Origin of the sequence: Paenibacillus sp. 32352 (genome assembly GCF_002042965.1) — a bacterium.
In the GTDB taxonomy this organism is placed as follows: domain Bacteria; phylum Bacillota; class Bacilli; order Paenibacillales; family NBRC-103111; genus Paenibacillus_S; species Paenibacillus_S vulneris.
Map to the genome: position 1 here is coordinate 115343 of NZ_MZNT01000016.1, position 57671 is coordinate 173013.

General features: G+C 47.4%; 45 protein-coding genes (2 of these 45 running past the window's edge). 40 read left to right on the plus strand and 5 right to left on the minus strand.

Annotated features, from left to right (window positions below; genetic code table 11):
• The 13 genes from B1728_RS29975 to B1728_RS30040 all read left to right on the plus strand — a co-directional run.
• A protein-coding gene (locus tag B1728_RS29975; protein WP_079914102.1) for an ABC transporter substrate-binding protein crosses the window boundary here: on the plus strand, nucleotides 1–162 show its end. The gene continues 1383 nt to the left of window position 1, outside the view; the window shows 162 of its 1545 coding nt (coding positions 1384–1545); its start codon lies beyond the left edge, outside the window; it ends in the stop codon at nucleotides 160–162.
• 24 nt (nucleotides 163–186) lie between these two features.
• Nucleotides 187–1596: an extracellular solute-binding protein gene (locus B1728_RS29980; protein ID WP_179136262.1), complete on the plus strand. Its 1410-nt coding sequence runs from the start codon at nucleotides 187–189 to the stop codon at nucleotides 1594–1596.
• Nucleotides 1597–1684: 88 nt separating this feature from the next.
• Entirely contained in the window at nucleotides 1685–3601 is a 1917-nt protein-coding gene (locus tag B1728_RS29985; protein ID WP_079914104.1) for an FAD-dependent oxidoreductase, read from the plus strand.
• A gap of 211 nt (nucleotides 3602–3812) precedes the next feature.
• Nucleotides 3813–4670, plus strand: coding sequence for a copper amine oxidase N-terminal domain-containing protein (locus B1728_RS29990; RefSeq protein WP_079914105.1), 858 nt, complete (start codon nucleotides 3813–3815; stop codon nucleotides 4668–4670).
• 287 nt (nucleotides 4671–4957) lie between these two features.
• Complete coding sequence (locus B1728_RS29995) at nucleotides 4958–5857, plus strand: AraC family transcriptional regulator (RefSeq protein ID WP_079914106.1); 900 nt, start codon at nucleotides 4958–4960, stop codon at nucleotides 5855–5857.
• 71 nt (nucleotides 5858–5928) lie between these two features.
• Nucleotides 5929–7509: an extracellular solute-binding protein gene (locus B1728_RS30000; RefSeq protein WP_256865576.1), complete on the plus strand. Its 1581-nt coding sequence runs from the start codon at nucleotides 5929–5931 to the stop codon at nucleotides 7507–7509.
• A gap of 39 nt (nucleotides 7510–7548) precedes the next feature.
• Nucleotides 7549–8529, plus strand: a complete 981-nt coding sequence (locus B1728_RS30005; RefSeq protein ID WP_079914107.1) for an ABC transporter permease — start codon at nucleotides 7549–7551, stop codon at nucleotides 8527–8529.
• A gap of 568 nt (nucleotides 8530–9097) precedes the next feature.
• A complete protein-coding gene (locus B1728_RS30015) occupies nucleotides 9098–9970 on the plus strand; it encodes a carbohydrate ABC transporter permease (RefSeq protein WP_079914109.1) in 873 nt (290 codons plus the stop codon).
• A gap of 23 nt (nucleotides 9971–9993) precedes the next feature.
• Nucleotides 9994–11529 carry a sulfatase family protein gene (locus B1728_RS30020; protein WP_144028053.1) on the plus strand — a complete coding sequence of 512 codons (1536 nt, stop codon included), beginning with the start codon at nucleotides 9994–9996 and terminating at the stop codon, nucleotides 11527–11529.
• A 414-nt stretch (nucleotides 11530–11943) separates the two neighbouring features.
• Nucleotides 11944–13614 carry a glutamine--tRNA ligase/YqeY domain fusion protein gene (locus B1728_RS30025; RefSeq protein WP_144028054.1) on the plus strand — a complete coding sequence of 557 codons (1671 nt, stop codon included), beginning with the start codon at nucleotides 11944–11946 and terminating at the stop codon, nucleotides 13612–13614.
• 244 nt (nucleotides 13615–13858) lie between these two features.
• Nucleotides 13859–14620 carry a hypothetical protein gene (locus B1728_RS30030; RefSeq protein WP_079914111.1) on the plus strand — a complete coding sequence of 254 codons (762 nt, stop codon included), beginning with the start codon at nucleotides 13859–13861 and terminating at the stop codon, nucleotides 14618–14620.
• Between the two features lie 225 nt (nucleotides 14621–14845).
• Nucleotides 14846–15712 carry a helix-turn-helix domain-containing protein gene (locus B1728_RS30035; RefSeq protein ID WP_079914112.1) on the plus strand — a complete coding sequence of 289 codons (867 nt, stop codon included), beginning with the start codon at nucleotides 14846–14848 and terminating at the stop codon, nucleotides 15710–15712.
• Nucleotides 15713–15973: 261 nt separating this feature from the next.
• Nucleotides 15974–16216, plus strand: coding sequence for a hypothetical protein (locus B1728_RS30040; RefSeq protein WP_079914113.1), 243 nt, complete (start codon nucleotides 15974–15976; stop codon nucleotides 16214–16216).
• Between the two features lie 152 nt (nucleotides 16217–16368).
• Here B1728_RS30040 and B1728_RS30045 read toward each other — a convergent pair whose 3' ends face one another.
• Nucleotides 16369–17226, minus strand: a complete 858-nt coding sequence (locus B1728_RS30045) for an AraC family transcriptional regulator (protein ID WP_079914114.1) — start codon at nucleotides 17224–17226, stop codon at nucleotides 16369–16371.
• A gap of 136 nt (nucleotides 17227–17362) precedes the next feature.
• Here B1728_RS30045 and B1728_RS37070 point away from each other — a divergent pair, with 136 nt between their 5' ends.
• The 3 genes from B1728_RS37070 (at nucleotide 17363) to B1728_RS30055 (ending at nucleotide 21243) form a co-directional block, all read left to right on the plus strand.
• Nucleotides 17363–17488 (plus strand): hypothetical protein, encoded by a 126-nt coding sequence (locus B1728_RS37070; protein WP_256865577.1) that lies wholly within the window; start codon nucleotides 17363–17365, stop codon nucleotides 17486–17488.
• A 37-nt stretch (nucleotides 17489–17525) separates the two neighbouring features.
• A complete protein-coding gene (locus B1728_RS30050) occupies nucleotides 17526–20000 on the plus strand; it encodes a glycoside hydrolase family 2 protein (protein ID WP_079914115.1) in 2475 nt (824 codons plus the stop codon).
• 88 nt (nucleotides 20001–20088) lie between these two features.
• Nucleotides 20089–21243, plus strand: a complete 1155-nt coding sequence (locus B1728_RS30055; RefSeq protein ID WP_079914116.1) for a glycoside hydrolase family 88 protein — start codon at nucleotides 20089–20091, stop codon at nucleotides 21241–21243.
• A 137-nt stretch (nucleotides 21244–21380) separates the two neighbouring features.
• Here the strand turns inward: B1728_RS30055 and B1728_RS30060 are convergent, their stop codons facing one another.
• Complete coding sequence (locus B1728_RS30060) at nucleotides 21381–22130, minus strand: AraC family transcriptional regulator (protein ID WP_079914117.1); 750 nt, start codon at nucleotides 22128–22130, stop codon at nucleotides 21381–21383.
• Nucleotides 22131–22282: 152 nt separating this feature from the next.
• Between B1728_RS30060 and B1728_RS30065 the strand changes: the two genes are divergently transcribed.
• The 4 genes from B1728_RS30065 to B1728_RS30080 are packed head-to-tail and all read left to right on the plus strand — an operon-like array spanning nucleotide 22283 to nucleotide 26736.
• Nucleotides 22283–23266 carry a hydroxyacid dehydrogenase gene (locus B1728_RS30065; RefSeq protein WP_179136263.1) on the plus strand — a complete coding sequence of 328 codons (984 nt, stop codon included), beginning with the start codon at nucleotides 22283–22285 and terminating at the stop codon, nucleotides 23264–23266.
• Between the two features lie 26 nt (nucleotides 23267–23292).
• Entirely contained in the window at nucleotides 23293–24144 is an 852-nt protein-coding gene (locus B1728_RS30070) for a sugar phosphate isomerase/epimerase family protein (RefSeq protein ID WP_079914119.1), read from the plus strand.
• Entirely contained in the window at nucleotides 24131–25528 is a 1398-nt protein-coding gene (locus B1728_RS30075) for an enolase C-terminal domain-like protein (RefSeq protein WP_079914120.1), read from the plus strand. The genes B1728_RS30070 and B1728_RS30075 overlap by 14 nt, the downstream gene beginning before the upstream one ends.
• Nucleotides 25529–25551: 23 nt before the next feature.
• Nucleotides 25552–26736, plus strand: coding sequence for a Gfo/Idh/MocA family protein (locus B1728_RS30080; protein WP_179136264.1), 1185 nt, complete (start codon nucleotides 25552–25554; stop codon nucleotides 26734–26736).
• Nucleotides 26737–27019: 283 nt separating this feature from the next.
• Here B1728_RS30080 and B1728_RS30085 read toward each other — a convergent pair whose 3' ends face one another.
• Nucleotides 27020–29053, minus strand: a complete 2034-nt coding sequence (locus B1728_RS30085) for a penicillin-binding transpeptidase domain-containing protein (protein WP_079914122.1) — start codon at nucleotides 29051–29053, stop codon at nucleotides 27020–27022.
• 139 nt (nucleotides 29054–29192) lie between these two features.
• On the minus strand, nucleotides 29193–30125 hold the full coding sequence (locus tag B1728_RS30090; RefSeq protein ID WP_079914123.1) for a helix-turn-helix domain-containing protein: 933 nt from the start codon (nucleotides 30123–30125) through the stop codon (nucleotides 29193–29195).
• A 205-nt stretch (nucleotides 30126–30330) separates the two neighbouring features.
• On the opposite strand from B1728_RS30090, the gene B1728_RS30095 reads away from it, so the two are divergent.
• Nucleotides 30331–31071 (plus strand): ThuA domain-containing protein, encoded by a 741-nt coding sequence (locus B1728_RS30095; protein ID WP_079914124.1) that lies wholly within the window; start codon nucleotides 30331–30333, stop codon nucleotides 31069–31071.
• A gap of 260 nt (nucleotides 31072–31331) precedes the next feature.
• On the opposite strand, the gene B1728_RS30100 is transcribed toward B1728_RS30095, so the two are convergent.
• A complete protein-coding gene (locus tag B1728_RS30100; protein WP_256865578.1) occupies nucleotides 31332–31802 on the minus strand; it encodes a hypothetical protein in 471 nt (156 codons plus the stop codon).
• Between the two features lie 293 nt (nucleotides 31803–32095).
• On the opposite strand from B1728_RS30100, the gene B1728_RS30105 reads away from it, so the two are divergent.
• From B1728_RS30105 to B1728_RS30200, 19 genes are all read left to right on the plus strand, one after another.
• Nucleotides 32096–32386, plus strand: a complete 291-nt coding sequence (locus B1728_RS30105) for a YerC/YecD family TrpR-related protein (RefSeq protein ID WP_028549983.1) — start codon at nucleotides 32096–32098, stop codon at nucleotides 32384–32386.
• A gap of 295 nt (nucleotides 32387–32681) precedes the next feature.
• Nucleotides 32682–33446, plus strand: coding sequence for a sirohydrochlorin chelatase (locus B1728_RS30110; protein WP_079914125.1), 765 nt, complete (start codon nucleotides 32682–32684; stop codon nucleotides 33444–33446).
• A 37-nt stretch (nucleotides 33447–33483) separates the two neighbouring features.
• Nucleotides 33484–34467, plus strand: coding sequence for a diacylglycerol kinase (locus B1728_RS30115; RefSeq protein ID WP_079914126.1), 984 nt, complete (start codon nucleotides 33484–33486; stop codon nucleotides 34465–34467).
• The gene (gene rlmD, locus B1728_RS30120) at nucleotides 34448–36043 is read left to right on the plus strand and encodes a 23S rRNA (uracil(1939)-C(5))-methyltransferase RlmD (RefSeq protein ID WP_079914127.1); all 1596 of its coding nucleotides are present in this window, start codon (nucleotides 34448–34450) and stop codon (nucleotides 36041–36043) included. Before B1728_RS30115 ends, rlmD begins: the two co-directional genes overlap by 20 nt.
• Before the next feature lie 586 nt (nucleotides 36044–36629).
• Nucleotides 36630–37874 carry a hypothetical protein gene (locus tag B1728_RS30125; RefSeq protein ID WP_079914128.1) on the plus strand — a complete coding sequence of 415 codons (1245 nt, stop codon included), beginning with the start codon at nucleotides 36630–36632 and terminating at the stop codon, nucleotides 37872–37874.
• Nucleotides 37875–37909: 35 nt separating this feature from the next.
• A complete protein-coding gene (locus B1728_RS30130; protein WP_079914129.1) occupies nucleotides 37910–38554 on the plus strand; it encodes a hypothetical protein in 645 nt (214 codons plus the stop codon).
• Nucleotides 38511–39641, plus strand: coding sequence for a hypothetical protein (locus B1728_RS30135; protein WP_144028055.1), 1131 nt, complete (start codon nucleotides 38511–38513; stop codon nucleotides 39639–39641). The genes B1728_RS30130 and B1728_RS30135 overlap by 44 nt, the downstream gene beginning before the upstream one ends.
• A 131-nt stretch (nucleotides 39642–39772) precedes the next feature.
• Nucleotides 39773–40072 carry a hypothetical protein gene (locus B1728_RS30140; protein WP_079914131.1) on the plus strand — a complete coding sequence of 100 codons (300 nt, stop codon included), beginning with the start codon at nucleotides 39773–39775 and terminating at the stop codon, nucleotides 40070–40072.
• A gap of 8 nt (nucleotides 40073–40080) precedes the next feature.
• Nucleotides 40081–40371 (plus strand): hypothetical protein, encoded by a 291-nt coding sequence (locus B1728_RS30145; protein WP_079914132.1) that lies wholly within the window; start codon nucleotides 40081–40083, stop codon nucleotides 40369–40371.
• Nucleotides 40372–41238: 867 nt separating this feature from the next.
• Nucleotides 41239–41799, plus strand: a complete 561-nt coding sequence (locus tag B1728_RS30150) for a hypothetical protein (protein WP_079914133.1) — start codon at nucleotides 41239–41241, stop codon at nucleotides 41797–41799.
• Between the two features lie 243 nt (nucleotides 41800–42042).
• Nucleotides 42043–42309, plus strand: coding sequence for a TIGR04540 family protein (locus tag B1728_RS30155; protein WP_079914134.1), 267 nt, complete (start codon nucleotides 42043–42045; stop codon nucleotides 42307–42309).
• A 17-nt stretch (nucleotides 42310–42326) separates the two neighbouring features.
• The gene (locus B1728_RS30160; RefSeq protein ID WP_079914135.1) at nucleotides 42327–42923 is read left to right on the plus strand and encodes a DUF1819 family protein; all 597 of its coding nucleotides are present in this window, start codon (nucleotides 42327–42329) and stop codon (nucleotides 42921–42923) included.
• 11 nt (nucleotides 42924–42934) lie between these two features.
• A complete protein-coding gene (locus B1728_RS30165) occupies nucleotides 42935–43501 on the plus strand; it encodes a DUF1788 domain-containing protein (RefSeq protein ID WP_079914136.1) in 567 nt (188 codons plus the stop codon).
• A 19-nt stretch (nucleotides 43502–43520) separates the two neighbouring features.
• On the plus strand, nucleotides 43521–47075 hold the full coding sequence (gene brxC / locus B1728_RS30170) for a BREX system P-loop protein BrxC (RefSeq protein WP_079914137.1): 3555 nt from the start codon (nucleotides 43521–43523) through the stop codon (nucleotides 47073–47075).
• A 77-nt stretch (nucleotides 47076–47152) separates the two neighbouring features.
• Nucleotides 47153–50644, plus strand: a complete 3492-nt coding sequence (pglX, locus tag B1728_RS30175; RefSeq protein ID WP_079914138.1) for a BREX-1 system adenine-specific DNA-methyltransferase PglX — start codon at nucleotides 47153–47155, stop codon at nucleotides 50642–50644.
• Between the two features lie 81 nt (nucleotides 50645–50725).
• Complete coding sequence (pglZ, locus tag B1728_RS30180; protein ID WP_079914139.1) at nucleotides 50726–53284, plus strand: BREX-1 system phosphatase PglZ type A; 2559 nt, start codon at nucleotides 50726–50728, stop codon at nucleotides 53282–53284.
• 18 nt (nucleotides 53285–53302) lie between these two features.
• Nucleotides 53303–55357 carry a protease Lon-related BREX system protein BrxL gene (gene brxL / locus B1728_RS30185; RefSeq protein WP_079914140.1) on the plus strand — a complete coding sequence of 685 codons (2055 nt, stop codon included), beginning with the start codon at nucleotides 53303–53305 and terminating at the stop codon, nucleotides 55355–55357.
• A 598-nt stretch (nucleotides 55358–55955) separates the two neighbouring features.
• Nucleotides 55956–56966 (plus strand): HNH endonuclease, encoded by a 1011-nt coding sequence (locus tag B1728_RS37075; RefSeq protein WP_079914142.1) that lies wholly within the window; start codon nucleotides 55956–55958, stop codon nucleotides 56964–56966.
• Nucleotides 56967–57263: 297 nt separating this feature from the next.
• Nucleotides 57264–57671 carry the 5' portion of a hypothetical protein gene (locus B1728_RS30200; RefSeq protein ID WP_079914143.1) on the plus strand. It continues 276 nt past the right edge of the window, so only the first 408 of its 684 coding nucleotides appear in the window; the start codon lies at nucleotides 57264–57266; the stop codon falls past the right edge of the window.

Genomic DNA, 57671 nt, shown 5'->3' on the forward strand with positions numbered 1-57671 from the left:
CCCCGTCTGCTCCGCAAGTTCAATGAGGCCTTCGCCCCGGCGGCCGCACAAAGAACCGGTTCCGTCGTCGAGGGTAAGGAGAGGCTGGACGATATGCTTAAACAGCTGCAGGAAGACGCGCAAAAGGCGCTGTTCAACGCCCTGATAGACAGCCGGAATTAATGGATGGAAAGAGAGAGGATAGGGATGAGCATTCGAAAAAATGGCCGCATACCTGCCAAATGGGGAAGGAAACGGTACGGGTTCTCCATGCTTGCGCTTGCATTGGCGGCCTCCGCTATGCTTCTTTTGAGCGGATGCGACAAAGCAGAGGAGACTCCGGCTGGCCCAATCAAAGGCACCCTTCGGATTGCTATGGGCAACGAGGATCAATTCCAGTACGAGTACGCGGACTATTTTATAGCTAAATTTCCTGAGCTGGATGTGAAGATCGTTCCTACGCAGGATCTGTATGGCACAAACTATGTGAAGGACTATATGAAGAATTATTTGAAGCTGATAGATGAGCAGAAGCCGGACCTTCTCATTACCAACTCGTATGATTACGGGAAGCTTGTTCAGGAGGGGAAGTTGTACGACTTGTCCCCTCTGATTGCCAAGGACCAGTTCGACGTGGGGAATCTGCTTCCGGCGGCCGTCGATTTCCTGAAGATGAAAGGGGACGGGAAGCTGTACGGCTTGTCGCCGAGCTTCACCAGCTCAGTGCTATTTTATAATAAGGATCTGTTCGACAAGTATCGGATCCCTTATCCGAAGGATTCGATGACGTGGGAGGAAATGATTCGTCTGGCACAGCGGTTTCCGGCGGAAGGGGGCAAGGACGAACGGATTTACGGCTTCCATATGGGATACATGAGGTCGCCTCTGAGTCTGGTTACCTATATCGGCCAGGCGGAGGGACTCGCATATACCGATCCAACGGGGAGTAAGGCGATGCTGGATACAGATTCGTGGAGAAACATCTACCGGATGGTCATCGACGGCTACAAGAGCGGGGTGTTTCAGTGGAGCTTTATGCCGGATAAGCGCATGTACGATAAGGAGGATGTGGAGCGGGAGGATATGTTCAGTGCCGGCCGGGCCGCCATGACGATCAGCAATCTGGGGCAGATCAACGGTCTGAAGCAGAGGGGGGCGACCTTTGCCTGGGAGATGACGAGTGCCCCTTCGTCCAATCCGGGACATAGCAGCAATCCGAATTTTTCAGTCTACCCGATTTACAGCATCAACGCCCAAGCCGAGAATACAGCCGCCGCATGGGAAGTGGTCAAATATTTTAACGGGCGCGAGGCTGCCAAGATCGAAGCCAAGACATCGATGGATCTGCCGGTGCGCAAGGAATTCGCCAAGGAGATCGACGGTCACAGCCTGGAGCCGTTCTATAACGTGAAATATAACGAAAATGTACAATCCGGTTACAATGACAGCATCCCGGTCTCTTTCACCGAGCAGCTTCAGGTGATTATGGAGAAGCAGATGCAAGCGATGCTTCAGGACGGGGTATCCGTGGAAGCGGGACTGAAGCAGCTGCAGGAGGAAGGGCAAATGGCGTTGGATAAAGCGCGCGCAGAGGAAAAGGCAAGGACAGGGAATTAAATCGCAGCGGATCAAGTGTTGAATTTGTAAAAAGATTCCTGTTACAATATATGGAATTGCACTCATTTTTTATTGTAACAGGAGTTGAATGTTTCAGGTGAAACGGTTCCGTATGTGGATAGGCGCGATGATCTTAGTAGCGATGATTGGGGGGATATTGCAATGGGACGCATGGAAGAGCCGCAGCGCCGGGATAGGTCCGCAGCAGCCTTTGAAGAAGGTGGAATCGGCTGCGCAGATTAAGGAGAGCTATGATACGATCGTCGTGGGAACCGATCCGGAAGGCATTGCCGCAGCCGTCTCGGCAGCGCGTAATGGACTAAAGGTGCTCCTGGTCGACGGGAAGGACCGTGACATCCTGGGGGGACTCATGACCCTCGGCTGGCTGAATACGCTCGATTTGAACTACGCTCCCGGGCAGCCGGCGGCTTCGGGTAAACACAACTTTTTGAATAAGGGCATTTTTCAGGAATGGTATGACCAGATCGAAGGAACCTCGTTCGACACGCATACGGCGGCCAATGTGTTTTATAAGATGGTAAGCGGCGAGCCGAACATCGACCTTCTAATGAAGGCGAGGGAAATCAAGCCTCTGGTCCAGGCCAGCAAGGCAGGAAACGCTGTAATCGGCTTGCGTATTGTAAGTGCTGATCAGACCGAGCATTCGGTCTATGCCAAGACGGTGATCGACGCTACGCAGGATGGGGATATCGCCGCCATGGCAGGCGCGCCGTTCACGATGGGACGTGAGGATATCGGCGATGCCTCCTCCCAAATGGCTGTGACGCTCGTGTTCAAGCTTGGCGGAGTTACGCCCAAGGTGTGGGACTCGTTCGGCAAGCATCCTCATACGGGAAGCGATAAGATGAGCGCCTGGGGCTTTCCCGAAATGAAGGACTATGTGTCCACGAACAAAGAGCGGGTGCGCATGAGAGGGCTGAATATAGGCAGGCAGAACGATAATACCGTCCTGATCAATGCGATGCAAATCTTCGATGTCGACCCGTTGAATCCGGAATCGGTACGTGAAGGGATGGAGATCGGGAGGAAAGAAGCCGAGCATATCGTTACCTATATGAAAAACAACTTCAGCGAGTTCAAGCGGGTGGAGCTGCTAGGAACGGCGCCTGAGCTGTATGTCAGGGAAACGAGGCATCTGCAAGGGGAATACCGCTTGACGATGACCGACTTGATGGAGAACAGGGATCATTGGGATGCTATAGCTTACGGCTCCTACGAAGCGGATATTCAGAGCACGAACTATAAGGATCCCGGCTCGGTCATGATGAAGCCGAAGCAGTATGGCGTACCGTTCCGTTGTCTGGTGCCGTTAAAGGTGGACGGATTGCTAGTCGTAGGGAGAGCGGCGAGCTTCGATTCTCTGCCTCATGGAAGCGCTCGCGTCATTCCGCTCGGAATGGCGACGGGAGAAGCGGCCGGGGCGGCAGCCAAAATAGCGCTTGACCGGGGAGTGACGTTCCGGCAGCTATCCCAATCGAAGGACGGCATAGCGGAGCTGAGGGACAAGCTGATGCAGCAAAACGTAGAGCTGTCGTTGTATCCATTCGACAAACCCGCCTATATGAAGCATAAAGCATTCCCGGGTCTGAAAGCCGCCGTCAGCATGGCGGTTACGATAGGCGGCTATGATAATATGAATTGGGATTTGGACGGCAAGTCCAATCCGCAGCGGTTTGTCTCCCATATGGCCAATGTACGTAAAGTACATCCGGCGCCGTTCCAGGGCGATGCTGGCTTATCCATCCGGCACATGCCAACCCCCGCGAAGCAGCCTTTGACGCTGGATCAGGCGGCTCTGACCCTGGCTATGGCGGCGGGTCTCAAGAGCACGAGGGAAGAGGCCGTAGCGGAGCTGGTGCAGCGCGGATGGCTGAAGAATGATACGATCAAGCAAATTTCGGACCCGTTGCAGCTTACGAATGGTGACAGCTATATGCTGATCCGCGATTTTGTGGAGAGTACGGCCGGAGTTAAGTATGAGTAAAGTAGAGAGGGCTGTGGAGTTCTACCTAGCGTAGAGCCTCATGGCTTTTTTTATGTCTGAATCAAGCCTCCTATCGGATGCAGGAAGGCAGTTCTTATTTTCAGATACACCTGCGTGAAAAATTTTTTTGGACTCACCCTCCAAAAGCGGGGGGCTTTTACCGAATTCTACTAACAGCTACCTCAACCTACATCCTTGGAGGGATTATTTCATGAACAAAGTACTATTAGCGACAGCATCCGGTGTATTGGCTACCAGTCTCTTTGCGGGAGCGGCCTTGGCGAAGTCCGACAACGGCAACGGTGCGGAGAAAAAAGCGGAGAATGTAATCCAAACTCAGACTTCGGCGGAAACGAAAGCAAGCAACAAGAAAGCGGATTCCGGGGCTTCCGTTACGGACAGCACTTACAACGCCAACGGCCATCAGGGATATAAGGGGCTATTGAATGCTATTGACCATGTCCAGGATAAACCGGCAGGCGCGGTGATCGCCGAGCTGCTGCTGACGAAATACGAAAATAAACTGACGGATGAACAAAGAACAAAGCTGGAGGCTATTCAAGCGAAGGATGAAGCATTATCCGCTGTGGCAGACTTGCTTGAGGAGCAGGGAAGCGTAAGCGATGCCGTCTATGTTCAGAAGGATGCCGTTCGGGCAAACGTCAAAAATATTCAAGCATATAAAAAGCTTGGCAAACTGTACGATAAGCTGGGCAAAAAAGGCGTCAAGCTCTATGTAAACGGGGAAGAGCCGTCGTTTGAAGTGGCTCCGTTTATTCGTGAAGGCAGCACGCTCGTTCCGTTCCGTGCTATTGCCGAAGCGCTGAAGGCGGATGTCGCTTGGAACGAAGAGGAACGTTCCGTTACGGTAACGCGCGATGGAATTTCCGTGAAATTGTTTATCGGAAGCACAACTGCTTACGTTGACGGAAAAGAAGTCAAGCTTGAAGTTCCTGCGGAGATTGCGGACGGCAGCACCGTTGTGCCGGTACGATTTATTAGCGAAGCGTTAAAAGCTGCTGTTAACTGGGAGCCGGATACGACCTCCGTCATAATTAACGAAGAATAAGGGCGCAAGCCGGAAGGAAAAGTCAGAGAGTGCATATAGCACTTTCTGGCTTTTTTTGTACCCCGGAAATATGCCTTGCAATCCGTTTGGGCATTCCCTGCGGTGCCGCGCCAGCAGCATGGATGGCTTTGCGGGGTTATTTTGATCTGTATCGTTGTCGTAATAAGCAATAATTTTGTCCTGATCGAACATGCCGCATGCTTGCAAAATGAGGTAAGATAGAGTTAACTATAAACCATACAAAATCTAGTGTAATACTTGGTATTAAGGAAGGGGCAGATCCGGATATGTTAGTCAAAACATTCGCCAAGTACAGGAACGACGGACACTCCATCTGGGTCCAGCGATCCTCACATGGATTGCACAATATCGTTGAGGAGCATCGGCACGACTATGTGGAGCTGGTCTATGTGGTTCATGGCGGGGGCCGCCACCGAATTAACCAGCAATGCTTCGATATTCATGCCGGAGATGTGTATGTGATTCTGCCAGGTGAAAGCCATGCCTACGTGGATGTGGGGGCTTCCGGCATAGAAATCATCAATTGCCTGTTTGAGGCAGAGTCGGTGCTTACCGCCTATCCGGATCAGCCGGATACGGTTCGTGAGCTGGCTTACGTAGCCCCTTTTTTTGAAGAGCTTGCCTTATTACCCCGAAACCTACAGCTGACGCATGAGCAGTCTAGTGCTGTTGTGGCTTTGCTCGAAAGCATGATCCAGGAGGGAAAGGACATGGAGCCCGGATTCGGGATGGTGAACCGGCTCAAGCTGATTCAATTGCTCATCCTCTTATCGCGCTGTAAGCTGCAGCAGCAATCTATGCAGAAGCAGCATCGGCCGTTAGCGAGCGGCCATGAGATTTTGGTGCGCCGAGTGAGACATCATCTCGAAATGAACTTTCACCGAAAAATTACGGCTGCCTCCTTGGCGAAGGAATTTACGATTAGCGAGCGGCATCTGAACCGCGTGTTCAAACAGGAGACGGGGATGAGCATTACGGCCATGCTGCAGCAAATCCGAATCGAGCGGGCGAAGCATATGCTGCGCGAAACACCGAAAAGTATAGAGGCGATCGCGCTCGCCGTAGGCTTCGGGGATGCATCCTTTTTTACGAGATTGTTCGCACGTATGGTAGGCAGTACGCCAGGCAACTTTCGCAAGCAGTTCAAGGCCCGCAAAATATCATAAAAGGGCCGTATGGAGAAAGGGTTCGCTTGTCGGACCGTATAGTTAAACAGATATAGATAGGAGAAATGGATATGGATTTGAGTGGAGAGAAGGCTTATTGGAGGGTTACAAAGCGCAAAAAGCAGAAGAAGGGAAGCCAATCTCGGATAGCGGGAACGATGGCTGCGCTGCTGCTGTCTTCGGCACTGCTTGCGGCGTGCAGCGGCGGCAAGGCTGCCGGCAAGACGGAGGGAGCGGCTCAGGATAGCGGACCGCTGGAATTGAGCATCATGACGGTGACGCCAAGCACGCCTCCTGCCTCCGATGACAATGTCATCAAACGCGAGATTGAGAAGGCGACGAACTCCAAGATGTCGATTCGCTGGGTGTCCAACAATATTTATACGGAGAAATTAAATATTGCCCTGGCTTCCGGAGATATCCCGGATTTGACGATGATTAACGATCCTTTCAACAGCACGTTCCGGACCATGGTCGCCCAAGGCGCATTCTGGGACATTACCCCTTATATCAAGGACTATCCGAATTTGCAGAACGGTACGCCCAAGATTGCTTGGGAGCTGACGAAGATGGAGGACGGGAAGAACTACGGGATTCCCCGCGCACGGGATGAGAACGATGAGTCGTTCTTGATTGTCCGCAAGGACTGGCTCGACAAGCTGAATTTGAAGCCCCCGACAACGACCGAGGAATTATACGCGATGATGAAGGCTTTCGCCGAGCAAGATCCTGATGGCAACGGCAAGAACGATACGTTCGGCCTGTCGACGGGGTTTGATACGCTGCTGGGAACGTTCGAGGGTATTTTTACCGGGGTTAACGGCAAGTGGAAGCTTGAAGGCGATAAGCTCGTCTATACCGCTTTTCTGCCGGAAGTGCGCAAGGCTCTGGAGTTCACGACGCAAGCTTACAAGGAAAAACTGCTGCCGGAGGATCAGCTCTCGCTTAAGCTGACGCAGGTTCGCGATTTGTACAAGAGCAACCGTGCCGGCAGTGTTATCGATAAAACGGGAACGGGCAACAGGGTGTACGCGACCGATTTGAGGAAGCTCGTGCCGGCGTTTAAGGATACGGACTTTTATCCGTTAACCTCCATTAACGGTTTTACACCGAAGGGAACGGGCTTTAATGGCATCCTGGCGATTCCGAAAACTGTGCCTGAAGCGAAGATGAAGCGGATCTTGAAGCTGATCGACACCTGGATGACCAATGAAGTAGGCGCCATTCAGCGCTTCGGTCTTGAGGGAGTGCACCATAACGTCGTCAACGGGGTGAAGGTCACGATTCCAGAGAAGCTTAACGCGGATAATGCTTCGGACTTTAACCAGATCGTCAATCCGACCGATCCGAGTCTGGATGCGGCTGCACCTACGCCGGATATGAAGGCGGCGGACGACCAGAAGAGGCGAATTCAGGAGGAAAGGGCCAAGATCAGCGTGCCGGATATCAGTGTTGGCTTAAGCTCGCCAACTGCGCTCAAGGTGCTTCCGGATTTGGAGAAGCAGATCCTGGATCTGAAGTCCAAGATCGTCATCGGAAGAGAGCCTATCAGCGCTTGGGACGATTTCGTAGCCAAGACGAAGAATAACCCGGACGTGATCAAAATGACGGAGGAAATGACCCAGGCCTATCACAAGCGGATCGGCAAATAGCGTCCTATAGGGCTGACGTAAAAAGAAAGGGTGACATCCATGGAGCACACCGAAGGACGCATTGTGCCCGTACGCCAGAATCATCCGCACAGCGGCCGCAAGACGCGGCCCTTCTGGCGTAAGCTCGGGCTGGACATAAAAAGAGACCGCTATTTGTATTTGATGGCCCTGCCCGGGATCGTATTTTTCCTTATTTTCAAATATGTGCCGATGTGGGGAATTGTGATTGCCTTTCAAAATTATTCGCCCTTCGGAGGGGTCAGTCATAGCCCGTGGGTAGGGCTGGAGCATTTTCAGCGGTTCTTCTCCACCACTGATTTCTGGCTACTCTTTCGCAATACGCTCGCGATTAATGTATTGAATTTATTGTTCTTCTTCCCGCTGCCTATCCTTGTGTCGCTGATGCTGAACGAGCTGAGGAGCGTTATATACAAACGGTTCATTCAATCGGTGATATATTTGCCCCATTTCTTGTCATGGGTTATCATAGCCGGTTTGACGTTCATGCTGTTCGCCAAAGGGGAAGGCCTGATCAACCATTTGCTGGAAGCGATGGGGCAGGAGCGCATCGACGTGCTGACGAACCCGGACCTGTTCTGGGTCATGGTGACGGTACAGTCCATGTGGAAGGAGGCCGGCTGGGGGACGATCGTCTTCCTTGCGGCTATCGCCGGAGCCGACCCGCAAGTGTATGAAGCCGCCAAAATGGACGGAGCCGGACGTTTCCGGCAGATGTGGCATGTCACGCTGCCTGCCATTCGCAGCGTCGTCGTGATTCTGCTCATCCTGCGGCTCGGGCATATGATGGACGTCGGCTTTGAGCAAATTTTTCTTATGTATAACGGGGCTGTTTCCCAGGTTGCCGAGGTATTCGACACGTATGTATACCGTAACGGGATTCAACGGGCCCAGTTTAGCTACAGCACTGCCGTAGGCTTGTTCAAGTCGGTCGTCGGGCTGATCCTGGTTGTCGTATCCAACCGGATTGCCAAGAAGTTCGGCCAGGACGGCGTATTTTGACAGGGGGGCGCGTTGCTTGGCAAGCTCTGGGTTGTTTGTAGAGATTGAAAAATTGCAACGTTATTCCGGTGGGGTATCTCCCTCCGGACGCTGTTGTTATCAGGAAATTTTCAATGTATCCGCTATTTGGCGGTGATTTCCAGATAACAAAGGCGGACGCTATCGCTCCTCCAGGAGGCACCCCACCTTCACCTTTTGCATTTTTCTCTACTCAACAATTCTCTAGGCTTTGCTTTCGCAAAGCTTGGAGAGCAGCTAATGAAGTTGGCTTTGCTAAGCAAAGCGAGGATGTTGAGGGAGCTGTAGCGCTTAAAATAATGCTGCTATACTCCGGTGCGGTATGCCCCTCCAGCCGCTGTTGAAACCCGTGAAACATGATTATATTAAGCGGTATTTTCACGAGTTTCAAAGGCGGACGTAAACTCCTCCGAGGCATACCGCACCTCCGTATATAGCATATTCCCCGCAAAACTAGACTCTTTAACAATCCAAGGCTTTGCACAGCAAAGCCCAGAGCAGAAGCTTACGAAGCAGGCTTTGCTACGCAAAGTCCTTAGGAGGTACACTCATGAAACATACTACTTTAGGAGACTCCGTCTTCCGATATACGAACGGCGCCTTGCTGGCGCTGCTCGCATTCCTGACCTGCTTTCCGTTCTACTACGTTGTCGTAGTGTCTTTTACGGATCCCGGCGAATATTTGCAGAAAAAGTGGGTGCTGTTTCCCGATCATTGGAGCATAGCTTCCTACGAATATTTGCTGTCCACCAAAGCGTTTCTTCGATCGGTCGGCAACAGCACCTTTCTGGCCATCGTTGGAACGATCTGCAGTTTAACGGTGACATCGACGATGGCGTACGCCCTTTCCCGCAAACGGATGCGCGGACGCAAAGCGATTCTTTTCATGGTGCTCTTGACGATGCTGTTCAGTCCGGGACTCATCCCCCACTACATGCTGGTCCGGCAAATGGGCTTGATCGGAAGCGTGTGGTCGCTGATTATTCCGGCGCTCACCAGCGGCTGGAACGTGATCCTGATGAAGGGCTTCTTCGACAGCATCCCCGCCGAGCTGGACGAGTCTGCCGCCATTGATGGAAGCAACGATATCCGAACCTGGGTCACTATTGTCCTTCCGCTATCGCTTCCGGCCATCGCCGCATTCGCTCTGTTCGATGCTGTCGGCTATTGGAACCAGTTCTTTTCAGCTCTGCTGTATTTGAACGATTCCTCCCAGTGGCCTATTCAGGTGCTGCTGCAAAATATGCTGCTTAACGCCTCCAACACGGATTTGCAGGCCTATGATGTCTCCATGCAGCCGCCTCCGTCGGAGATGCTGAAGATGGCTGCAGTTGTAGTAGCTACCGTACCGATATTACTGGTATACCCTTTTTTGCAAAAGCATTTTGCCAAAGGCGCTATGGTAGGCTCCATCAAAGCATAGGATAAACAGAGAGGATGATGGTCATGGTACAAACCAAACCGAATATTATTTTTTTCATGACGGACCAGCAGCGCTGGGACTGTATCGGCCGGTACAACGAGCATATTCAAACCCCGACCCTCGATAAGCTTGCCGATCAAGGAATCGTCTACAACCAGGCGGTGTGCCAAGCGCCCATGTGCGTGCCCAGCCGAACCTCCATGATGTTTGGCTACTATCCGTCGCAGCTTGGCGTGCTGACCAATTACGGCGGCCTGCACGACGAAGATAAGCTGCCGAGCGATCCGCTGCCGGAGCTGATGCGCAAAGCGGGATATCAGACGGCCGGCTTCGGGAAGACGCATTGGAACCACGGTGAGAAGAATCCCGTTCCTCCGACGAGAGGCTTCGAGGTGCGCGCGGTAGGACTTGCCCGCAATAGCGGGCATTATGAAGACGGGGCGGTCATGATGGGCGATGCCGAGCCGGAGGGCTTGGCCGCTTACCATGAGGAGACCCGGAATTACGGCGGCGGGGAAGAGAACGCGAACGGGTATATCGGCTGTACAAGCCGGATTCCGATGCACTGGCACCGGGACGGATGGGTAGCCGAGGAGTGCATGAAGTTTTTGCAAAACGGTTTGGACGAATCTAGACCGCTGTTTTTGTACCTGTCCTTCCTGAAGCCGCATGCCGGGTTCAACGTGCCCGAAGCTTTCGAGTCTATGTACCGCCTCGAGGACATACCCGATCTGCCGCAGCCTCCTTGGGAGCAGGAGCAGGGGACTCATTTGGCCGCTAACGATGAGGGGAGCGCTCAGACCCGCAGCAATTATCTCGATAAGAGACAGGTCTGGGAGCGGATGACGCCGGAGGAGAGAAGACGAACGACGCTGCGTTATTGGGCTAACTGTACCTGGCTGGATCATTATTTCGGGCGGGCGCTGGACCTGCTGGAGCAGCAGGGAAGACTGGAAAACGCGTTGATTGTGTTCGTATCCGATCACGGAGAAATGCTGGGCGAGCGCCGCTTCCGGTTCAGCAAGTACTGCTTGTACGACAGCAGCGTGCGGGTCCCGATGATTTTATCCGGCTCTTATATTGCCAAGGAAAAACGGGGAACGGAAGACGACCGCCCGGCCGAGCTTATCGATCTTGTGCCTACATTGTCGAGAGTGGCGGGCCTTCCGCGAAATCCTCTCCTCCCCGGTCTGGATTTGCTCGGAGAGCAGCAGCGCCTGGGGACATTCTGCGAATACCATTCCAAAGGCACATCCGGAGAGCATATGCCCCCTTCCTTGATGTGGCGCAAGCAGGATTGGAAGCTGATCCTGTACTTGCCCGGAGCGCTTCACGACGCCTTCTCCCGGGTGGACCAGGTCCAAGGTGAGCTGTATCATTTGGCGCAGGATCCTCATGAATGGCATAACCTATATGGGATGCCAGAGTATGCAGCCGTTCGGGAGAAAATGACAGCCGAGCTGCTCATGCATCTGGCCTGCGCGTGGACCAGGGGCCCGTCCTTTTACGATAAACAGGGCTTGAAGGCATTGGATTTGTCATTTGACAAATGGTTGTAGTTGATGTAAATTGTTCAATAATTCAAAATTGACCGACAATGATGAGAAGAGTAAGTAAAACGGTTTTTTCACCAGAGAGCCCCGGCAGCTGAAAAGGGGTAAAGAGCCTTTTACCGAAACAAGCCTCTGAGTCTCATACCGATCCTTGCGCAGGAACTGCGTGCAAGCGGGAGGCTATGACAGGTGCTCCTGTTACAGAGCTAGGGTATCGCGATCGCTGCTTATGATAAAGCTTCGCCGTACCTGATAAGGTCGGCATGGCGACATGCCGATGAACTGGGGTGGCAACGCGAAATCGGACTCTCGCCCCCAAGATGAATCTTGGGGGTGGGAGTTTTTTTGTTGTTCTGAGGTCCATAAGTGAAAAAAAGTTGGGAGGTCATCTGTACGATGGGAAATGGGAGCGTATCAAGCATGGAGAGTAGGCCGCTAAACCCGATGGAGGAAATGGTCGCACAGGATCTGGCGATGCAAGGGCCGAATGAGCAAAAGGTCTGCACCCGGTTTCCGCCGGAGCCGAACGGGTACCTGCATATCGGCAGCGCCTACGCCATTAACATTAATTATTCGATAGCCAAAACCTTCGGAGGCAGATTTCACCTGCGAATGGACGATACAAATCCATTGAAAGAGGACATGGAGTACGTTCAGGCGATCATCGAGGATATGAAGTGGCTTCAATTCGATCCCGGGCCATTCATTTATTACGGCTCGGATTATTCCGACCGGCTTTATGATTACGCCGTGCAGCTTATAAGGAAGGGACTTGCCTATGTGTGCGACCTAAGCGCGGATGAAGTCCATGACTATCGCGGCACCTTGACCGAGCCGGGCAAGGAAAGTCCTTACAGAAACCGGACCGTGGAGGATAATCTCGATTTGTTTCACAGAATGAAGCAGGGGGAATTTCCGACAGGGGCGCGGGTTCTTAGGGCCAAGATCGACATGGCTTCGCCGAACATGAACATGCGGGATCCGGTCCTGTATCGGATTATTCATGCGCATCATTACCGGACGGGGGATCAGTGGTGCATCTACCCGATGTATGATTTTGCCCATCCTTTGCAGGACGCGATCGAAGGCATTACCCACTCGTTATGCTCAATGGAGTTCAAGGACCACCGGCCTCTGTACGAATGGGTTCTGAATGCGTTAGATATCCATCCCGCTCCAAAACAAAGAGAGTTTGGAAGGCTGAATATCCAAGGCACGGTTACGAGTAAGCGGTACTTGAGAGAATTGGTGGTGGGAGGCTTCCTGGAAGGCTGGGATGATCCGAGACTGCCGACGATCAAAGGCCTGAGACGAAGAGGCTATACGCCGGAAAGTATTCACCGTTTTCTGGATGAAATCGGGGTATCCAAGTCGTGGAGCACGGTCGATATATCGCTGCTGGATCATTTTGTACGCGATCATTTGAAAACGACGGTACCTTGCGTGATGGCGGTTCTCAGGCCGCTGAAGGTCGTCATCACCAACTATCCGGAGGGTCAGGTGGAGTGGCTGCCGATCCCGAACAACCCGGAGAATGAGGAGCTCGGGGAGAGGAGGGTTCCTTTTTCAAGGGTGCTCTATATCGAACAGGACGATTTCATGGAGCATCCTGTCAAGGGCTTTCATAAGCTGTCCCCAGGCCAGGAGGTCAGACTTAAGGGCGCTTATTATTTACGATGTGAAACGTTTAGAAAGGACCCGGTCACAGGGGAGATTACCGAGCTGCACTGCACCTACGATCCGCAGACCAAAAGCGGTACCGGCTTCACCGGCAGAAAGGTCAAAGGAACGATTCATTGGGTATCGGAGGAGCATGCGGTGAATGCCAGCGTCAGGCTGTATGACAAGCTGCTGCTTGATGAGGGGGCGTTGCAGGACGAGGAGGCCGGCTGGGGGGACAAAATCAACCCGGACTCCATGATCGAGCTGACAGATTGCTTCGTCGAGCCTTTCTTATCCCAAGCGCCGCCGGAGAGCAGGTATCAATTTATGCGGCACGGCTATTTTTGCGTAGATTCCAAACATTCCTCGTCGAAGCGGCTGATGTTCCATAGGACGGTTTCTTTGAAGGACGGCTGGAAAAGGACATAAGGCGGAAGGCGGATTATTTTGCGGCAAATAGGCAGTTGGAGCAGCGGGTCGTGTTTGAACGGCCCGCTTTTTTGTGCTGCATAGCAAGAGAGACGGGGCATTTACCAGCATTCGAGAAAAGCGCAGATATCGTTATTTATTGGAAATGTATTAATAGGTAGGATATTTATAGCAATATGTCGAATACAACTTAGGTAACCATAGGATGGCTGAGCCGTCCAATACAGCAAATAGGAGAATTATTTTGCAAAAGCTAGCGTCATTTTTATTGGATATCGTCGGTTTGTTCTTCCAAGGACTGATATTTATAGCGGCTATAGGATGCTCTTATGGTCTGTTGATCGATTGGACCATGCATAAGCGGTTAATGAATTCGTTTCATGCCAGCAGCGATATTATGAGCTATTGCATTCAGCAGCTGGCGGAGGACGGACCCTTGGCCGCGGCCATTGTCACAGGATTGACGATCGCAGGACTGATCGGGTGCTACTTGCTTGGCATCATCATTTCGTATTTCGGCAAATGGCTGCTGGAGCGCGGTCCCCTCGATCGCAACCGTGCCATCTGCTTCAAGGAAAATACGGAAGTGTTGGAAGGGGTAAAATTAAAGCTGTACGCGGAATTTCATGTTACGCTGCGCGAAATACGGGTCAAAATGGGATGGGCCCCGTTCTACCGCTGGGCCTCGCATCTGGCGTCCATCCGGGGCTGGAAGACGCCGCTGCTTCTGTACAAGCTGCGCTGCAGCACGTACCGCTCTTTGACGGGGATTTTTGCCGTCGCGTTCTGCTTCGTTATGGTCCTGCAGCTGCTGAATGTCGTGCTATCCTACTCTTATGCCATTAATTTGCATTGGACGATGTTCGTGCTGCTCTGCATCGCTTTCTTGGCGGCGGCTTACGTCTCCAAGCGCTTCTACGAGGAGGATTACCTTCGTACGGGGAACGAGTCCGTCATGATCTTGAACTCCTATTTCGCCTCCTCATCCGAGGGAAAGGAGGAGTAATTCCTTTTACTCCTCACAACAAAAGGACACATCCATAAAGGATGTGTCCTTTTGTACTCCCCGCCTCTCACCAAATAGCGGTGAATAGCGCAGAAAAGCTCATCCTACCTTAAGCAGCGCAAGGCTGCATACATATTCTTGTAGGCAAAACAGGGGAAGCGGATGTATGATAGTAGCAGACATTTGCACAATCCTAATGCTTTTTTGGTTGAGTGGGAGGCTATCATGGATCAAGACAAATTGCAGCTTCAGCTCATGCGAAGCTATCTGGACAATACCCAGATTACGCTGCAAATGGCGCATTACACGAAGGTAGGCACGAACTGGCGGGTCTCCAACATGATGACGGACGTCAACCGCCTGTATTATATCCGGGAAGGCGGCGGCTGGATTCATATCCGCGGCAAGGATTATTATCCCGAGCCCGGCCAGCTGTTCCTGCTGCCTGCAGGCATGCGGCTGTCTTACGCTCCGGAGAACGATAATCCGCTAGGCAAATATTGGTGCCATTTCTCGGCGACGGTGGGGGACGTGAACCTGTTTCAAATGCTCGACCTGCCTCATTGGATCACCGTAAAGGACGAGCCGCTGCTCGAAAAGCAATTTCAGCAGCTGCTGGAGCTGCATACGGATAGCTCCGTTACGGCGCCCTTGCGCATAAAATCCATCTTGTTCGAGATTATATCCGAATACATCGAACAATCGGAGACGCAGCTGCACTTGGCGGCCACCTCCAGCACGTCCAAGATCAATATCGTCCTGTCCTATATCGAACGTCATCTTGCCGAGCCGATTACTGTCGAGGAATTGGCGAAGCTGGTCCATTTTCACCCGAACTATTTCATGCACTATTTCAAATCGATGATGGGGCTCTCTCCCATTGTGTATATCAACAAGAAGCGCCTGGAGAAGGCGCGCCGAATGCTGGCTACGACCGATCTGTCGATATCTGCGGTAGCGGACAAGATTGGAATGGAACTGTATTATTTTTCCAGAATATTCAAAAAACAGTCCGGCCTTTCCCCATCGGAATACCGCAAAGCATCCGGCAAGGCTATTTTCCCGGAAGAAGAGGTGCTGGAGCAGCCTTGAATGACGGGAGAGGCGCTTCCTTTTGAAGGCGTCACCGGCTACTAACAGCTGGAGCTGGCGGACCCCGACGGGTGAGGGTTGGCAGGTTTATCATAAACGTTCGACTATACAGCAGGCTAACAGGAAGCACCGCGCCGCCACCCGAAGTAAAGTCTCTTCACCAACCGGAAAAAACAGGTGTAATCCTGTTTCGCATCGGGTAAATTAGAAGTGAGCTTATCTTTATATCGAATGGAACTGAATGTGAAGGAGGACCTGACGATGGATGAAAAAGAATGGGAAGAGCAGCTCGCGCGCAAGCTGACGGAAGGAGAAATGGACACGGAGGATACCGAGGAAGCGGCCCGCAAGCGGCTGCCGATCAAGACGGAAATCCGTATACAGGCTCAGATCGATCCTGTCGTACGGGAAACCAAGCTGTACCGGCAGATGGCTCGAGAGGTCGACGACCGGTATGACCGTTGGGTTAAGGAAGAACCGTCGGACCCTGATAGCAAAAAATAACGGATACAAGCTGGCATCGCTTTGGACGGTGCCGGCTTATTTTTTTTCTGTATTTTTGAGAGGACTTGGTCGGTTCCGACATGCGCAAAAAGCCCTGGTTCCGGTGCGAGCTGCACGGTATCGGGGCTTTAGTACATGAATTATTCAGCACATTAATCAAAGGAACGCTTGTAGCGATACGGGGTCAGCCCCACATGCTTTTTGAACAGCTGGCAAAAATATGGGAAATTGCTCAGCCCGATCGACTGGCCGACCTCCTGAACGGTCAAATCGCTTGTTTTCAACAGCCAGCACGCCTGCCGGATCCGCCTTGCGGTCAAGTATTCCGTAATGCTGGTCCCCGCTGTTTGGCGAAATACGGCCGAGATGTGATTCGGCGATAGATGAACGGCTTTGGCCAGGCTTTCCAAATGGAACTCCTCCATATAGTGCTCCTCGATCCACTCCATGACCTGCTCGGCGCTGGTCGATTTGCTTCGAACGGGTCTCGCTGCCTCTTCAGGATTCCAATGCCCTTTCAGTTCATGCAGCAGAGCGACAAGAAACAGCATTTCCTCTTCCAGAAGATCCTCAGGCTGTGCTTTCTCTATTCGTGTACGGTATACATTCAACAGTGCAACCATCCGCTCTTGAGGCAAACCGGAGAACACCTGGTAAGCGATAGGGTCCTTCCACAGCCAACGAAAGAACGATTGCAGCGATGCAAACGGTGCTAGATAACGGTCAAGCTCAGAGGGCTCGAATACGAACAAAGAACGGATGTAAGGGGCCTCTTCGCTGATCTTCATTTGAATACGATGCAGCTGAAACGGACGGAAGTACACCAGACTCCCTGGCCCGAGCTTCACGATTTGCTGATTTACGATGACACTGCCGTGTCCTTCATGAACGTATAAAAGCTCCATCCCTTGATGGGCGTGGAAAATTTCAACAAATTCGTGGGTACGGTCTCTGGCGAAGGAGAGCTTAACCGGGTGTCGGTTCAAGTTCATATAGTTCATTATTTTCATCGGTAGTATCACCTCAGTCGGTTAACCGTAATATAACAACATTTTATCATAAACACACCAAACAATGGACGAGCATTTTTTGATAAGCTTGTTTATAGTATTTGGATTCACTGGAGAATCGTCTAGGAAAGGGTCGGTGACCGGCCATGAATGGCCGACTCTGCTTCACGGCTTGGCCAGTACAAGCACTTGGCGGCAGCCGATGGTCAGAAGCCGAGGCGTGGCGGGATACGACGGCAGACATTCTCCAATCACTCGCTAAAAATGAAACCACTATAACCAACGGAGTGTGAATAGATTTGATCAAGCGCAGATTAATTGAGCAATGGGAGCATCACCGCGGAAGCCTGGGAGGGCCTTGGGAGGTATGGCGCCAGGACAAGCTGCAGAACCATTATAATGTCCCATGGCATAGCGTAGAGCTGCCTCATTCTTACAACGGACTGGACGTACTGGACCCGGACGGCAAGTATTATCAAGGACAGGGCTGGTACCGTAATAAGCTGGAAGTGAACAACCCTTATCCTCAAGGAAGGACGCTGCTTCACTTCGAGGGAGCGGGCCAGCGTACGGATGTCTATGTATACACGAATAAGGTAGGCTCCCATTTGGGCGGCTATGACGAATTTACGGTAGACATTACGGAAGCTGTTGCGCAGGCGCGCGAAATCGAGCGCTACAAAGGACTCATTCCGGTAGCCGTAGCATGCGACAACAGCCGTGAGCTGGAGACGATCCCTTCGGATGCCAGTGACTTTAACCTGTACGGCGGGATATACCGCTATTTGAACCTGGTTTATGTGCCTGCGGTCTCCTTGGAGCGTGTCCATGTGGAGCCGAAGCTGTCTGATGATCATAGCAGCTGCCGTGTTGCGGTTCGCGCTGCCTTATACAATCCGCAAGGCTTGCAGGAAGAAGTGACCCTGAAGGTTAGCATCAAGGACGGAGAAGGACAGGAGCTGGCTCAATTCCAGCTTCGCGAGAAGCCTTGGACGGGGATGAAGGAGCTTGCTGTAACAGAACTGGCGAACCCTGTGCTGTGGACGACGGACAGTCCTTACTTGTACAGCTGCACGGTGGAGCTGGAAAGTGCATACGGCCGTACGGAGCAGGTGGAGCGTTTCGGGGCCCGCAGCTTCGAATTTGTGAAAAGAGGGCCGTTCAAGCTGAACGGCGAGCGTCTGCTGCTGCGCGGTACTCACCGCCACGAGGATCATGCGGGCGTTGGACCTGCGATGACCGAGGAAATGATCCGCACGGAAATGCAGCTGATCAAGGATATGGGAGCGAATTTCATTCGCCTCGGCCACTACCAGCAATCCCGTATCGTTCTGGATTTGTGCGACGAGCTCGGAATCCTGGTCTGGGAAGAAATCCCTTGGTGCCGCGGAGGTCTCGGAGGCGAACAGTACCGCCAGCAGTGCCGCGATATGCTGACCGCGATGATCGAGCAGCATTATAACCATCCTTCGGTTATTCTGTGGGGACTCGGCAACGAGAACGATTGGGAATGTGACTTTGACTACTTCGACCAGCAGGAGATCCGCGCGTTCATGAAGGAGCTTCACGATTTGTCGCATAAGCTGGACCCGAGCCGTCTGACCGCGATTCGCCGCTGCGAGTTCTGCAAAGATATTATCGACGTGTACTCGCCTTCGATCTGGGCAGGCTGGTACCGCGGCATTTATACGGATTATGAAGAAAGCAGCCGCCAAGCATTTGAAAACGTCGACTCCTTCTTCCATATGGAGTGGGGCGCGGATAACCTGGCAACGCGTCATGTGGAGAAGACGTACACCGGCTTTGAGTTTATCAAGAGCGGTGACGGCGATACCGACGAGCGTGACGGCGATTATTTGCTGACCGGCGGCGAGCCTCGCGTATCCCGTGACGGCGACTGGTCGGAAACCTACTTCTGCGAAATGATCGACTGGTATTTGAAATCCCAGGAGAAGATGGACTGGCTGACCGGTGCGGCTCAGTGGGCGTTCAAGGATTTTGCGACGCCGGTTCGTCCGGACTCCCCGATTCCTTATTTGAATATGAAAGGGATCATCGAACGCGACTTTACGAAAAAAGAAGCTTACTACGTGTACCAATCGTACTGGACAAGCAAGCCGATGGCCCGCATTTACGGCCATACGATGCCGGTTCGGTGGGGAGCCGCGGATGAGCTGAAAACCATCAAGGTATACTCCAACTGCCCGGAAGCGGAGCTGTTCTTAAATGGCGTAAGCCTCGGCGTGAGAAAGCGCGATTCACAAAACTTCCCTGCGGCAGGCCTGCGTTGGGAGACCGTACTGAAGCCGGGCATCAACCAGGTGAAGGTGGTAGCGACCAAAGACGGCGTTACGGTAACCGACGAGCTGTCGTTTGAATATCAAACGGAAGCTTGGGGCCAGCCGGTCGAGATCAGACTGAGCTCTGAGAAGCAGGAGGACGGCAATATCGTTGTCGAAGCGGTCGCTTATGACGCCAACGGCGTACGCTGCCTCGACGCGTTGAACTTCGTCCGGTTCGGCTTAACCGGCGACGGCAAGCTGATCGACCGCCAAGGTACGGTGCGCGGCTCCAGCTTGATTCAGCTGACGAACGGACGCGCATGCATCGTGATTGATCCTGTAGGCGGAGCTGCCGCCAGCGTGCCGGTGACCGGCTTCGTATCGGCAGGGGGACCAGCGGCAAGCGCGGCGGCTAATGGAACAAAGCATGAGCCAGTCTCCGTCGTAAGCGTTGCAAGCGCCGGCTTGCCGACCGCATTCTTAACCATCTAAAGTGATTCGGGCAGGGTGTGCTATGGCGCATCCTGCATCTATAAACTTCATTCGATTTCAGAAGCCATCCTAAAGGAGGATAACGAGCATGACAGCATTGGATACAAGCAAGTTGAAGCAAGCAGCGAATTTGCAAGAAGCACTTCCGCATATTTGGGAGGCTCTGCAGCACAAGGTAGATCGTATGATTACCCAAATCGGGGACAAGTCCCCTCACGTGGCTCCGGCTGATACAGGAGTTTACGACGATATGCGCCATGACTGGTGGACATCGGGCTTCTGGCCGGGCATTCTATGGATTATGCACGAAATGACAGGCAAAGAGCATTACAAAAATGCAGCCTGGGTATGGGACGAGAAGCTGGAGCAAAAATCGATCCAGCAAAACAACTATCACCACGACGTGGGCTTCCAATACCTGCCTACTGCGGTAATCAAGTACAAGCTGACAGGTGATGAGGACGGCAAGCGCCGCGGGCTGACGGCCGCGAACTTCCTCGCTGGACGTTTCAACATTGCAGGCAATTTCCTCCGCGCATGGAATCAGGAAAAAATCGGCTGGTCGATCGTCGACTCCTCGATGAACCTGTCCATTCTGTTCTGGGCAGCCGAAGAAATCAAGGATCCTCGTTTCAGCCATATCGCTAAAGCTCACGCGGACACTGTTGTGAACCACTTTATCCGCGAGGACGGCTCGGTTAACCATATCGTCAGCTTCAACCCAGAGACCGGTGAGGTCATTGAGTCTCTCGGCGGTCAAGGCGCGGGCCCTCATTCCTCCTGGAGCCGCGGTGCCGCTTGGGCGCTGCACGGCATGGCGAACACATACCGCTTCACCGGCGATAAAAAATATTTGCGCGCAGCACAGCGCGTAGCGCACTACTTCTTGTCCATGCTGCCGGAAGATCATGTGGCGCATTGGGATTTCCGCGCGGCGGAAAGCTTGGCCGACGAGCCTCGCGACACCTCGGCCGCATCCTGCGCCGCATCCGGCCTGCTGGAGCTGGCAGACGCGCTGCCAGGCGTTGAAGGCAAAGCCTACCGCGACGCAGCAGAGCGTATTCTGCTCTCGCTGACGCAAAACTACGGCACTTGGGACCGTCCTGAGCATGAAGCGATTCTGCTCGAAGGAACGGGTAACAAGCCGGCCGGACAAAACGTGAACGTCTCCCTGATCTACGGGGACTACTACTACGTAGAAGCTATCGCCAAGCTGCTCGGCTGGAAAAACCGCATTTTCTAATCGGTTCGTCGTGAGCCGAAACCAAAATGAACCAAGCTCCTTCCCGCTTTGTGCGGGAGGGAGCTTTTTTAAATTTCGTGGCTCCCCGCATGTGCCTGAATCAGCTGCGAAGCTATGGTCCTACTTCGCGGGGTTATCTAATGAGCTCGATACAGCCTCGGATTCATTCCCGTCATGCGCTTGAAAAACCGCGAAAATGTAAAAATATCCTTAAAGCCCAGCTCCTCCGTGATATAAGATATATTGAATTCGCTATACCGCAGCATCTCCTTGGCCTTCTCCAGCCGAACCCGGTCGATGAAGGATTTCAAATTTTCTCCGGTCAGCTGCTTGAACAGCTTCGATATATGGCTTCGCGTATACGACAGCTGCTCTGCGATCTCATCCACGCTGATAGGTCTGCCGTTCCGCTCCCGCACCATATCGGTAATAGCGCGGACAAGCTGGCTCGGCTCATCCTCCATTTGGCAAAAATCGTCCGATCCGATATACACAAAGAGAGACTCCAGCATTCCCTCCACGAACATTTTCTCGTAAGGTTTCAGGATCGTTCCGGTAATCGTCGCAAGAAGCGACGCCGTAAATTTCTCGGTGAACAGCGATTTTGGAATGACCCCTCCCCTTGACGAGTCAGAAGCTTCGCTTCGTTCGAACTTCAATGTAATCCATGCCGCACCAGGAGTATCATAGATAAATTCATGCTCCTGAAAGGGAGGGATCAGCAGCATATCCCCTGCATTCAGCACTCTGATGGTATTGTCGTACAGCGTATAGGCAATGTGGCCGCGGGTGACCATTTCCAGCTGCCAGAACGTATGCGAGTGCAAAGCGACCTTCCCGTAGCCGTGTTTTTCCCCTTTAAACAAAATGAGCAGATTGGAGTTCATTGAATACACCTTCCCTCTACAAAGGCATCTCTCCTTACCATATCAACTATCACACAAAACGACAAGTAAAGGCTTGATTTTGCCATTCGTCCCTATTTCACAAGGTGTTATATTGACTATGTAAAATAATGACGGAGAGGCGTGAATGGAGCATGGCCAAAGTAGGAGTTTTAATGCCGGTTAGTATGCAAAAAGCTATATTTTCAGAAGCAAGCCACAACGAGCTTGAATCGATTGCTGAAGTGAAATGGAATCCAACGGATGTACAGTTCAACGATGAGGAAGCCGCTGCCTTTTTGCAGGATTGCGAAGTGTCTGTAGGCTCCTGGAGGACGCCTAAGCCTACGAAGGCTATATTGGGGGCTTGTCCGTCCCTCAGGCTGTGGGAGCATGCCGCAGGGTCTGTCAAAGGCTTTTTCACGGACGATTTGCGCGGCAGCGATATTGTGATTGCTTCCTGCGCTCCGGCGATAGGGAGAACCGTCGCCGAGATGGTGCTCGGCGAAATGATCATCGGCCTGCGACGAATCCTTCCGAATGCCCAGTCGAACCGAACCGAGTTCCGGCAGCCGGTACCGAACAAATTGTATCTGGCGGCTGCTACGGTCGGCATCATCGGCGCGTCCCAGGTGGGCCGCTACTTCCTGCAGCTCGTACGGCCTTTCGGCCCAAAGGTGCTGCTGTATGATCCGTATATCTCGCAGGAAGCCGCCGCAGAGCTCGGGGCGACGAAGGTCGATTCGCTTCTAGAGCTCTGTGGGCAATGCGATGCCATCACGATGCATACCCCGATGACGGACAGCACGCGCCATATGATGGGAGCAAAGGAATTTCAGGCGATGAAGGATGACGCGATTTTTATCAATTCCTCCCGCGGCGGCTGCATTGATGAGCAGGCATTGATTGCAGAGCTTAAGAAAGGACGCCTGTTCGCTTTTCTCGATGTGTCCGATCCGGAACCTGCAGAGATGAGCAATCCGATCCGCACGCTGCCTAACTGCATTTATACGTCCCACTTGGCGGGAGGTCAAAGCTATCATATCGGGAATCAGGTCGTTGAAGATGTAAGGGCTTTCCTAAATGGCTCCAAACCGAAGATGGTCGTTACCTGGGATATGCTGGACCGTCTGGCGTAGCCGGGGAGAGGGGGAAGATCGATTCGATGCTGTATACCTTGTTTCCTAAGTTTTTTCAGAGCTGCGATGTGAACCAGCTTGCTGAGGCTGCCCGGGGGAGCGGATTCGATGCGGTCGATTTGGTGGTCCGTGAAGGCTACTGGGTCACACCGGACCGATTTGCTGAAGAAGCTCCTGCCTTTGTGCAGTCTATGCAGCGCAGCAGCCTGAAGGTGGAGTTCGCGACAACCGGGTTTTCGCCGGAAATGCTCGCACAGGATGACACACCCTTGAAGGTCATGTCCGATGTAGGCATCCGCAGCTTCCGCATGTCGTACTTTTCGTATAACGAGCAAGAGCACTTGTTTACGCAAATGGAGAAAGCCCGTGCTTCGATGTATCAAATGGCGGAGCTGTGCGCCAAATATAAGCTCAAGGCGGTGTACCAAATCCACCACGGGGACCGCATGCTTATTCATCATTCCTATGCGGCACTGTCTCTTGTAGAAGGGCTGCCGTCCGACTATGTCGGCATTATGCCGGACCCGGGCAACCAGTTTCATGAGGGTAACGATAACTGGAGGAGGGCGATTCTATCGCTCGGAAGCTACTTGGCCGGTATGGGAATCAAGGACGCCCAGTACGTGTACAATCCGGAGGGCAGGACGGCTCCGAACAAAGGCTGGAGCAAGCAATGGACGCCTTGTCAGGAAGGCGTAACGAATTGGCATGTCATCGCGAAGGCGCTGCACGAAGCCAAGTTTCAAGGCGTGCTGAACTTTCAGCCTTTTTATCATAGCAGTAACTTGGATCTCCTCATTCCTGCACTTCGTGAAGAGGTGGCGTATATCAGGAGCATCATGAGAGAAATGGGGGAGACCGGTCATGAAGCCGTATGATATTACCGTAACCGGGTTGCAGTTATATGAGCTGCCGGTGCAAACCCGCGTCCCTTTGAAGTTCGGGGCTGAGGTACTGACGACCGTAACCTGTGCAAGAGTGTGCATTCAGACGGAAAACCGGCTAGGCGAACGTGCCGAGGGCTGGGGGGAAACGCCGTTAAGCGTCCAATGGGTATGGCCGAGTTCGCTTAGCTATGAAGCGCGCGAGCAAGCCTTGAAGCAGATATGCCGGCTCATTGCCGAAGATCTGTCCGGGTGGAAGGAGCAGGGCCATCCGTTCGAGCTGGGCGTACGTTATCAGAAGCAGCGGCTGCCTAAGGTGGTCGATGCCTTTAACGCGAGCTCGGGCTTGCCTGAGCCTGTGCCGTATTTGGCGGCGCTCGTCTGCTTTTCCCTATTTGACATTGCGCTTCACGATGCTTACGGACAGACGAACCGGGTCAACATCTACGAGACCTACAACGGGACCTATATGAACGAGGAATTGTCTGCTTATTTGGAGCCGGCGGCAGGGTCATCGGTTAGCTTTGATGGGTTGTACCCGGAGGATTTTTTCTCCATTCCCAAGCATAAAGAATTGGTCGCATGGCATCTAGTAGGAGGCAAAGACCTGCTGTACCGGCACGAATTGACCGGCAGCGAACGCGATGACGGCTATCCGTACACACTGGAGGATTGGATTGAACGAGACGGCCTGCAATGCTTGAAGGTCAAGCTGACGGGAAATGATGCGGCTTGGGACTACAACCGGCTTGTACAAGTTGGAGAAATTGCATTGGCCAGACGGGTTGTATGGCTGACGGCGGACTTTAATTGCCAGGTTACCGATTGCAGCTATGTGAACGATATCTTGGACCGGTTAATGCAGGAGCATCCGGAAATTTATAAAGCGATCTTGTATATTGAGCAGCCTTTTCCTTATGAATTGGAGGAGCATCGGCTCGATGTCCGCAGCGTCAGCGCCAGAAAGCCTTTGTTCATGGACGAGAGCGCCCATGACTGGGAACTGGTGAAGCTGGGGCGGGAGCTGGGCTGGACCGGTGTTGCGCTCAAAACGTGCAAGACACAAACAGGCGCATTGCTAAGCCTCTGCTGGGCGAAGGCACATGGCATGACCTTGATGGTGCAGGATTTAACGAATCCGATGCTTGCGCAAATTCCTCACCTGCTGCTGGCTTATCATGCTGGCACCATTATGGGGGTGGAGACGAACGGAATGCAGTTTTACCCTGAAGCCTCTTATTATGAAGCCCAGGTTCACCCCGGATTGTATCGGAGACAGGACGGCAAGGTACAGCTGGACAGTCTGACCGGTTACGGATTCGGCTATCAGGTCGAACAAATCGCGAGACCCCTCCCGCAGCCCACGGTATGCTATTAGACAGCGGAAAGGCGGTGAAGCTGATGCAAGAGAAGGGCAGGATTCACATCGGTATTATTGGCATGGGCAATATGGGCAAGCTTTATTATGAGCAGCTGTCCCGGATGGAAGGCTGCCAGGTCGTCTCTATTTGGAGTCAAAAGGAAGAAAAAGTACATCGTCTCGCTGCCGAATACGGAGTTCAGGGCTTTACCGATTATATTGCGATGCTGGATGCAGGCAATCTGGATGCGGTTATCGTGGCGACTCCTCATTATCAGCATACGACCGTAACGATCGAGGCGCTGCGCCGAAATATTCACGTGCTGGTGGAAAAACCGGTAGCCGCCCATGTGAAGGATGCGGAGCGTATGATTGCTGTGTATGAAGAGCAGCGAAGGCATAAGCCGGATCTCGTATTTGCCGCCATCTATCAGCAGCGAACAGCTCCTGAGTGGCAGTATATCAGGCAAGTGGTGCAGGAAGGCAAGCTCGGGCGGCTAATGAGGTTCGCCTGGTTTAATACGAATTGGTTCCGTCCGCAGGCGTATTTTAACGTAGGGAACTGGCGGGGCACGTGGAAGGGCGAAGGCGGCGGCGTGTTGTTAAATCAGTGCGCGCACAATCTGGATATGATGTGGTGGCTGTTCGGCCTCCCTCAAGCGATTACAGCGATGGCTGCATTCGGAAAGTACCATCATATTGAGGTCGAGGATGAGGTTCATGCCATGCTGGAGTATCCGGGCGGGCTGATGGGAAGCTTCGTTGCGTCCACGTCGGAGTGTCCGGGCACGGACCGGCTGGAGATCGTAGGCGAATACGGCAAGCTTGTGTATGAGCACAAAAAAGTAACGCTGTATCAAAATACGGAGTCGGCGCTCGGCTACATTCAGCATGCCAAACGGGCCTTCGGTACCGTCCGGCACGACGTGGTTGAGATCGAATGGGACGGCAGTGCGGGGCCTGGACATGAACGGATTGTGGCAGATTTCCTCCAAGCGATCGCAGACCGGCAGGAACCGTTGGTACCTGCGGCTGAGGGCTTACACTCGCTGATGATTATTAACGGCATGGTATTATCCTCTATCCGCGAGAGCAAGGTGCGTCTGCCGCTAGACAGCGATGAATATGAGCGGGAGCTGCAAAGGCTGATCGAACATTCCACGTACCGTAAGCCGGAGGCGAGTCAGGAGCAGGTTATGGTGGATGTTCGGGAGTCATTTCGGTGAGGGGGATAAAAAGAAGAAACGGCTCTTGGCCGTTTGAGTCTGAGGGGAAGCATGAATGATTCAGATGGGGATGTGGCGCTCCGGTGAGGTATCCCCTTCCGGCCGCTGTTGTTCTCGGGAAATTCTGATTATAATCCGCTTTGATAGCGGGTATTTCCCGAGAACAAAGGCGGGCGCTACGCTCCTGCAGGGGACACCTCACCTCCAGCTGACGATGATGATCTGAATCTACAAGTTCCTCAGCAGACAGAAGAAACGGCGGTGGGTGCCGTTTCTTCTTTTTTTAAGAGGGTTTTAGGTAGGATTGAAATAAGGCTTTGATTTTTCCGCTCAAATAATGGCTTCCGCCGCGTTCCTGGACCTGCTCGACCATCAAGGAGAGCAAAAGCTGAGGCTTATCGGTGTTAAAGGCGACGAACCAGCCGTTCTCTTGTCCGGCGACATCCTTTTTCTGCTTCAGCTCGGCGGTGCCCGTTTTGCCTGCCAGACGCAGACCCTTGATCATCGCGGCATGGCCTGTGCCGGCCGGGTTTTCGATGACCTCGACCATTTTATCGGTCACGGTCTTGACGACATCAGGATCAAGCAGCCCGCTTTTCCAAGGCTCGGGCTTGGCTGCATCGCTTAAGAGCAAGGTCGGCTTCAGCATCGTTCCGTTGTTGGTAAATACTGTGTAGGTCGTCGCAACATGAAGTGAATTCATGACGACCTCTCCTTGACCATAGCCGGAGTCGGCCAATTGGATATCGTTCTTCATCTTCGCCGTGTTAGAGAGGGAGGAGGCATCGAACGCAAGCGGGAGGGGCAGCGGTTCACCGAACCCGAACTTGCCGGCATCCTGCATGAATTTTTGCTCGCCCAGCTCCAGCGCCGCCTGAGCGAAATAGATGTTGTCCGAATACATCATCGCTTTGGATAAATCGACCTGGCTCTGGGATGAAGACACCCGGGACACGTAATAATTGCCCCAGGAGGAATCCTTTTTCCACGTTTTCCCCGTAATTTCCTTCGCTGCATTCGGATCCAATGTGCGCTCCTGCAAGGCGATGGCCGCCGTGATAGGCTTAAACGCCGACCCCGGGGCATAAGCCCGGGCAAAACGGTTCAAAAGCGGCTTGTTCGGATCATCCGTCCAAGCTTTCCACTGATCGGCCGATACGCCGCTAATGAACAGATTGGGATTATACGATGGAGCGCTGACCAAGGCCAGCACTTCCCCTGTCATGGGCTGAATGGCGGCGCCGGACCCCGCGTCCTTGGCAAGCTGCCGGTACAAATCCGATTGGAGAGTCGAGTCGATCGTCAGCTTAACATCTTCACCATCGACCGCCTGCCGGCTCGCCAGAGTCGCTTTCTCCTTGCCGTCTGCATCTAGAATATAGATCCGTCCTCCATCGGTTCCTCTAAGCCTGGATTCCAGGGAAAGCTCCAGTCCGGTTTTGCCGATCCAATCGTCTACTGCATATCCTTTGTCCTTGTATTTGGCCAGCTCTTCTGCGGTCAATTTGCCTATGTACCCAACAAGATGGGCGGCTGCCTCCTCCAAGGGGTAGGAGCGCACCTTCTTGGTGCGATAGGTGACGCCGGGGATGGCCGTCAGAGCCTCCAGCCGTTGATCGCCCTTGGGCACAATCGTTACGGGAACGAAATAATCCGGCTTTACCCAAGAGGCATTAAGCAGATTTTGGATCGTTTTCGGGTCCAGCTTCAATAGATCAGCCAGCTTCTGGATCGAGGGGTCCGGAGTTTCCGGGAGCTTCTTGGGGATAAGGCCAAGCTCCAGCTTATCTTCGTTAATGGCCAGCCCGAAGCCCTGCCGGTCCAGAATTTCTCCACGCTGCGCCTTGGTATCCTCGACTCTTACTTTGTCCTTGTCTCCCAGCTTGGGATGAATATAAGTGGAGTCCCATTGGACTCTCCAATTTACGTCTTCTTTGACTATCAGCGCATTCTGATCATAGGATATGGGCCCATACGTGCTGTTCAGGTTCACGTGCAGTCTGTACGATTTTTTATCCTTGATTTTACGGGAATCGTCCTGCTCGACCGGCAGCCACTGGATGGACAAATCCTTCATGCCGATTCCTTCATAGATCGATTTGTGCCGGGTAACGAACGCGGCTGTGTCGATTTTTTGCTTGGAGTCCGTGGAGAGCCAATCGTACATGGCTTCGTATTGCTTTTGCTGCCACGCATTCGCGAAGGCTCGCATCGCATCATCCGGATTCGGCTCATTCCCTTTGCAGCCCGCCATTGCAACCAGCACGCAGGTCAGCGCAAGCAAGCGGCTCCAGGTCACCATTCGTTTCTTTTTCATGCTTCACCATTCCCTTGCATTTCCGTTGCTATCCTATTGTATAGATAAATTTGGCAGGGAAGAATGGCTGAACTCTGATAATCCCCTCACAGCCCACTGATGCGAAAAGGCAACAAAAAAAGGGAGACGATCCTCTCCCTTACATCATCTGAGCTGCCTGCTCCATCGAGCTGTCACCCCGCATCCGCTGCTTGAACTCCTTGGGCGAGCACTGGTTATGGCGCTTGAACAGCTTGTAAAACTGGGCCATATTCGGAATGCCGACAGCATCACCGATTTCCATAATACTGGCATCCTTGGTCAGCAGGAGCCGTTCGGCTTTTTTAATCCGTTTATAATTCACATAGTCAACAAACGACATGCCCATGACCTTTTTGAAAAACTTAATGAAATAATGATAGCTCAGATTAAGGACGGCGCACGCCTGTTCAATCGCGATTTTCTCGCTTAGGTGGGCGTCGATATAATCGAGGGCGGGCTGCAGCCTCATCAGCTCGGCATTGTCGGCCCCTTGAAGCAGATCCCGGTCGTCATGACGCAGAAGGAGCAGCAGCAGCCTGCGGATCGAAGCGCTTATCGCGAGCTCGTACCCCTTGGCCTTGCTTTGGGCTTCCTGATAGATGTCCATAATGAGATCAAACGCCTGCCGCTGCACCTCAGGCTTCTCGCGAAAAATATAGTTCAACTGCCCGAGCGGACGTCTGGCCTCGTTGAAATAAGCCAAGTAAGGCATCGTGCTCTCATCAAAATGCTGGGACAAATCGAACTGGCACACGATATAGCTGAGCGGCATCGGAAGCTCCTTGCGAGTCCGGTGAAGCTGGGAGGAGCCGAACAAATGGACATCGCCCTTCTGCAGCAGTCTTGAATCGTGCTTCGTTTGGATCCCCAGACCGCCTTCGGTCAGAATAAGAAACTCCACTTCTTTATGATAATGCCATTTATAGACCTTCGGAATCGATATGGTAGTGCCCGGGCTTTCGATCTGCCAAATTTTCAGGCGAAGCAGAGGATTCTGGTAATCGACGAGCTCATTAAATACAACGGTTTCCGTATCGTCCCACTTCGTCATACGCTTGCCGCAACCTCCGTTTCCACAAAAAGGAAGACTATATTGCATAATAAAATTAACGTTGAAATAAGAATAGTATAGCACGTTTGAATAGGACATGACATTATTGCATACAGATGGGGCAATTTTGAGAATATCTTTTTGTGCGGGGCATCTTATATAATCAAGGTACAAAAAAAGACCTATCAATGGAGGTAATAATCCCATGAGTCAAAAGCTGCGAGTCACGGTGTGGAATGAATTTCGGCATGAAAAAGAGAACGAAAAGGTTCGTTCCGTCTATCCCAACGGCATTCATCAAGCGATAGGAGAGGGCCTCGGAGCCGATGTGGAAGTGTCCTACGCCACCTTGGATGAGCCGGAGCACGGGCTGACGGAGGAAAAGCTGAACAACACGGATGTTCTCATCTGGTGGGGTCACAAGGCGCACGGCGCGGTGGAGGACGCTATTGTAGAGCGTGTCCATAAACGCGTGCTGCACGGCATGGGCTTGATCGTTCTGCATTCCGGCCATTTCTCCAAAATTTTCAAAAAGCTGATGGGTACCTCCTGCGATCTGAAATGGCGCGAAGCGGATGAAAAGGAACGCATCTGGGTTGTGGCTCCAAGCCATCCGATTGTGGAGGGCATCGGTCAATATATTGAATTGGAAGCGGAAGAAATGTACGGGGAGCACTTCGATATTCCTCAGCCGGATGAGCTGATTATGGTCAGCTGGTTTGAAGGCGGAGAGGTGTTCCGCAGCGGCTGCACGTTCCATCGCGGTCAAGGCAAAATCTTTTATTTCCGCCCGGGACACGAGACGTATCCAACCTATTACAACGAACAAGTACGCCGCGTGATTCGCAATGCAACGCATTGGGCAGCGCCATCGACTCGCGAATATCCGGTTTATGGGAACCACAAGCCATTGGAGACCATCAAGGCCAAGGTACAGCAGGGATAAGCCTGGCGGGGCGGTTATTGGCATCGGAAGGAATTGGAGGTCCGGTTGGAGCATATGCTGCTCTTACCGGGCTTTTTGATGTTATAGCTAAATGCGGCTGCACCTCTAGAAAAGGAGGATAATAGACGTTTTTCTCCCAATGGATGGGATTTTACAGCAAACCCGTTTACGTCTACGAGGATTTGGCTAAACAGATAATAGAGCCGCCCCTTGCGCAGGTGCAGCTCTTTTTCATCATGAAGAAGTGAAGGCTTGCAGCCTTATCTGGAAGTGCGCCGTTTGACGCGAGTCTTTTGTACGGGACCGGTTTTGCGTTTGCGGCGCCTTTTGCGTCTGGGGGTTACCTCCAGGCTGTCACCGTTTTTCTTCTTAAGGAGACCGCCCATCAGCACCTTGACTAGCGGAGCTACTTGTTGTACGCTTTGCACCATGCGCTGTACTTTCGACACCGTATCTACAATACCTTCGATACCACCGAGCCGATCAATGATTTGCTTGATTTGGCCGATGTTAATGTTGCTGTTCCCGCCGCCTCCCGATCCGCCCAGCAGAGTCGTTAATCCGCCTCCGCCGCCGTTGTTGGTTGCAGGGACAGGGGACTGCGCATAGCTGTTAATTTCCATTCCCGGATATTGAACAGGGTATTGTCCTCCTTCGAAAAAAGAGCCCGGCTGAGTAAAGCTGCGCATCGGATCACCTTGGTTTCCGATAGTTGGTCTTTGATAAGTCACGGGTTTTCACGATCCTTTATTATGGATTTCTAAGTCACTGGATGCCACTGGCAAAAAGTACCTTTGGACGTACCGAAAATTGGACATAGACGTTTTACCTAATTTAGTCTATGTTATAGGCGAATGAATGGATTGGACTCCTGTCACGGTTTTATCAGCTTTTTGATGTTTTACTTCATTACCGCATAAAAATAGTAAAGAATTGCTAATCTAAAGGGAGGATTTCCTCCATTGGTGTCGAATACATTAATGTAAGAATTGTTAGCAGACCATCATAGGGGTTGAACGAAAACATGCAATTGAAAAAATTAAATGATAAAGCGATCGATCAACTGTTCGAAGCGGTCCTGACGCTTAAAGATATTGAAGAATGCTACGTCTTTTTCGACGATTTGTGCACGGTGAACGAAATTCAGTCCCTGTCCCAGCGTTTGGAAGTGGCCCGGATGCTGCGCAAAGGCAATACATATAACCAAATTGAGGCGGAAACCGGTGCCAGCACGGCTACGATTTCCCGCGTCAAGCGCTGCTTGAACTACGGTAACGACGGTTATAAAATGACGCTGGAGCGCCTTGGACGCTAGCGGAAATGCGCAAGCTTATTCGCCATCCTTCCCGAACGTGAACCGGGAGGGATTTTCTTCGTGTACCAATAAAATCATTGCTGACGGTACCGTCAGGGAAGCTCTGGCTGGTATCTTATCCGGTGACTTCTGCTAAGGAACTGATCTGAAAAAGTTTATTCACAAAGTCGTTGAGCCGCCAGGGAACGGACTCGGCAGGATTATGCTATAATAGGAAAAAGCTGAGTAATAAGCGTGGTCGAACAGCCTGATTACATCGATAGATGGTTTTCTCGTACAGGGGAGAGGATATTCGTTGGTAAAACACGGCATATTAGTCATAAGTCACGGTTCACGCAGCGAAGAGTGGGTTCGGCTTGTGGACGAAGCGGTCCTGGCGATGCATGTGCCGGCGAATGTTCCGGTATACTCCTCCTTTCTGGAAATCGTGGAGGGGCGTCTGATCCAGGATGGAATCACCGCTTTGGAGATGCAGGGCGTGACAGATATTGTGGTTATCCCGCTGTTCGTTTCTTCAGGAAGCACTCATATCGATGAAATCAGCTATGCTCTCGGCGTTAAGAAGGAGCCTGTCCTTCCGACGGATATGCTTCCATTCGATATAAAAGCAAGAGTGCATTTTACATCGCCCATTGACGACGATCCGGATATAGCAGCTATCCTTTACGAGAAATTGAAGCCGCTATCGGTCGATCCCTCTCAGGAAATCGTTCTTTTAGTAGGGCACGGAAGTGTAGAAAAAGGATTCTTCGAGCCATGGCAGGACGGCATGAGGAAGCTGGCGATGCGCATTCAAGCGTTGGGCGGCTTCGATGAGGTCGATACAGCCATGCTGCTGCCCGATCAAATACCAAGCAAGCTGAACAAGTGGAGCGAGTGTAAGCCGCATCATACGGTGCTGGCAGCTCCGCTATTCTTAAGCGAAGGGTACTTCACGAACGAGGTAATTCCTTCTCGTATGCAAGGCTATACATATAAATATAATGGGAGAGCGCTGTTGCCGCATCCTCTGCTGACTCGGTGGATGGAGCGGCAGGCGGCTCCTTTTTTGGAGTGGTAACCATGCAGCAAATCGAGGCGAACGGGTGAATAAAGGAATGACCAAACGTGCAAGACTGATATACAATCCAACTTCCGGCAGGGAAGAAATGAGAAGGCGGCTGCCTGAAATATTGCAGCGGCTGGAGCGGGGCGGGCTGGAGACGTCTACGCACGCCACGATCGGCGAAGGCGACGCGACGCTTGCCGCAGCGGATGCGGTGGAGCGCGGCTTTGACGTGATCATTGCAGCAGGCGGCGACGGTACGCTGTATGAAGTGATCAACGGCATGGCGGAGAAGCCGCACCGTCCTCCGCTTGGGATTCTGCCTCTGGGCACGACCAACGACTTTGCCCGGGCGCTTAATATTCCGCGCAGCTGGGAAGGTGCGGTCGATGTTATTTTGCAGCAGCATACGAAGGTTATCGATGTCGGCAAAATGAATCAGCGCTACTTCATCAACATTGCCGGCGGAGGCTCTCTGACCGAGCTGACTTATGAGGTGCCGAGCAAGCTGAAGACAATGATCGGCCAGCTGGCCTATTATATGAAGGGACTGGAGAAGCTGCCGCGGCTTCGTCCGATCGAGCTGCATATCCGGACCGACGAAGCGGAATTCCACGAGGAAGTGATGCTGTTCCTCATTTCGAACAGCAACTCCGTAGGAGGCTTTGAGCGGTTGGCGCCCGACGCTTCCCTCAATGACGGCTTGTTCGATGTCCTGATCTTGAAAAAGTGTAATCTCGCCGAATTTATCCGCGTCGTCACCTTAGCGCTCCGCGGCGAGCATTTGGGTGACCCGAACATTATTTATTTTCAAACCCGCAACATTGAAGTGACCTCTCCGGATTATGTGCAGATCAATCTGGACGGCGAATTCGGCGGCACTCTGCCGTGCTTATTCACTAATTTGCCGTCTCATCTTCACATTTTCGTAGACGAGAGCGGTCAATCGGTATATAAAACGAACCCATTGCAGCAGATCAAGCTGCCTTGGAAAACCAAATCTGGAGTGGACGGACATGAGCACGAAGAGCAATAACGGCAGCAGAAGACCGCAGGGCAAGGGACGGCAGCAGGATGGTGCCCAAGCCCAAGGCGGCTATCGGAATGCAGGAAGAAGGACGGTGGGTCCTGCGCCAGATTTGAGTGGCCTGCCTGTGGCGAAGAACGAAGAATATGAAGCCGATATAGTCGGCATCGGGCACGAGGGAGAAGGGGTAGGCCGTGTGAACGGCTTTACCCTTTTTATTAAGGGAGCGCTGCCCGGAGAGCGGGTGCTGGTCAAGGTGCTGAAGCTGAAGAAGCAGTACGGCTACGCCAAGCTTCTGCGCATCCTCAAGGCAAGCCCCGATCGTATTGCGGCGCCCTGTCCGATCTACAGCCAATGCGGCGGCTGCCAGCTGCAGCATTTGAGCTATGAAGCGCAGCTCCGCTTCAAGCGGCAGCTTGTGGTGGACAACCTGGAGCGGATCGGTAAGCTTCAGGTAGCCGGAAGCGGAGATTTATCCAAGGGGCAGAGTACAGAAAACGCAGGATCATTTTCTAGAGCGGATAAGGGAGTTATCGTCCATCCGACGTTAGGGATGGACGATCCTTGGCGCTACCGCAACAAGGCGCAGGTGCCTATCGGCTACGAAGCGGCCTCGGCCGACCGCGAGGGCGGCTTGGTCGGGGGCTTCTACGCCCAAGGCAGCCACCGCATCATCGATATGGATGAGTGCCTCATCCAGCAGGAGAACAACGACCTCGTCGTAGCCGAGGTCAAGCGCATTGCCCGTGAGCTGGGGATCCGAGCATATAATGAGGAGACCCATAAGGGCCTGCTGCGCCACGTCGTGGCGCGTTACGGCTTCAACACAGGCGACATCATGGTCGTCCTCATCACGAACGGCGAAAGCCTGCCGTACGCGGACGAGCTGGTCGGCCTGCTGCGCCAAGCCATTCCTGGCATTAAGAGCATCTGCCAGAACATCAACAAAGAGCGGACCAATGTTATCTTCGGCGACAAGACGAAGGTGCTCTGGGGCGACGATGTGATCTATGACACCATCGGAGACATCCGCTTCGCGATCTCGGCGCGGTCGTTCTATCAAGTGAACCCCGTACAGACCGAGGTGCTGTACGGGAAGGCGCTCGACTTCGCCGGGCTGACCGGCGAAGAGACCGTGATCGATGCCTACTGCGGCATCGGCACGATTTCGCTGTTCTTGGCGCAGCGCGCACGCCAAGTGTACGGCGTCGAGATCGTCGGCGAAGCGATCGACGATGCTCGGCGCAATGCGCGGCTGAACGGCATCCGCAACGTTCAGTTCGAGACCGGCGCGGCCGAGGCCGTCATCCCCGAATGGCGTCGGCAGGGCATCGCCCCCGACGTCATCGTGGTTGACCCGCCGCGCAAAGGCTGCGACGCCGCGCTGCTCGACACGATCCTCGAGATGAGACCATCTCGAGTGGTGTACGTGTCGTGCAATCCCTCGACTCTGGCGAGGGACTTGCAGGTGCTCGCGGCGGGCGGCTACACCACCGTCGAGGTCCAGCCGGTGGATATGTTTCCGCATACGGTGCATGTGGAAAGTGTTTGTTTGTTGGTGAGGACTGGTGTAAATAACAAATAAATCCATGCTATAACAAATAAAGTCCTGCCAAAATCGCAATAAACTCATGCTAATCCTTAAACGAGAGCCGGAGCATGGGGCAGTCTGCATCCCAAATTTTTATCAATCATTATCCCAAGCCGAGCGTTACTCAGGCAAATCCCCTGATCCCGCTCGGCTTTTGTTTTCCCACTTAAAGGATGGAAACTGAGTCGCCGCGGCACTGGAAACCCTTATATTTCTAAGTTTTTCCCAGGCTTAAACCCATCCAAATGTCTTTCCCAATCGATCCCCAATCATTTACTCAATCGCATTTCCCAGTGGTTTTACTCAATCAATAACCTCGGTTTTCCATGTCCTTTCCTCAATGTTACGCCCTACCCATATCAAGACATTATTGCGAAATAGAAAAAAGTTATGCTATGAAAAGTTGAGGATTTGTTCACGACTTTAATTATCCCTGAAACGGTGCATAGCGGGGTTAGAGGGTTAATTTAGCAGGGGTTTATTTATTTTGAACATAGTTATCCTTATTGTTGTATATAAAAGATTAATGTAATATATACCTGAGTGAGGCAAATGGAAAATTATATGAGGTGTCGTTGATATGAATAAACGTGGAGTCTTTGATAAATTATTCAATAGGATAACAAAAGAGGATTCAATCGAGTACATTACTAAGTATAGTCCCACTAACGAGGATTTGCGGGAGAAAAAGAAGAAAGAACTTCGTCAAATCTTCATTGATTTGGCTGAGATAATACCAGATGATAATTTTGAAAGTTTCGTTGAATTAGCTGTCACTAAAAAAATGATTGGTTTGCCTGCATATACTTATAAATTATCAAATATGGATTACTTTAACAAAAAGACGATAGAGCAATTAGACGGGGGGTTTAGGAAACAAGACCATCCGATGTCAAATGCATATACTATATCTGTAAACCCATATGTACCTAGTCTTCAGTTAATAGAACTTTCGTTTCAAATAAAAGAGTATTCAGAACATTGGCGTACTGGTGAACAAAATATAGAAAGTATCACTGGGGTGTATTATTCAAATGTTACTCTTGATTTAGTAAATAACATCATAACTATACATACTGGTAACGATGCTATCCATGAGACTATTGTTAACTTCTTGGGGCTAGTATACGGATTACCTATTGTCCCTTATACGTTAAAGAGAATAACAACAACTTGGGATGCTAATGAGAATGCGAGTTTTAAGACAGCTTTGTTGTTGGATTTTATTAATAATCGACTTAAATCTAGGGAGATATCTTCGAATTATAAGGAAATTAAATTTAAGGTTAGTAGCTCAGATATAAAAGATGTAACAATAAATGGGAAAAATATTTTGACATCGTATTTAGCATGCGAATATATCACCCTAGGGAAAGATATTGATCAATTCAAAGTATCGATGACTTTTGATGATAAAAACTTCACGGTATCTTTTATGTTGAAGGGTCGTGACTTAGATATTCTAAAAATTGTAATATTAGATACAAATGACGACATATTCAAACAGGATGTTATGAAGTTAATTCAATCGGAGTATATAAAGATGTGTTCAGATGGAATCGCAAATGAAACAGAAATAAAAAATTTGCTTCAAACCATTTATAAAAAATTTGCTCAGAAAGATTCGCAATATACTGATACAATTGAGGAAACTACCATCAAGAATCTGTTAATATTCTCCAAAATATTGGATAGACTTAATAAAGATCAGGTTACAATTGAGCTAGTTAACGACTTCCTAGTCAATAATAAAGCGGCTTTAGATTCAACTGGTTATAAATCGAGTGTGGAGGTATTGAAACCAATCGGTAATTGGCTTTCCTGATTTAGATCAATATGAATAGTTAGGACTGGTGGGATATGCTTATTCATGAAAAAGATATCACATACTATACTATTCTCGATAGTAATTACTTAAAAGATCTTCCCCATTTTGTCATAAGGGAGTTTGAGCATTTACAATATAATGACATTGATGCTGAAGTCACCGAAATAGAGTACAATTGGGCAGATCCAGTCAAAATAAAGGATAAAGTAATTTCTAGACAAACGAGAAGCATTGTTTTTTGGATTTTAAAAAGGCAGAACGCACTATGCATCTTCAGTAACTCAGAGAGTGAAGTAGCATATTTATTATCGAAGTTAGAGAATCGTCAAGTAAATTATTTTAAAAAGATCAATATATACGATATTTGGAAAAAAAAATTTATGGAATCTGATGAAAAATCGTTAGCAGAACTAGTAAGTATACAAGTAAAAAGAGAAATCACAGCTAGCAATAGTATCGATTTCAATTCCATACAAGTTAATAAACTCAAAAAAGAAGAAATCATAAATTATTTATCATCAAATAATATATGCTTCTTGACCTTTAAGTTACTAGATACTAATGGATATTTTAACCTTGATTCGTCATCTGTAATTTCTATGAATGATACTGATACATACGAGGATATAAAAAATGTCATATTCCAAGTCTCAAAATTGGCTACATCTATTGACTAGTTTTTTATGTCGATGGTATTCAATGTTATTCCCCTTATTTGCGATATTAATTACTGTTATTTTATTTTTAAAACTAAACGGACATGAGATTAAACTGGATGACTTTAAGAACAAAATTGAATTTCTTAGTTGGATTTCTGCAGGTATTATGGCATTGATTTCATTTCTTGCTATATTTGTTGCATTTCAGTATGATAATAAGCTTATTGAAGCCTCTCAAATAAAGAGTGAGATATTTTATCCATATGAACTATCCGTTGAAGAAATCAGGGCAAAATTAATTGGGTATAATAAACTAACTGAAAAAGATAACATTATTAATGGATTGTACTGGGTGTATTTATTGGTAACAACTTTGTCAATATTTGTTTGGGGAATAGCATCTGGTATTTATACAAGTTTTGCAATTTATCCCCAGCATATTGTAACTGTCGATGGGCTACTTAACTTAGGGATCCATAGTTTCTGGCTTTCGTTAGTTATATTATTAATTAGTATCTGTGTTGCTTTAAATTTATTTAGACATAATTATGACCCAATTAATAAGGGGTATCTACCAAATGGAAAAGTATTATTTAATTTAGATTATATTTATAAAAATTCAGGGGATTTACGGGAATTGTGGGGTAAATTATCACCATCTTTTGAGTTTTATGTAAATCCAAATGAAAGAAGAACTAATCTCGAACTAGTAGCAAAATTTTCGATAAAAATGGAAAACATCAAGTATTTGTTATTAATTAAAGATGAGAGACATACCACTATGGTAAGAATTTATGGGGAAGTACAATCTTTTTCTCGTGTGGGAACAAACTGTATACTTCACCATGAAGATTTTCGATCTGAATATTATCAGTTGATAGATGAAAACTGTAAATCAGAAATTAAATTTTATTCAAGCACTGGGCATGTTGTTGCGAGAAATAAAATGAAAGTTGTTAATGACGGAGATATTAAAAGAGTCATTTTTGAAAGGGATTTAGAGCCTCAACAGATCGACTTGGATAGAGGATTATTTAGCAGAAGGGTGGGGGAGTTGAGTGTTCAATACGAGCCTTTAATAATGAATTCATATTCAGACGATTAAAATTTACTTAAATCCTTTAGTGTAGTAATAAATCACCGCGGTGATTTATCTTTAATGTCTCTAAGCAGAATCGTTGGTGAAAACGTGTCTTTTCGGAATAATTCAATTTATATTCAGTGGGTGATATAGTTTTGTATTTTTCCAAACTCCAATCAATCGTCAAGTTATACGCTGATGCTTATAACGAAACGGAAAGGTTTCAGAAAGAAAATAGTAATAAGATACCAAAAGGTGACCAAAAGACTGGTGTATTTGGTGAGGCCTTTATACTGGAGTACATATATAAAAAATATGGGAATGCCTTTCTAACTCAGCATGGTTCTACAAGCAAAGATATCAGATATTATGATCATTACGGACTTGAAACCTATGTTGAAGTCAAAACGGTGTCAGCCTTCTCAGAAGAAAGCATTAATGACTCCCATTGGTGATAAATGGGATGAATTATTCATGGTTTCTTTGGATAAAGTCTGGAAAGTCGTTAGGAGAGATTTGCTATGTTATCCTGGAACAAATACTAATGGACAATTCTCCATTCAATATAAATCGCAAAATCAAAACTACTCGTTGTGGACTAAAGAAAGGTGGAATTACCTGTCATAAAATTAGGCAAGCTAATTTACCTGATCCAGAAAACGATTCCTTTAAAATAAATCAAAAGAGAAGATTTATAGCATCGGTTTCAGTACCAATTATTAAAGATGTTACTTCATTAATGAAATTTACTTAATGGATATAAAATGCAATCGGCGAGAATGAGTTGTTAACAGTTTAATGATTGATTTGGATAGAAAAATATATTGTAGGAGGATATATGAATTTATTTGAAAATGGTAAAGACTCTATGCAAAAAGCTTTAAAAGCACTCTTTAGTATTGATAGTGAAACAAAAGAGCATGAGCAAGAATTTAATGCATTTCATTAGTTAGAATCCTGCCTCCCTGATTTCACGTTTAATTATGATATTTGTTCAGCAAATCGTCAAAAAAACATAGAAAAAATGTGGGAAAAATAAACATATTGTGAATATGGCTGAGAAACAGAGGGCACGAGCAATTGCTTCAAAAAGAGAAAGGATCTATATCGTTAAATACTAATTAAAATATCACTATCAATGTACGGTGAGATGATTAAGAAGGGTGAACGTAGTCGAAGTGTACCACCTAGTACCTACTGTTCAAGATCTATGTACTTAAAGGAACTTGGATGTACATATGACCCACTTATTGATGGATGAACTTATCTCGGCAGGAAGCGAAACGCTATTGAGCTGAGGATAATGGGCGAGAATAAGTGCTCACAACCTGAATTTATCTAGTCACTGTTTTTAATGAAGCACAAGGATGTGCTGGAAGATGCATTAGGACTCGACATTGACCAAATCGAGCTTGAAAAAACCATGGTAGCAATGATATCGATATATATGGTATTGCCCATCCCGCCGCTTGGAACTTTTTGTCGGATGCCAGGTGAAGCCTTCTGATCCGAGGCAATTCAATGGGAACATGATAAATGTGTTGAACAGTATGTAAGAAAGGATTGTTGTGTTGTTTGGATAGCAAGTTCATTCCGAATCGATTTTTTAAAGGAAATTAAATTGTTCTTAGGCAGTGGGGGGAACAAGCGGAAGTACATTAACTTCTATGCATTAGAAATTCATCCCGAAGCACTGACAGCGATTCATTTTCTGAATTCTATGAACAAGTTAGCGGTATGGGACAATTTGCATCAGGTCAAGGACGTATGTGAGTTCTCGCCGCCGCTACGTCTGATATTCAAGCATGAACAAATTCATTCTACACATCTTGGTAAAGCTGCTGTTAGAAGCCTGCAATTAGCAACGGATGTTAAAGAATACGTCATAAAGGAGTTGTGGTCATGTGTACCTGAGTTACTGAATGTGCATCGTGAGAAGAAATGTAATCAAAGCGACAGAATTATTACGATTGGTGCGGGTAAAGGTGGGCTCTCTTACCGAGTGTCTGCTATGGATCGCGAAGGGGGACTGCATTCGTTAAGCTGTTTATGGATTCAAATCAGGAGCCATTTTATCGACTTATCAAGCATTACAAAAAAGAATAGCAAAGATGTATTAATGAAAATATTCAAATTAGCAGAAGAAGGGTCGGTGTATATTTTAAGCCTGATGAGAGTTTAGATAAGACAGTATTGATGATTGTAACAATCTTAAAGCAGTTCTACCAGTATTTCAGTCCTTACCTTTACGGTGATATAAATTTGGGAAAAGGGTACGTATTGCACATTGGTCGCTGAAAAGCATAGAGGGTAAATATAACCGCTGACAAAGCGGTTTTCTTATTTTATAGGAAGCCTCAATTGTGAAAAAAGTAAGAATGAAGTAATATTAAAGTATTAGTTGATGTGCATTGGGGTGTTAATCATGGAAATCAAACTCTTCTATAAAACACAACGGGATCTTGCCAGTGCTCTAAACGGTATCGTCGATGCTTACTGGGAAAATGTATTGAATGAAGAAGATCTGATCAAGAATGTATTAGAGATCTACACCAACAATACAAAGAAGATCCTAAAGCATAATGAATTTACTACGATCCTCAAGCAACAGTGCGGAAAGAGAAGACTTGAGGTCATTGAAAGAATCTTACATATGAACGGACTGTTACAGGATGAACAATCTGTTGTATGAAAGAAGGGAGCTGAACCATGTCTCAAGAATTAGAATATAGTGCGACTTTAACAGGAGCTTCTTTCATGTTTTACGAATTCAAACAGGTCGTTAGTCTCAAGTTGCAGGGGTTAGAGGATTCTGAGATAAGGGAGAGAGTCCTTACCGAGAATCTTTTCCAATACCAGGTAAAAGCGAGTTTGAAACGAAGTTTACCATCAGTACTAAGACGAGTTGCTGTACTGGATGATGCCTTGAGAAAAATGGTGTTGGATGAATCGCTGGAGTCAGGGAAAATGATCAACCTCTACGCTATTATGAAAACGGACAGGCTCTTTTTCGAGTTTATGAATGAGGTCATCCGTGAAAAGCTTGAATCGGATAATTACTTTATGGAGAAGAAAGACCTCAATCTTTACTTTACTTCTAAAGCTGAACAAGATGCTGGGGTAGCTGGTTGGACAGAACAAACCATACAAAAGCTAAAAAACGTAATACAACGAATTTTACTTGAATCAGGAATTCTGAAGGATAAGAAAACAGGGGAACTAAATCGACTGCTAATGGATGAACAATTGAAGAGGCACTTCATTGACATTGGCGACATTGCTTATGTAAAGGCAATGGGTGAATGAGAGGTAGTGGCATGGCAAATTTGCGTAAGAGACTCGATAAAATTATACCGAAGATAAGGGAAGACAAGTTTATCCAAGGCAGGGGTCTCGGTAACGAGATCAGTTTTTATGTATTTGATTACGAGCCTGAACATGAGTTAGTTGTTCGGGATTACATCATACATATCAAGAAAGAGTTCAGCCACGAAGGGTCAAACCGCAAGATCATCGAGTTCGATCTGTATAAGATGCTCATTGAAATAGCAAAGGATAAGCGGATTTTCGAGCGGATTTTTCAGATGGAGGAAAAGCAGGGGAAGGATGCTCTTTTTAAGGCAATGGCCAACTTCGCCAAGCCCGAAATCTTCTTACAAAAGATCAAGGAACAGATGCAGGATCATAATGTGGTACTCATTACAGGCGTAGGGAAAGTATATCCATTTGTACGCTCCCATAATATCTTGAACAATCTGCAGGAGGTGCTCGATAAAATTCCAGTTATCATGTTCTTTCCTGGCAAATACGATGGGCTATCTCTTCGCTTGTTTGATCGATTCAAAGACGATAACTACTATAGGGCATTCCGATTAGTTGACTAACCAAAAGGGGAAATGGTTTGTGCTTATTAAAGACATGTTTCAGAAGGACATCGAACGAAATATTAAAGGCGTAATTAAGGTCGCTCAGACCGATGAGGATAATATCTATCAGGAACTTGATGAGTATGTCGTAACCAGAGAACTAAATAAGCACATGTCCAAATTCTATGAGAATTATCAGCAGGGCATTAGCGGTGCTACTGATAAAATGGGTGTTTGGATCTCTGGATTCTTCGGATCGGGTAAATCACACTTCTTGAAGATTCTTGCCTATCTGTTGGAAAACAAAAAGGTGAAAGATAAAAAGGCAGTCGATTTCTTTACAGATAAGATCCAGGATCCGATCGTCCTGGCAAATATGAAACGGGCTTCTAATGTTGAAACGGAAGTCATTCTCTTCAATATAGACTCGAAAAGTCCCTTAGATAATAAGTCTAAAGAGGATGCAATCTTACGTGTATTTATGAAGGTGTTTTATGAACACCGTGGTTTTTATGGAGACATTCCAGGTGTTGCCGAGATGGAGAAGTACCTGTCAAAAGAAGGCGTGTACGAGGACTTTAAGCGTGAGTTTAGAGCCGCGGCGGGCGAAGAATGGGTAGACCGCAGAAATACCTTCTATTTTGATGCTGATTATGTCATTGAAGCTCTGACAAAGGTCACGTCAATGTCCGTAGAATCGGCTCGAAACTGGTTCGAAAACGGTGTGAATAACTATGAGATCAGCATTGAAAAGTTCGCCAAAGATGTAAAAGAGTATGTTGACCAAAAGGGGGAGAAATTCCACCTGATCTTCCTGGTCGATGAGATCGGTCAATACATCGGCGACAGCCGTCAATTAATGTTGAATCTTCAAACGGTGGCAGAGGATCTGGGGACGCATTGCCAAGGGAAAGTCTGGATCATGGTTACGTCACAAGAGAGTATCGACAGCATCGTAAAAGTAAAGGGTGATGATTTCTCACGGATCCAAGGGCGTTTCGATACCCGACTGTCTCTTTCGTCTATCTCGGTCGATGAGGTAATCAAGAAACGGATTCTCTTGAAAAAAGAGCATGCGACCGACATGCTGAAGCTCCTTTTTCATGAGAAGAGTGCAATCCTTAAAAACTTGATTAGCTTCAAAGACAGTACCGCTGACCTCCGTGGGTTTGAGGACGAAAAAGAATTTGCGGATGTGTATCCGTTTCTTCCATACCAGTTTAAGCTCCTTCAAAATGTGTTCGAGCAAGTCCGTAAACATGGAAGCTCTGGTAAGCACCTATCCGAAGGGGAGCGCTCCATGCTCTCCGCTTTTAAGGAGGCGGGACTGCGATTCAAGAATGCCAATGAAGGGACTCTGATCCCGTTTTATGCATTCTACGATACGATTAAGGAGTTCTTGACCCCATCCATCGTGCGGGTTATTGAAGGTGCGTATGAAAATCCAGCGTTAAAAGACGATGAGTTTAATGTTGATTTACTCAAGGTGCTCTTTATGGTCAAGTATATTAAAGAGCTTCCTGCAAACATTGATAATATTGCCTCGTTAATGGTAACGAATATCGATGAGGATAAACTGGCGTTGAAGGAGAGGATTCAGGCATCACTAAGAAAGTTGATTGTCCAAACCTTAATCCAGAAGAACGGCGAGTTTTATATCTTCCTTACTGACGACGAGCAAGATATCAACCGCGAGATCAAGGCAATGAAAATTGAGGAGGATGCGGTTAAAAGAGAACTTGCCACCTACATCTTCCAAGAGCTGTACGACGATAAGAGATTCCGTTACTCGCAACAATACCAGTTCTCATACAACCAGAAAATGGATGAGAAAAACTACGGGAACCAAACATCAAGTATAGGAATCAATATCCTTTCTCCATTGTCTGACCATTATGCGAAATCCGAGCAGGAACTCATGCTGATGTCATCTGGAAATGGTGAAATGATCTTAAAGCTCGGTGGTAATGAAGCATACATTGAAGAGATGGAAGAAGTTCTGAAAATCGAAGAGTATAGGAAGAAAAAGAACCCGACTCAGCTTCCTGAGAGTATTCAAAACATCTTGAATAACAAGCAGGCAGAAGTAAGAGAGCGGAGACGAAGAGTGAAGGATTTGTTGGAGGAAGCGATTAAGGGTGGCGTTTTCTTCATTAATGCCGATAAGGTAGACATTAAAGGTGCTTCGGTAAAAGAAAAAATCAATACCGCTTTTCATTCTTTGGTTGAGAATGTGTATACCAAGCTGGCGCTTGTAAAGTCCTTCTTGGAATCTGAGAAGGATCTGGTTTCTCTATTACGAAGCAAAGCCGATCAGATTACCATCGATGGCTCGAAACAAAATGACAATGGTTTAGCTGTTAAAGAAGTGCTTGATTTCATCAGTCTTCAGGATAGTATTCAAAAACAGGTAAGGATTAAGATCATCTTGGATCGCTTTAGCGATAAGCCTTATGGATGGAAGCCACTTGATATCGCAGGTCTGATCGCAGAGTTAATGAAAGAACAACGGATCAGAATTCGATTCAATGCTGAATACCTGGAACCTGAAGATGGGAATTTGGTCAATGTCCTCACAAAGGCAAGCGAAGCTGATAAAGCCATCGTGACGAAGCGTGTGAAGGTCGATGAGTCCCTTTTGAAAATCGCCAAGAATATCTGTAAAGAAGTATTTAACAAAACAGATGTAGCAGACGATGAGGATGGACTTATCAAGGACGTTCGAGATCTCATGGATAAGCAGGTCACTGAGATCACGAATTTGAAAAAGCGTTATGAGGGTCGAAAATACCCTGGGAAAAGCCTGTTGGACAAAGGTCTTGAGTATTTCAACGAGTTCACCAAAGGATTAGACAACGTATCGTTCTTCACCAAGCTTCGAGATCTGGAAGATAATCTTCTGGACTGGGATGAGGACGTTTCTTATGTTCGTAGTTTCTTTGAGAACCAGAAAGAGATTTTTGATAAAGGTCTTTTTGCCTACGACAAGTACAAGGACAACAACGTTTACTTGATAAGCGAAGAAACGGAAAAGTACGCCACTAAATTGCAGGAGATACTTACGGAAGTCCAGCCGTACAAAAAAGTCAAAGAGATTCCTGAACTTGTTAATAAAATTGATGAGGCAATTCAGAAGGTACTTGAGGATAAGAAAACAGCGGCGAAAAATGCGATTAAGCTTGATGTTGACCACTTGGAATTACGCGCAAACCATGAAGGGGTATCGGAAGCGATTAAGAATCAGATTCAGACTTTCTATAAAAACTTGTCTCAGAGTATCGATGGCTTCAACGATATCTTCAAGGTCGATGCAACCGTGACCCAAAGCTCCACTTTCAAGGACAATATGGATATTAAGATTAGTCGTGAGATCAACGAGTGGAACCAACGAACGCAACCAGTGGTAATTGACGATGGTTCATCACACGGAGTTGAAACAGTCGTAGTTCAGAAGGAAAAGGTGAAAATCAGTAGCTTACTTGTTGATAAGACATTGAAATCCGAAGAAGACGTAGACAAATTACTTCATTCGCTATCGGTTAGATTGAAGCAAATGATCAAGAATAACAAACAAATTGAAATTGTCGAGTAAACGTGAATGCCGCGGCTTCGGCCGCGGCATATCAAATGAAGAAACACATCTTACACTTAGGCTGGTGAACACAAAGTATGAATAAGTCGGCATTGAAGAGCTTTGCTACAACTGCACGAAATGAGCTAATGAAAAAGGTCGAAGCCAAGGCTTTTAAGATTGGGATTACCGAAGAAAGCATAAAAAAAGCTCAAATTGAAACCTCTGATGCCATCTATATTGACGGTAAACAACTATCCATTCTTGAGAAGAAACAGCGGGATAAGCTTATTAAACGTATCAATGAGATCGGCTTTAAACGTGTCGTGGAGGAGGTTGCGTACACCTGGTTCAACCGCTTCATAGCACTGCGATTTATGGAGGTAAATAACTATCTTCCGACAAAGGTACGGGTCCTATCTTCCAGTAATCCTGAGAATCCTGAACCTGATATTATGAAAGAGGCATTGTCGGTTGATTTAGATATTGATAAAGAGCTGGTTTACGAACTAAAAATGAACAATAAAACAGAAGAACTGTTCAAGTATTTGATCATTAAGCAATGCAACAACCTGAATAAATACTTGCCGTTTATGTTTGAAACGATCGAGGACTATAAAGAAATTCTGTTTCCTGAAGGATTACTGGCGAAAGACTCATTTCTTAAAGAAATGGTCAATACAGATGTAATTCCAGAATCCGATTGGGGAGAGGTAGAAATCATCGGTTGGTTGTATCAATATTACATATCTGAAAAAAAGGATCAGGTTTTTGCGGATCTCAAGAAGAGCATTAAAATCAGTAAAGAAAACATTCCTGCGGCAACTCAGCTCTTTACCCCACACTGGATCGTTAGATACATGGTGGAAAATTCTTTAGGGAGATTGTGGTTAGATAGTCACCCAAGTAGTGTATTAAAGGCTCAGTGGAAGTATTATATGGAAGAAGAAAATCAGGAGGAAGAAGTAAAAAAGAAGCTTGAAGAAATCAGAAATAAAGAATTAAATCCAGAGGATATTACCTTCCTTGATCCATGTTGTGGAAGTGGTCATATCCTTGTCTATGCATTTGATGTCTTTTATGAAATGTATCTTGAGAAGGGATATATTAATCACGAAATTCCGAAGCTGATTCTGGAAAAGAATCTTTTTGGTCTGGATATTGATGATCGAGCGGCTCAATTAGCTTCTTTTGCAGTAATGATGAAAGCCAGGGAAAAATCCCGCAGAGTTTTTGGACAAAATATCAAGCTTAACATATGTGCGATACAAGAAAGTAACTGGATAACAGATGAGATTATAGAAGTGTTAGTTAATAAAAAGGAGTCACAATATGTTCAGGATATCCAGAGGGAAACTTTAAAATATATCAGGGATATATTTAAAAATGCAAAATATTATGGCTCGATTTTAGATGTTAAGAGTATAGATTTGAATTTTATAGATGAACAACTACAGTATTTTTCAAGCGATATAGAGTTTAGTGGTGACCTTCTGGAGCGGATAGCAACAACTGAGGCATTAGAAAAACTACCCGTATTAGTAATGCAAACAAGAATTATGAGTCGAAAGTATGATATTGTTTGTACCAATCCTCCATATATGGGGAGCGGTGGTATGACTACTGAACTTTCTTCTTACCTCAGACAGAACTTCCCAGATACAAAGTCGGATATGAGCACAGTTTTTATGGAGAAAGCCTTTGATTTATGTCATTCTACAGGAATGATCTCAATGATAAATATTCCAGTATGGATGTTTTTATCAAGTTACGAGAAATTGAGGAAGAATATAATTCAGAGCAGATCAATTGTTAATATGCTTCATTTCGGTCGAGGTGTATTCGGTTCGGATTTTGGAACAACTTCATTTGTAATATCTAACACAAAAATAAAACAGTACATTGGTGTCTATCGGAGACTTTTTCAAAAACATGGGGCAGTCGATAGTGTTGAGAGAAAAGAAGAGTGGTTCTTTGAAAATAAGGGGTATTTCAAAGCTCGGCAAGAAGACTTTTCTAAAATTCCTGGTAATACAATTGCATATTGGGCTACTCCTCAAACAATTAAGTCATTTGAAGCTTTATTGAAGAAGGATTACAAAGCAAACGCGGGAATATCGACAGGTAACAACGAAAACTATATTTTCTACTGGCATGAAGTGCTGTTTAACAAAGTTTGCACTAAAGAAGTTGCGAGAGAAGGATTTGATTATTTTCCATTATCTAAAGGTGGAGAATTTCGGAAATGGTATGGTAATAGAAGCTATATAATCAATTATAATAAAAATTCTCTTGATGAAATGAGTAAATTACCAGGTTTCCGTCATGACGGGAAAGAATCCTATTTCAAGCATTTATTGTCATGGAGTAAAGTTACAAGCTCAAACTTCAGTGCAAGATATTACGAGCCAATTTTCGTTTTTGACAGTGCGGCTCCATCAATAGGTAGTAACCAAATAGAATACACACTTTTAGGTTACTTGAATAGTAAGCTTACGAATTATTTTCTGCAATTTATTAATCCTACAATCAATTATCCTCCTGGATATATTGAGCTACTTCCGTATAACACTGGAATGGAAGATAAAATAGGAGAAATTGTGGAAAAGAACGTTTCCATCAGTAAATCAGATTGGGATGATTTCGAAGAATCTTGGGAGTTTACTTCTCATCCCTTTCTTAGACATCAGGCTAACAATAAATTAATAAGCAACGCTTTTGAAAATTGGAATGAGCACAAAAAGCTCATGTTTACACAAATGAAACAAAATGAAGAAGAAATTAACCGTATTTTTATAGAATTATATGAATTACAGAATGAATTAGATCATCAGGTTTCTGACGGAGAACTTACAATTAAAAAAGCAGATCAGTTACGAGATGTAATATCATTTATTTCGTACGCAGTGGGGTGCATGTTTGGAAGATACTCGTTAGATGAAGAAGGGCTTGTCTTTGCAGGTGGGGACTTTGATCCAGAAAGGTTTCAGAAATATCCTGTTGATAAAGACAACATCATACCTATCCTTTCGGGATCATATTTCGATGATGATATAGTGTCAAAGTTCATCGAGTTCATTAAGGTGACTTTTGGTGAAACAAATTTGGTTGAAAATCTTAGCTATATTGCTAATTCTCTTGGGATGAAAGATGGCGAAACAGTTAAAGAAACGATTCGCAGGTACTTCGTTAGCGACTTTTTTAAAGATCATCTACAAACTTACAAGAAGAGACCTATCTATTGGCTTTTCACTTCTGGTAAACAGAAGGCATTTAACTGCTTGATCTACATGCATCGTTACGACAAGTCCACTTTGTCGAGAATAAGGACCGACTACTTGCATGAACTTCAGAATCGACTGGATGCGGAGAAGAAGTCTCTCCTTAGTATTACTGAAGGAGACGGAACTGCTAAGGAAATTAGCAATGCCAAGAAAGAATTGAAGGCATTGGATTTGAAGATTGAAGAACTGAAGGCATATGATGAACTTCTTCACCACATGGCGGACATGCAGATCGAAATTGATCTCGATGATGGTGTGGCAGTGAACTATGCTAAATTTAAAGGCTTGCTTGCAAAACTGGATTAGTTTTCGGTTACAATGGGGATATACCAGTATTTTTGGTATATCCCTATCCATTAGCCTGATAATAAAGGGTGCTGAGAAGTTATGAATATTGATGAGATTATTAATACATTGAAGACAACCTTTCACGAACCGCTTGGTGACGGGGAACAACGAAAGATTGTTTTCTGGTTCGATAAGGATCAAGAGTTCGTTGATTACATAGACGAAATCATGATTGAGAACGTCAAGGTACACAAATTGACAAATGGTAACAGCTTCTATACTAAGTACCTTCTCGAAGAAGAGGATCCTGCTTCACATTATCTGATCTATACTGCCCAGGATATGGGAACTGAGGACAACTGGCTTTTGGATGCTTTTTTATACTCGAAAAGCTTTTATGCGGATAAAAGTTCTCTCATTATGAATGAATTGAAGATTGATGCAACCTTGAGAAGTGTTGTAAAGAAATACGAGAAATTTTTCGGCAATAAGGATCGCCTTCGAAAGTTCAAGGCATTTGATATCACATCATTCTCAGAGGAAACGATTGAGCTGGTGATTATGAGTGTCCTGTGCAATCTGAAATCGCCTGATTTCGAAGATGTTGTAAAAGTTATCCTAATAGATAGCCTGGATAACAGTGAGAATAAACACCTGGATCTGATCAGTAAGTTTTTCGACATCCAAGTATTCTGGAAATATGTATCCGAACGATATGGGTTTGAGAATAGCAGTCCAACGCTCAAGGGTTTATTCCTTCACTTGACTATCTCCGCATTAAGCCATGCAGTTGAAGAGCGACATCTATCACAAATTAAGAACTATATCGCCACCCGAAATAAATCAAATGCATTCGTTTTCATTGATCACTGGATGCATCATAAGATGGACTACCTCGTGTACGATCAGCTTGCTGAAATGGCGGAAAAAGAAATTAGACTTGCCGATATCGTGAATCAGCTTCCTGTTGAGGAATTCAAGACAGCAGATACGTTCCCTTATTTCGATAAGGCAATCATCATATATATTGCAAACAGTCTCGATGCAAGGCTTGAGGATTATGAGGAATACAGCAAGCTAATCAATTTAAGAAGGGCGAAGCATTTTTATGAAAAGTACCAATCTATTTACGAGGCATTGTACTATACCGTAAAAATGTTTGAGTTCCACAAAAAGTACAGTTTGGGTATCCCGAAAGCCCAGGCATTAGATATGTTCCGAGCCTACGTTAACGATTATCATCAACTGGATACGTACTACAGAAAGTTCTACGTTGCATATGACAATGAATCAAATAGCGAGATCCTCAAAAAGCTTAAAGGCATGGTTGAAAACCTGTACACCAACTGGTTTATAGGTGAATTAAACTCGCATTGGTCCGCCGCGGTGCAGGATGAAATGAAATCAAGCTGGGTGATCCCAGGGATTCAAAATCAAAAGGACTTTTACAGAAGTTTCGTTTCCCCTAAGTTACACCAAGGTGATCGGGTATTCGTCATTATTTCTGATGCCCTTCGTTATGAAATAGCGGCGGAACTTTCGGACAAGCTTAATTCGGAAACAAAAGGAGCTTGTGAGATCCAGCCGTTGTTAGGGGTTATTCCATCCGTGACGAAGCTGGGGATGGCATCTCTGCTCCCGCATAAAAATCTGGAAATGGATTTAAACGGGAGAGTGCTGGTAGATGGCAAGTCCTCAAGTGGCATGGAGAATCGGATTGAAATATTGCATGCGGCTGTTTCAGACAGCACGTCAATGCATTTTCAAGAGTTGTTCGCCATGAACAAGGCTGGAAGAAGAGAGCATTTCAAGGGCAAAAAGTTGGTTTATATCTACCATGACAGTATTGATGCCATGGGGGATAAAGCATCTACCGAGATCTATACGTTCACAGCGGCAGAAAAGGCGATTGAGGAGATCTATAACATCATCAAGATCATTCGAGACGACCTAAGCGGTACGAATATTTTCGTCACAGCCGATCATGGGTTTGTGTACCAGCGGGAAGCGTTAGAAGAAAGCGATAAAATGGAGAATGAAGGCATAAACGCATTCGAGTTCAAGAGAAGATACTTGCTTTCCCAGGATTCGGGTGAGAAAAGTGGTTTGCTCGATATCAGCTTGGATTCATTGATAAAGAATGAACATCGAATTACGGCATACGTTCCGAAAGCAACGATCCGCTTTAAAATGCAGGGGTCAGGAGTCAATTATGTTCACGGGGGGGCAAGCCTTCAGGAAATTGTCGTTCCTCTGATTCAATTCAAAAACATAAGAAGCGGTCAGAAAAACAGTCGGGACATCGAAAAAGTGGACGTAAAGCTCACAAACACGACAAGAAAAATTACAAACAGCTTGTTCAATCTTACCTTCTTCCAAACGGAGAAAGTGGAGGACAAGCGAATTCCTCGAATAGTGAAGATCTATATGGTAGATGAGAACGACGGTGTAATCAGTAATGAAGAAACGATCATATGTGACCGTACTTCTGACAAACCTGAAGAACGAACGTTTAAACTACGTTTTGCATTAAAATCGATACCTTACGATAAGAATGGTAAGTATTACTTGATAACGAAAGATGAAGAAACGAATGTGATCGTGGAAAGAACACCATTTACCATTAATTTGGGCATCGTTAGTGATTTTGATTTTTAGAAGAGGGGAGGAATACGGATGGAGACAATAACTGGGGAACAAGCCTATGATCTTGATCGCAAACTGAACGAAGTGTTTTCGGGTAGAGTTGTAAGGAAAGACCTGACGAAGCTGATGAAAGAAGGAGCTAACGTCCCTGTTTATGTTCTTGAATATCTTCTTGGGATGTATGCGGCCACTGATGATGAGGATAACATCCGAGAAGGGATCGAGCGTGTAAAGAAGATACTCTCAGACAACTTTGTAAGACCAGACGAAGCAGAAAAGGTTAAATCGAGAATTCGGGAATTGGGTCAGTATTCGGTTATCGATAAGATCACGGTTACACTTAATGAGAAGATTGATTCCTATGTAGCGGAGTTCTCGAACCTTGGACTTAAAGGTGTCCCGATTTCCCCGAACTATGTCAAGGAGTACGACAAGCTATTGGCAGGCGGGATCTGGTGCATGCTGAAGATGGACTATTTCTTCGATGAGGAAGTGAAGAACAGCAATCCTTTCAGTATCAGTAGCCTTAAACCCATTCAAATGCCCAACATGGATCTGAATGAGGTATTTGAGGGTAGGAAGAGCTTTACAAAAGTAGAATGGATCGATGTACTTATCCGTTCCACAGGTATGGAACCAACACAACTTGAGGACAGAGTAAAGTGGCATCTTCTACTTCGACTTGTACCTCTCGTTGAGAACAATTACAACATGTGCGAATTAGGTCCTCGCGGAACGGGGAAATCCCACGTATACAAGGAGATCTCGCCTAACTCAATTCTTGTTTCGGGTGGTCAATCGACAGTAGCGAATCTTTTCTATAATATGTCTACGAAAAAAGTTGGACTCGTAGGCTTATGGGACACGGTTGCCTTTGATGAGGTGGCGGGCATAACCTTCAAGGATAAAGATGGCGTACAGATCATGAAGGATTACATGGCTTCGGGATCTTTTGCACGGGGGAGAGAAGAGAAAGCGGCCTCTGCTTCGATGGTATTCGTAGGCAACATCAACCAAAGCCTTGATTCGTTGATCAAGACATCCCATTTATTCGCACCATTCCCCGAAGCAATGGCAAATGACTCCGCCTTTTTTGATCGGATGCACTACTATCTGCCAGGCTGGGAAGTTCCGAAGATGCGTCCAGATTTCTTTACCGACAAGTACGGATTCATCGTCGATTACATGGCGGAATTCTTCAGGGAAATGCGTAAGCGTTCCTTTGCTGATGCGATTGACCGCTATTTTAAACTTGGAAATAATTTAAACCAACGTGATGTAATTGCTGTTCGAAAAACAGTGTCTGGGTTGATCAAGCTCTTGTATCCTAATGGAGAATATACGAGAGAGAATGTGGAGGAGATCCTGAAGTATGCCCTGGAAGGTCGGCGGCGAGTAAAGGAACAACTCAAGAAAATTGGTGGCATGGAATTTTACGATGTTCACTTCTCCTACATTGATAAGGAAACGATGAATGAAGAGTATGTTTCCGTTCCAGAGCAAGGTGGAGGCAAGCTGATCCCAGAAGGAATGGGCAAACCAGGTCATGTCTACACAGTAGGGCATGGGGACTCAGGGATGATCGGGGTTTACAAACTGGAGAACCAGGTCGTTTCAGGAACAGGGAAATTCGAGAAGTCAGGTGTCGGATCCCATCGAGGGGCGAAAGAGAGCTTAGATACCGCCTTCCGTTACTTTACTTCAAACAGTAAAAGTATCAGCGGCTCGATTAGCACAAAGACAAAGGACTATTTGATGCATATAAGCGACTTGCAGGGCATTGGATTGACGGACGAGTTGGCAATTGCCGAGCTGGTTGGTTTATGTTCTGGGGCATTAGAAAGACCCGTACAGGAGAGCATGGTTGTACTTGGGAACATGACAGTTGGTGGGACGATTGCGAAGGTTGAAGAGTTTGCCAATACACTACAGGTATGTGTAGATGCAGGAGCGAAGAAGGTACTGATACCTGCCTCTTCTGTAGTGGATTTTCAGACGGTTCCTGCTGATTTACTGATTAAGGTACAGCCTGTATTCTACTCAGATCCAACCGACGCAGTGTTTAAAGCATTAGGAGTAAGCTAACCTAAACTTTGATGGGAATGATCCAATGGATAGGATACAGAAAATCGTTTCCGAGCTTGATTATGGTACTGGGTACACCATTACTTGCTTAGATCATGATGGTCAAGAAGAATGCTATAATCTTTGGTTAGACAAAGAGGATACGGCATATTGTTTGCAGACCATCTTCATGCTCAACGGAGTGAATGATGAAGTCGGAGAAACGGTCAGGTACAGTAAATCGGAAATAATAAGGAAGCTTAATGAACTATCTTCAAGAGACCAGTTTTCCATTCGAGAAATAGACTAATATTCAAGTTGTCAGGTCATGAGAAGGTAGGTTTTCGGACTATCTAAACATCACAATCGCTAAAAACCCTGCTGATTTTGCTCTATTGGAGCGAAAGGCAGGGCTTTCTTTTGAAAAGCAGAGATATTAGTATCCGCCCCACTGAATATATGATGACAGCTCCGCCGCGGCACATGAATCGTTCAGTTAACGAAAATTTTCATAGTTGTCAGGGTGCGAGAGGGTAGGTTTTCGGACTTATTATCAGTATTTATTAGAAGACGCTATTTATTATTTGTTCTTCTCTGATTTGAACTAGGTTTGATAGAAGTGGTAAAACATGGGGAAGGGTTAGGTTATGAAATAGTAAAGGCTGTCTTGAGTGGGGAAATCATCGAGCCTATTACTTTCCAAAAGGTGAAAGCTTATTGTGAAAGAAGCGGGATCCACGCAAGTGAAAATCATATGAGTGTCATTCTATCAAATGCTACCGAAAATAACCATAGCCCAACATACAAAGTATATTTTGAACGTGTAGGTAAAGGAAAGTATCGAATCCTTCCTGAGTATAGGCGAGAAACAAAGTATTTCTGGCTTAATGTTGATTCAGTAAGTTATGAGTGGTCGTTTTCTGATTTAAAGGTAGGTAGAAGCCAAACCTATTCCAACTTGAATTCCAATGGTAACAGGCGGAAAAACGAGTTGTGTTTTAAATATATCCAAATTGGTGATAAAGCCCTTGCATATGAGACAGGAACAACCAAGGCGATTACAACAATTTGTCAAGTTGTCGATAAGTATGAAGAAAATGGGGAAATCTTAATTGAGTTCCGAAAGATCAGTGACTACGATCTGTTTTTGGAACTGGATTCAATGAAAACAATAAATGAATTAGTGGACTGTGATATTCTTAATAACCACAGAGGGACATTACTGGAGCTTGAAAAGAAACATTTTGATGTTTTGACAAGAAAGCTCGAAGACTTAAACGGCTTCGATAGTTATTACAACGAGCTTAACATGCAAGTGAAGCAATCCTTGGCTGATGGGAATAAGGATAGAATAGCTCGCTTAGATCAACGTACCTCTGTTATCCCTGAAGTCTATGAAATAAGAGCACGGATGTTTAAGCGTAATCCTGATGTAATAGCTGAGGTTCTGGTTAGAGCAAATGGGAAATGTGAAAAATGTGGAAATCCAGCTCCGTTTAATAGAGCATCTGACGGTACGCCTTATCTTGAAGTACATCACAAAAAAAGATTGGCTGATGGTGGAGAAGATACGGTAGATAATGCAATTGCTGTATGTCCAAATTGTCATAGAGAGCTACATTTTGGTTGAGTAATTCCGCCGCTGGCATTGAGTTTTGATCATATATCTGAATCAATGCAGAAAGATTCATATGTCCGTCCATGTGCCGAGCGATTATTAGGCAAGAGCCTCAATATCGCTCGGCTTTTCATTTCCAAATCATTCAGTGTTCTACTTTACAAATATATGTGCAAAGGAGTGTTTGTGGACAAAAGATATAAAAACATCCTGAAACTTGAATTTCACATTGATAAATCAAGTTTACTTGACAAATTAGTGCATTGAGTAAATAATGGTAGTATCTGATTGGGAACGGGAGGGGTATTCATGAAAATGTATCTTGAGAAGTGCATGCTGTTGGACGAGCAAAGGAGTCTGATTGTAAGAGGGATACAAGAGGGCAAAAAGGAGTATCAGTCAATAAAGGCATTGCTTCCATCGTTCACTACAAACACGTATGACCCTCGTTTACAGTACGATGCTGTAAATACGTATGTTGAAAAAATGATCCTGAGTGCCCCTCATACACAGATGAAAGTTTTTAAGAAAAAAGCTGGGTTTCATCCCTACATCGTTATTCACGATATGATAAGAAATATATTTATCTTAGTTTCAAAACTACCTAAGAACAAATACATTTACAATTCGAGCGGGTACAGAGGAGACTTTGCTTCATCGAATTTTGATCGCCTTCTGGATATGGGAGCACCACGAGAAGAATTACTGGGGGATACG

Coding starts and splice junctions, on each gene's coding strand:
- B1728_RS29980 (WP_179136262.1), top strand. CDS start 187: ATGAGCATTCGAAAAAATGGCCGCATACCTGCCAAATGGGGAAGGAAA.
- B1728_RS29985 (WP_079914104.1), top strand. CDS start 1,685: ATGTTTCAGGTGAAACGGTTCCGTATGTGGATAGGCGCGATGATCTTA.
- B1728_RS29990 (WP_079914105.1), top strand. CDS start 3,813: ATGAACAAAGTACTATTAGCGACAGCATCCGGTGTATTGGCTACCAGT.
- B1728_RS29995 (WP_079914106.1), top strand. CDS start 4,958: ATGTTAGTCAAAACATTCGCCAAGTACAGGAACGACGGACACTCCATC.
- B1728_RS30000 (WP_256865576.1), top strand. CDS start 5,929: ATGGATTTGAGTGGAGAGAAGGCTTATTGGAGGGTTACAAAGCGCAAA.
- B1728_RS30005 (WP_079914107.1), top strand. CDS start 7,549: ATGGAGCACACCGAAGGACGCATTGTGCCCGTACGCCAGAATCATCCG.
- B1728_RS30015 (WP_079914109.1), top strand. CDS start 9,098: ATGAAACATACTACTTTAGGAGACTCCGTCTTCCGATATACGAACGGC.
- B1728_RS30020 (WP_144028053.1), top strand. CDS start 9,994: ATGGTACAAACCAAACCGAATATTATTTTTTTCATGACGGACCAGCAG.
- B1728_RS30025 (WP_144028054.1), top strand. CDS start 11,944: ATGGAGAGTAGGCCGCTAAACCCGATGGAGGAAATGGTCGCACAGGAT.
- B1728_RS30035 (WP_079914112.1), top strand. CDS start 14,846: ATGGATCAAGACAAATTGCAGCTTCAGCTCATGCGAAGCTATCTGGAC.
- B1728_RS30040 (WP_079914113.1), top strand. CDS start 15,974: ATGGATGAAAAAGAATGGGAAGAGCAGCTCGCGCGCAAGCTGACGGAA.
- B1728_RS30045 (WP_079914114.1), bottom strand. CDS start 17,226: ATGAAAATAATGAACTATATGAACTTGAACCGACACCCGGTTAAGCTC.
- B1728_RS30055 (WP_079914116.1), top strand. CDS start 20,089: ATGACAGCATTGGATACAAGCAAGTTGAAGCAAGCAGCGAATTTGCAA.
- B1728_RS30060 (WP_079914117.1), bottom strand. CDS start 22,130: ATGAACTCCAATCTGCTCATTTTGTTTAAAGGGGAAAAACACGGCTAC.
- B1728_RS30065 (WP_179136263.1), top strand. CDS start 22,283: ATGGCCAAAGTAGGAGTTTTAATGCCGGTTAGTATGCAAAAAGCTATA.
- B1728_RS30070 (WP_079914119.1), top strand. CDS start 23,293: ATGCTGTATACCTTGTTTCCTAAGTTTTTTCAGAGCTGCGATGTGAAC.
- B1728_RS30075 (WP_079914120.1), top strand. CDS start 24,131: ATGAAGCCGTATGATATTACCGTAACCGGGTTGCAGTTATATGAGCTG.
- B1728_RS30080 (WP_179136264.1), top strand. CDS start 25,552: ATGCAAGAGAAGGGCAGGATTCACATCGGTATTATTGGCATGGGCAAT.
- B1728_RS30085 (WP_079914122.1), bottom strand. CDS start 29,053: ATGAAAAAGAAACGAATGGTGACCTGGAGCCGCTTGCTTGCGCTGACC.
- B1728_RS30090 (WP_079914123.1), bottom strand. CDS start 30,125: ATGACGAAGTGGGACGATACGGAAACCGTTGTATTTAATGAGCTCGTC.
- B1728_RS30095 (WP_079914124.1), top strand. CDS start 30,331: ATGAGTCAAAAGCTGCGAGTCACGGTGTGGAATGAATTTCGGCATGAA.
- B1728_RS30105 (WP_028549983.1), top strand. CDS start 32,096: ATGCAATTGAAAAAATTAAATGATAAAGCGATCGATCAACTGTTCGAA.
- B1728_RS30115 (WP_079914126.1), top strand. CDS start 33,484: ATGACCAAACGTGCAAGACTGATATACAATCCAACTTCCGGCAGGGAA.
- rlmD (WP_079914127.1), top strand. CDS start 34,448: ATGAGCACGAAGAGCAATAACGGCAGCAGAAGACCGCAGGGCAAGGGA.
- B1728_RS30125 (WP_079914128.1), top strand. CDS start 36,630: ATGAATAAACGTGGAGTCTTTGATAAATTATTCAATAGGATAACAAAA.
- B1728_RS30130 (WP_079914129.1), top strand. CDS start 37,910: ATGCTTATTCATGAAAAAGATATCACATACTATACTATTCTCGATAGT.
- B1728_RS30135 (WP_144028055.1), top strand. CDS start 38,511: ATGTCATATTCCAAGTCTCAAAATTGGCTACATCTATTGACTAGTTTT.
- B1728_RS30145 (WP_079914132.1), top strand. CDS start 40,081: ATGAATTATTCATGGTTTCTTTGGATAAAGTCTGGAAAGTCGTTAGGA.
- B1728_RS30155 (WP_079914134.1), top strand. CDS start 42,043: ATGGAAATCAAACTCTTCTATAAAACACAACGGGATCTTGCCAGTGCT.
- B1728_RS30160 (WP_079914135.1), top strand. CDS start 42,327: ATGTCTCAAGAATTAGAATATAGTGCGACTTTAACAGGAGCTTCTTTC.
- B1728_RS30165 (WP_079914136.1), top strand. CDS start 42,935: ATGGCAAATTTGCGTAAGAGACTCGATAAAATTATACCGAAGATAAGG.
- pglX (WP_079914138.1), top strand. CDS start 47,153: ATGAATAAGTCGGCATTGAAGAGCTTTGCTACAACTGCACGAAATGAG.
- pglZ (WP_079914139.1), top strand. CDS start 50,726: ATGAATATTGATGAGATTATTAATACATTGAAGACAACCTTTCACGAA.
- brxL (WP_079914140.1), top strand. CDS start 53,303: ATGGAGACAATAACTGGGGAACAAGCCTATGATCTTGATCGCAAACTG.